Annotated in this window: 47 protein-coding genes, 1 tRNA gene and 3 pseudogenes (2 of these 51 only partly in view); 33 read left to right on the top strand and 18 right to left on the bottom strand. The window is 60.3% G+C overall.

The window, feature by feature from the left end; genetic code table 11:
• Together ACS4RR_RS06175 and ACS4RR_RS06170 are read right to left on the bottom strand one after the other, a co-directional pair.
• On the bottom strand, window positions 1-361 hold the 5' portion of the coding sequence (locus ACS4RR_RS06175) for an alpha/beta hydrolase (protein ID WP_456189831.1). Its footprint begins 236 nt before the window's first position; only the first 361 of its 597 coding nucleotides appear in the window; the start codon lies at window positions 359-361; the stop codon falls past the left edge of the window.
• Window positions 362-516: 155 nt separating this feature from the next.
• Window positions 517-969, bottom strand: a complete 453-nt coding sequence (locus ACS4RR_RS06170; RefSeq protein ID WP_456189830.1) for a DUF2383 domain-containing protein — start codon at window positions 967-969, stop codon at window positions 517-519.
• Window positions 970-1,125: 156 nt separating this feature from the next.
• Here ACS4RR_RS06170 and ACS4RR_RS06165 point away from each other — a divergent pair, with 156 nt between their 5' ends.
• On the top strand, window positions 1,126-1,251 hold the full coding sequence (locus ACS4RR_RS06165; protein WP_456189829.1) for a hypothetical protein: 126 nt from the start codon (window positions 1,126-1,128) through the stop codon (window positions 1,249-1,251).
• A 188-nt stretch (window positions 1,252-1,439) separates the two neighbouring features.
• Window positions 1,440-1,967 (top strand): nucleotidyltransferase domain-containing protein, encoded by a 528-nt coding sequence (locus ACS4RR_RS06160; protein ID WP_456189828.1) that lies wholly within the window; start codon window positions 1,440-1,442, stop codon window positions 1,965-1,967.
• A gap of 72 nt (window positions 1,968-2,039) precedes the next feature.
• Here the strand turns inward: ACS4RR_RS06160 and ACS4RR_RS06155 are convergent, their stop codons facing one another.
• Window positions 2,040-3,944 (bottom strand): AAA family ATPase, encoded by a 1,905-nt coding sequence (locus ACS4RR_RS06155; protein ID WP_456190130.1) that lies wholly within the window; start codon window positions 3,942-3,944, stop codon window positions 2,040-2,042.
• A 402-nt stretch (window positions 3,945-4,346) separates the two neighbouring features.
• Between ACS4RR_RS06155 and ACS4RR_RS06150 the strand changes: the two genes are divergently transcribed.
• From ACS4RR_RS06150 to ACS4RR_RS06140, 3 genes and pseudogenes are all read left to right on the top strand, one after another.
• Window positions 4,347-4,667: a helix-turn-helix domain-containing protein gene (locus ACS4RR_RS06150; RefSeq protein WP_456189827.1), complete on the top strand. Its 321-nt coding sequence runs from the start codon at window positions 4,347-4,349 to the stop codon at window positions 4,665-4,667.
• Window positions 4,668-4,964: 297 nt separating this feature from the next.
• Complete coding sequence (locus tag ACS4RR_RS06145) at window positions 4,965-5,288, top strand: helix-turn-helix domain-containing protein (RefSeq protein ID WP_456189826.1); 324 nt, start codon at window positions 4,965-4,967, stop codon at window positions 5,286-5,288.
• 383 nt (window positions 5,289-5,671) lie between these two features.
• Window positions 5,672-5,806, top strand: a pseudogene (locus tag ACS4RR_RS06140) (DUF2312 domain-containing protein); the annotation flags it as partial.
• Window positions 5,807-5,952: 146 nt separating this feature from the next.
• Here the strand turns inward: ACS4RR_RS06140 and ACS4RR_RS06135 are convergent.
• A complete protein-coding gene (locus ACS4RR_RS06135) occupies window positions 5,953-7,446 on the bottom strand; it encodes a hypothetical protein (protein WP_456189825.1) in 1,494 nt (497 codons plus the stop codon).
• Window positions 7,443-12,386, bottom strand: a pseudogene (locus tag ACS4RR_RS06130) (AAA domain-containing protein). The gene ACS4RR_RS06135 and the pseudogene ACS4RR_RS06130 overlap by 4 nt, the downstream one beginning before the upstream one ends.
• A gap of 298 nt (window positions 12,387-12,684) precedes the next feature.
• On the opposite strand from ACS4RR_RS06130, the pseudogene ACS4RR_RS06125 reads away from it, so the two are divergent.
• Window positions 12,685-12,768 (top strand): annotated as a pseudogene (locus ACS4RR_RS06125) (DUF2312 domain-containing protein); the annotation flags it as partial.
• Between the two features lie 160 nt (window positions 12,769-12,928).
• Here the strand turns inward: ACS4RR_RS06125 and ACS4RR_RS06120 are convergent.
• Together ACS4RR_RS06120 and ACS4RR_RS06115 are read right to left on the bottom strand one after the other, a co-directional pair.
• Window positions 12,929-14,773: a peptidoglycan L,D-endopeptidase MepK gene (locus ACS4RR_RS06120; protein WP_456189824.1), complete on the bottom strand. Its 1,845-nt coding sequence runs from the start codon at window positions 14,771-14,773 to the stop codon at window positions 12,929-12,931.
• 178 nt (window positions 14,774-14,951) lie between these two features.
• Window positions 14,952-16,496: a sigma-54-dependent transcriptional regulator gene (locus tag ACS4RR_RS06115; protein ID WP_456189823.1), complete on the bottom strand. Its 1,545-nt coding sequence runs from the start codon at window positions 16,494-16,496 to the stop codon at window positions 14,952-14,954.
• A gap of 311 nt (window positions 16,497-16,807) precedes the next feature.
• On the opposite strand from ACS4RR_RS06115, the gene ACS4RR_RS06110 reads away from it, so the two are divergent.
• The 12 genes from ACS4RR_RS06110 to ACS4RR_RS06055 all read left to right on the top strand — a co-directional run bounded on the left by ACS4RR_RS06110 (window position 16,808) and on the right by ACS4RR_RS06055 (window position 28,550).
• Window positions 16,808-18,661: a M3 family oligoendopeptidase gene (locus ACS4RR_RS06110; protein ID WP_456189822.1), complete on the top strand. Its 1,854-nt coding sequence runs from the start codon at window positions 16,808-16,810 to the stop codon at window positions 18,659-18,661.
• A gap of 179 nt (window positions 18,662-18,840) precedes the next feature.
• Window positions 18,841-19,947 (top strand): aminodeoxychorismate synthase component I, encoded by a 1,107-nt coding sequence (locus ACS4RR_RS06105; protein ID WP_456190129.1) that lies wholly within the window; start codon window positions 18,841-18,843, stop codon window positions 19,945-19,947.
• Entirely contained in the window at window positions 19,944-20,573 is a 630-nt protein-coding gene (locus tag ACS4RR_RS06100; RefSeq protein ID WP_260109415.1) for an aminotransferase class IV family protein, read from the top strand. Before ACS4RR_RS06105 ends, ACS4RR_RS06100 begins: the two co-directional genes overlap by 4 nt.
• A gap of 2 nt (window positions 20,574-20,575) precedes the next feature.
• Window positions 20,576-20,860, top strand: coding sequence for a YciI family protein (locus ACS4RR_RS06095; protein ID WP_260109416.1), 285 nt, complete (start codon window positions 20,576-20,578; stop codon window positions 20,858-20,860).
• Window positions 20,861-20,877: 17 nt separating this feature from the next.
• Complete coding sequence (locus tag ACS4RR_RS06090) at window positions 20,878-21,021, top strand: hypothetical protein (RefSeq protein ID WP_456189821.1); 144 nt, start codon at window positions 20,878-20,880, stop codon at window positions 21,019-21,021.
• Between the two features lie 84 nt (window positions 21,022-21,105).
• Window positions 21,106-22,557, top strand: a complete 1,452-nt coding sequence (locus ACS4RR_RS06085; protein WP_456189820.1) for a homospermidine synthase — start codon at window positions 21,106-21,108, stop codon at window positions 22,555-22,557.
• 171 nt (window positions 22,558-22,728) lie between these two features.
• Window positions 22,729-23,100, top strand: coding sequence for an outer membrane lipoprotein Omp10 (gene omp10 / locus ACS4RR_RS06080; protein WP_165418168.1), 372 nt, complete (start codon window positions 22,729-22,731; stop codon window positions 23,098-23,100).
• A 27-nt stretch (window positions 23,101-23,127) separates the two neighbouring features.
• The gene (locus tag ACS4RR_RS06075; RefSeq protein ID WP_456189819.1) at window positions 23,128-23,448 is read left to right on the top strand and encodes a hypothetical protein; all 321 of its coding nucleotides are present in this window, start codon (window positions 23,128-23,130) and stop codon (window positions 23,446-23,448) included.
• Between the two features lie 175 nt (window positions 23,449-23,623).
• A complete protein-coding gene (locus ACS4RR_RS06070) occupies window positions 23,624-25,606 on the top strand; it encodes a 5'-nucleotidase C-terminal domain-containing protein (RefSeq protein ID WP_456189818.1) in 1,983 nt (660 codons plus the stop codon).
• 124 nt (window positions 25,607-25,730) lie between these two features.
• Window positions 25,731-26,765: a ferrochelatase gene (gene hemH / locus ACS4RR_RS06065; protein WP_456189817.1), complete on the top strand. Its 1,035-nt coding sequence runs from the start codon at window positions 25,731-25,733 to the stop codon at window positions 26,763-26,765.
• 285 nt (window positions 26,766-27,050) lie between these two features.
• Window positions 27,051-28,091: an SPFH domain-containing protein gene (locus ACS4RR_RS06060; RefSeq protein WP_456189816.1), complete on the top strand. Its 1,041-nt coding sequence runs from the start codon at window positions 27,051-27,053 to the stop codon at window positions 28,089-28,091.
• Window positions 28,092-28,094: 3 nt separating this feature from the next.
• Window positions 28,095-28,550: an NfeD family protein gene (locus ACS4RR_RS06055; protein ID WP_017967853.1), complete on the top strand. Its 456-nt coding sequence runs from the start codon at window positions 28,095-28,097 to the stop codon at window positions 28,548-28,550.
• A gap of 14 nt (window positions 28,551-28,564) precedes the next feature.
• On the opposite strand, the gene ACS4RR_RS06050 is transcribed toward ACS4RR_RS06055, so the two are convergent.
• Window positions 28,565-29,560: a KpsF/GutQ family sugar-phosphate isomerase gene (locus tag ACS4RR_RS06050; protein WP_162116981.1), complete on the bottom strand. Its 996-nt coding sequence runs from the start codon at window positions 29,558-29,560 to the stop codon at window positions 28,565-28,567.
• 189 nt (window positions 29,561-29,749) lie between these two features.
• Between ACS4RR_RS06050 and ACS4RR_RS06045 the strand changes: the two genes are divergently transcribed.
• A complete protein-coding gene (locus ACS4RR_RS06045; RefSeq protein ID WP_456189815.1) occupies window positions 29,750-31,291 on the top strand; it encodes an outer membrane beta-barrel protein in 1,542 nt (513 codons plus the stop codon).
• A 215-nt stretch (window positions 31,292-31,506) separates the two neighbouring features.
• On the opposite strand, the gene galU is transcribed toward ACS4RR_RS06045, so the two are convergent.
• On the bottom strand, window positions 31,507-32,394 hold the full coding sequence (gene galU, locus ACS4RR_RS06040; protein ID WP_003542870.1) for a UTP--glucose-1-phosphate uridylyltransferase GalU: 888 nt from the start codon (window positions 32,392-32,394) through the stop codon (window positions 31,507-31,509).
• 204 nt (window positions 32,395-32,598) lie between these two features.
• Between galU and ACS4RR_RS06035 the strand changes: the two genes are divergently transcribed.
• The 3 genes from ACS4RR_RS06035 (at window position 32,599) to ACS4RR_RS06025 (ending at window position 35,926) form a co-directional block, all read left to right on the top strand.
• On the top strand, window positions 32,599-33,822 hold the full coding sequence (locus ACS4RR_RS06035) for a lytic murein transglycosylase (RefSeq protein ID WP_222384559.1): 1,224 nt from the start codon (window positions 32,599-32,601) through the stop codon (window positions 33,820-33,822).
• Window positions 33,823-33,996: 174 nt separating this feature from the next.
• On the top strand, window positions 33,997-35,235 hold the full coding sequence (locus ACS4RR_RS06030) for an SGNH/GDSL hydrolase family protein (protein WP_222384558.1): 1,239 nt from the start codon (window positions 33,997-33,999) through the stop codon (window positions 35,233-35,235).
• Between the two features lie 115 nt (window positions 35,236-35,350).
• The gene (locus ACS4RR_RS06025; RefSeq protein ID WP_456189814.1) at window positions 35,351-35,926 is read left to right on the top strand and encodes a GNAT family N-acetyltransferase; all 576 of its coding nucleotides are present in this window, start codon (window positions 35,351-35,353) and stop codon (window positions 35,924-35,926) included.
• A 93-nt stretch (window positions 35,927-36,019) separates the two neighbouring features.
• Here ACS4RR_RS06025 and ACS4RR_RS06020 read toward each other — a convergent pair whose 3' ends face one another.
• Together ACS4RR_RS06020 and gltB are read right to left on the bottom strand one after the other, a co-directional pair.
• On the bottom strand, window positions 36,020-37,474 hold the full coding sequence (locus tag ACS4RR_RS06020) for a glutamate synthase subunit beta (protein WP_170259814.1): 1,455 nt from the start codon (window positions 37,472-37,474) through the stop codon (window positions 36,020-36,022).
• Window positions 37,475-37,701: 227 nt separating this feature from the next.
• Window positions 37,702-42,426 carry a glutamate synthase large subunit gene (gene gltB / locus ACS4RR_RS06015; RefSeq protein ID WP_260109425.1) on the bottom strand — a complete coding sequence of 1,575 codons (4,725 nt, stop codon included), beginning with the start codon at window positions 42,424-42,426 and terminating at the stop codon, window positions 37,702-37,704.
• A 539-nt stretch (window positions 42,427-42,965) separates the two neighbouring features.
• Here gltB and ACS4RR_RS06010 point away from each other — a divergent pair.
• Window positions 42,966-44,018 (top strand): threonine aldolase family protein, encoded by a 1,053-nt coding sequence (locus tag ACS4RR_RS06010; RefSeq protein ID WP_222280394.1) that lies wholly within the window; start codon window positions 42,966-42,968, stop codon window positions 44,016-44,018.
• Window positions 44,019-44,072: 54 nt separating this feature from the next.
• Here the strand turns inward: ACS4RR_RS06010 and ACS4RR_RS06005 are convergent, their stop codons facing one another.
• Window positions 44,073-44,927 carry a LysR substrate-binding domain-containing protein gene (locus tag ACS4RR_RS06005; RefSeq protein ID WP_456189813.1) on the bottom strand — a complete coding sequence of 285 codons (855 nt, stop codon included), beginning with the start codon at window positions 44,925-44,927 and terminating at the stop codon, window positions 44,073-44,075.
• Window positions 44,928-44,972: 45 nt separating this feature from the next.
• On the opposite strand from ACS4RR_RS06005, the gene ACS4RR_RS06000 reads away from it, so the two are divergent.
• A complete protein-coding gene (locus ACS4RR_RS06000; RefSeq protein WP_032985735.1) occupies window positions 44,973-46,022 on the top strand; it encodes a bile acid:sodium symporter family protein in 1,050 nt (349 codons plus the stop codon).
• A 75-nt stretch (window positions 46,023-46,097) separates the two neighbouring features.
• On the opposite strand, the gene ACS4RR_RS05995 is transcribed toward ACS4RR_RS06000, so the two are convergent.
• The gene (locus ACS4RR_RS05995) at window positions 46,098-46,568 is read right to left on the bottom strand and encodes an Hsp20 family protein (RefSeq protein ID WP_017967865.1); all 471 of its coding nucleotides are present in this window, start codon (window positions 46,566-46,568) and stop codon (window positions 46,098-46,100) included.
• Between the two features lie 407 nt (window positions 46,569-46,975).
• Between ACS4RR_RS05995 and ACS4RR_RS05990 the strand changes: the two genes are divergently transcribed.
• On the top strand, window positions 46,976-47,950 hold the full coding sequence (locus tag ACS4RR_RS05990) for an alpha/beta fold hydrolase (RefSeq protein ID WP_170277097.1): 975 nt from the start codon (window positions 46,976-46,978) through the stop codon (window positions 47,948-47,950).
• A 48-nt stretch (window positions 47,951-47,998) separates the two neighbouring features.
• Here ACS4RR_RS05990 and hisN read toward each other — a convergent pair whose 3' ends face one another.
• Window positions 47,999-48,772: a histidinol-phosphatase gene (hisN, locus tag ACS4RR_RS05985; protein ID WP_003552738.1), complete on the bottom strand. Its 774-nt coding sequence runs from the start codon at window positions 48,770-48,772 to the stop codon at window positions 47,999-48,001.
• A gap of 272 nt (window positions 48,773-49,044) precedes the next feature.
• Window positions 49,045-49,926, bottom strand: a complete 882-nt coding sequence (locus ACS4RR_RS05980; RefSeq protein ID WP_260109426.1) for an N-formylglutamate amidohydrolase — start codon at window positions 49,924-49,926, stop codon at window positions 49,045-49,047.
• Between the two features lie 187 nt (window positions 49,927-50,113).
• Between ACS4RR_RS05980 and cpdR1 the strand changes: the two genes are divergently transcribed.
• The 8 genes from cpdR1 (at window position 50,114) to ACS4RR_RS05940 (ending at window position 56,359) form a co-directional block, all read left to right on the top strand.
• Complete coding sequence (gene cpdR1, locus ACS4RR_RS05975; RefSeq protein ID WP_003542883.1) at window positions 50,114-50,476, top strand: response regulator CpdR1; 363 nt, start codon at window positions 50,114-50,116, stop codon at window positions 50,474-50,476.
• Window positions 50,477-50,560: 84 nt separating this feature from the next.
• Window positions 50,561-50,635, top strand: a tRNA-Val gene (locus ACS4RR_RS05970).
• 924 nt (window positions 50,636-51,559) lie between these two features.
• A complete protein-coding gene (locus tag ACS4RR_RS05965; protein WP_456190128.1) occupies window positions 51,560-52,048 on the top strand; it encodes a hypothetical protein in 489 nt (162 codons plus the stop codon).
• 663 nt (window positions 52,049-52,711) lie between these two features.
• On the top strand, window positions 52,712-52,903 hold the full coding sequence (locus tag ACS4RR_RS05960; protein WP_170277093.1) for a hypothetical protein: 192 nt from the start codon (window positions 52,712-52,714) through the stop codon (window positions 52,901-52,903).
• 102 nt (window positions 52,904-53,005) lie between these two features.
• On the top strand, window positions 53,006-53,587 hold the full coding sequence (locus tag ACS4RR_RS05955; RefSeq protein WP_456189812.1) for a hypothetical protein: 582 nt from the start codon (window positions 53,006-53,008) through the stop codon (window positions 53,585-53,587).
• A gap of 39 nt (window positions 53,588-53,626) precedes the next feature.
• Window positions 53,627-53,824, top strand: a complete 198-nt coding sequence (locus tag ACS4RR_RS05950) for a hypothetical protein (RefSeq protein ID WP_003552742.1) — start codon at window positions 53,627-53,629, stop codon at window positions 53,822-53,824.
• A 556-nt stretch (window positions 53,825-54,380) separates the two neighbouring features.
• Window positions 54,381-55,421: a porin gene (locus ACS4RR_RS05945; RefSeq protein WP_260109429.1), complete on the top strand. Its 1,041-nt coding sequence runs from the start codon at window positions 54,381-54,383 to the stop codon at window positions 55,419-55,421.
• 425 nt (window positions 55,422-55,846) lie between these two features.
• Complete coding sequence (locus tag ACS4RR_RS05940; protein ID WP_170259822.1) at window positions 55,847-56,359, top strand: hypothetical protein; 513 nt, start codon at window positions 55,847-55,849, stop codon at window positions 56,357-56,359.
• A 6-nt stretch (window positions 56,360-56,365) separates the two neighbouring features.
• Here the strand turns inward: ACS4RR_RS05940 and ACS4RR_RS05935 are convergent, their stop codons facing one another.
• From ACS4RR_RS05935 to ACS4RR_RS05925, 3 genes are all read right to left on the bottom strand, one after another.
• On the bottom strand, window positions 56,366-57,091 hold the full coding sequence (locus tag ACS4RR_RS05935; RefSeq protein ID WP_170259823.1) for a hypothetical protein: 726 nt from the start codon (window positions 57,089-57,091) through the stop codon (window positions 56,366-56,368).
• A gap of 326 nt (window positions 57,092-57,417) precedes the next feature.
• Window positions 57,418-57,594: a hypothetical protein gene (locus ACS4RR_RS05930; protein WP_168724777.1), complete on the bottom strand. Its 177-nt coding sequence runs from the start codon at window positions 57,592-57,594 to the stop codon at window positions 57,418-57,420.
• 61 nt (window positions 57,595-57,655) lie between these two features.
• A protein-coding gene (locus ACS4RR_RS05925) for a hypothetical protein (RefSeq protein ID WP_162116967.1) crosses the window boundary here: on the bottom strand, window positions 57,656-57,671 show its end. Its footprint extends 230 nt past the window's final position; the window shows 16 of its 246 coding nt (coding positions 231-246); the start codon falls outside the window, past its right edge; its stop codon occupies window positions 57,656-57,658.

Genomic DNA, 57,671 nt, shown 5'->3' with positions numbered 1-57,671 from the left:
AGGAAACCACCGCACCGATCCTCCACCGTCCGGACGCAACCGCGTCCAGCGCGACGATTGCACCCTGCGAGAGGCCGACGAAAGCGATCCTGGCGTGGGCGTCGGCGAAACCTTCGGCGCCGACGACATCGTTCATCAGTCCGTCGAATGCTTCGCGTGCCGTTCGGATGCGGGTCGGATCGAGCGGATTTCCCTCCGCGATAAACCACTGATGGCCATAGCGATGTGGTAGGGGCGCATCAGGTGCTGCGAAGCGGGTGTTCGGCAGGCTCGAGCGCCAGGAGGCGGCGAGCGGCATGAGCTGCGCGCCTGATGCACCGATCCCGTGCAGGAAGATGACGAGCGATGACTTGCCTCGCATAAAGATCCTGTCGCTGAATGCACAAAGGGCGCTCTACCCCGTCATGGGGGAGCGCCCTCGTCACCCGAACGGCCGCGAGCTTGCGACGATCATGTCGCGGTCATCGGCCATAGATTTGGGTGGTAGGCCTTAAATGAGAATTGCGGACTGTCCTTTCAAGATAGTGAATCGGCCGTCGTGCTCATCCAGGCGCGATGGCGTTCCTCGTCCTGGTGCGCCTTCATAAAGAAAGCTTTCGATGCCGGGATCGCGTCTTCGTGGCGGGATGCCCGCTCGTAGGCCCTGACCGTATCGTCCTCGTTGGTCTTCATTGCTCTCAGAATGGCGGCGTCGCCCATGATGTCGGCCAAGGCGATCTTGCCGGTGGTGAGCATCTGCTTCATGTCACCTTCACTCGGCGCCTCGACGCCCAGTTCGCGCGCCATTTCATTCAATACCTGCAGGTGCTGCAGGTGATCTTCCCTGAAAGTCGCGATCTGCGCGCTGAACTCCTTGTTGTCGAGGCGCTCAATGCAGGATTCGTATGCCGCGATCGCATCATGCTCCAGGTAGATGAGGTCCGTCACAAGCTCCTCGATGCTGGATTCGTTACCGACCATGGTGACCATTAGGCTCTCCTTCCCGTTCAACCGGAGAACTGGGAATGGGTGTCCGAAAGCAATGTTCCAATTGGACACCGCGTTCGTCTTGTACCGTACCGAGCCGCAGCGTTGATCGACGCCAGACGCACTCTGACCGTGCAGGAGTGCTGAGTTTACATCGACATGATCGAAGCCGATTCGCTAGGTGACGGAGAGGAAGAGATTCCGCTCGATGATTTGGAACTCCGACTGGCCTATGGCGTCAACGACCGGGCGAGGCAGGTCGACGACGCGATCCCAGCGCCATGAGCTACATAAGGCATCGGCTTGTTCGGTGCAGGTAGGAAATTCTGCGGACCTATCTTCGACATTCCCGCTGCGACTCAAAGCACGGATTGCAGTGATCTCAATTTCAGTCCAATTATTGGTTCGATCAGTCCAATAAGAGGTTCGAAGTGTCGGCCGCCGATTTCCTTTTTTCCAAGCGACAGCAACGAATGCTCGCGGCACTGATTCTTCATCCGGAACGGCACTATGGAACCAACGAACTGCTCGCCATCGGAGGGCCGGGCGTGGGAGCCGGCCGCAACGCCATCAAGGCATTCGATCGCGCGGGCATCATCAAGAAATCCGCGCGCGGAAACCAGGTAGTCTACTCAATCGAGGTCGACCACCCGATCTATCCAGAGCTTCGATCAATCTGCCTAAAGACCTTCGGCATGAGCGATCTCGTGGCGAAGGAGTTGCAACCGTTCGCCGACCGGATCCAGATGGCGTTTCTGTTCGGCTCGATGGTCGATGGCAAGGAACGGCCGGACAGCGACGTCGATCTGATGATCGTCGGGACGCTCGACGTCTTCGCTCTGGGAGAACCCGTCGAGAGACTGCAGTCGAAGCTCGGACGACAGATCGATCTCAACCTTCATACGCCTGACGAGTGGCGGTCATTGGCAACCGACCGGGTGATCGGGAAGATCATGAACGGAAACCGCATCATGATAGCCCTACGCGGAAACGACGGCTGATCCTCGGCAAGGCGAGCGATCGCATTCCCAAGCTGAACATTCTCAGATCAGGTCTGAGAACATGCAGGCTAGCTAGCGTGCTAGCGCGATCCTCCGTTGACGCACGAGATCCGCCGCCATGGCCAGCAGTCTGTCACGGTCCCGCGTCAGGGATGACCTGCACTTGTCCCACTCTTCACGAAGGATTCGATCGATCTCGCGGGAGACGTCGGGCGATGGACGGAAGGATTCGGTAATTCTGTCCAGATCGGCGTACAGGCGCGGCACCGGCCCCATGCCATAGCTCGCCACCATTCGCATTGCGATCGAGGTGGCGAGATCGAGGTCCGAGCCACGGCTTCCAGCCCCTCCCGTCGACCGACCTCCCATGCCCACCTGTTCCGCAACCGTGCCAGCCAAGGCGATCCGGATCTGAGCTCGAAGGAAATCCTCGGTCTGTAGGAACGAATCCTTCATTTCGAAGTGCGCCTTCCCGCCGCTCTGCCTGGCTGGATCGTCCAATATCGTGTCGGTCACCGAGACGATGACGGACTCTACGAAGCCGGAATCCAGGGCAATCAACGCATGACCGCACTCGTGTAAGGCAACGCGCCGAAGAACGTCGGCGGGTAGTTTCAGACGTTGGGGCATGCTCCGCTCGACGTCCACGATCTCGACTGTGCGTCCTTCGGCTCGCGCGCGTCGTTTGGCGGCGCGGGCCAGCCATTCAAGATCGGCGGGACTGTATCGCTCAAGGAGATCGGTGAGTGGACGAACTTCTCGTAAACAGGGCCCCGCTAGATGGTACGAGAGGATTTCCGCACGTTCGTCGGGCGTGGGGATCTCCAGCCTGATGTGACGCTCGAACCGCCCGGATCGCAAAACCGCCCGGTCTATATCGTCGGGACGGTTCGTCGCGCCGAGTAGTATCACGCCAGGCCACTTCGACGCGCTCCCGGTCAGCTCAAGGAACAAGTTGACGACCTGCGTCTCATAGAAAGCGTGCTGACTTTGGTGTTGCCGATTGCCGATGCTATCGAGCTCGTCCAGGAACAGCACGGCCGGGGCGTTTGAACGTGCCTCTTCGAACGAGGCGCGCATGGCCTTCAGCATGTCGCCCAGATGTCCGCCGCCGGACGACTGCCAATGCCCAGGGGACGTTGCGACGAGTGCGACTTGGAGCTCGGCCGCAAGGGCTCCCGCCAGAAAGGACTTCCCTACTCCTGGTGGACCTGTCAAAAGCGCTGCCCTGTCGACCTCAGACCACTCCAGCGTTCCTTTTCTCCACGACGCGACGTCGGCCGCAAGTTCCGCCGCCCAAGTTTTCGCCTTTGCATAGCCCGGCAACTCACTGAGGCGCGGTTGCACTTCCGTAATTGAATCCTGCATGGCCGAGGATTGGAACGCATTGTCGTCGAGCACCTGTCGGCAGAGAAGTGCGTCAATCACATCCCAATCCTGGTGGACGAGTTTCTCTACCTCCCCGAGTTCGACCCTGGACCGACCAGCCAGCTTCCTGATCGCTATCACGTGCCGCGCTGAGGGCTTCTCGACGACAAACATGGCATCGGCGGCAAGTCGCATCGTCTTGGAGAGAGCCCGCGGACTATCCGCTACGACAATCGTCTGTGCGAAGCCTCTCAGCACGTCCATGTCGACCTTTTTCCTTGAACCGGTCTCCACCGTGACGACTTGATGGCGGGTCAATTCGGGGCGGAAAAACGCTTTGGCCTGCGCCGACAGAAGCAGTTGGCCGGCTCGTTCAAAACGCCCGATCCACTGCTTGTCAACAATTGCGATTAGGGTGCCCGCGATGTTTCCTCGAAACTGCGGCGTATTTCGAAACGCGCGCCGAAGTAGGAAATAGGCGAGTAGGACGCCGGGACGTTTTCGCACTTCCTTAAACGCGGCTGCAGTCATTCTGTGCTGCATGACCTCAGCCCCTCTTTTCGCCCAGTCGATACCAATGGTTCCGCGTGCGGACGAAGTGCTCGTCATCGCCACGGAAGTATCCGAACACCTCGCTCGTAACGATCACGTGCCCGTCTGGAAAAGACGGATGTCCCTCAACGATACCCTGGAGGCAAGGCACCTGCCGGGCCGAGTGACGCCAGTTGGCAAGAAAGGGCTCCGCCATAAGATCCGGCGGGCGGACGAGACCGGCTTCAAGATGCTTCAAGTCAGTGACAAGCCGGTGCAGTCGAGAGATCTGCTCACAAGTGTGGAACTCCATGATTCGCGTGCCTCCACCAAAATTTGGACGAAATGGGCCAAGGATTCGATACCCATTTTGGGAATCACATTCCCTTTATGTGACCTTTAGATCCAAAATGGGAACCGACGTCAACATTTGTTGACGTCGGATTTTGCTCGCCCACAGATCCGTGCTTATGAATCCTTATGCACCCTGTACCGCCGCCCCTTCTTCGGATTGCACGTGAGTTTCTTGGCCTCAGCCAGGACGACGTCGCGGGAGTTCTCGGCATATCTCGCAAGACGATTGCCAAGATGGAGCGCGACAAAGGTGTCGTCGTCCACTACGTCTCGACGGTGCAGAGGTTTTACGAGGATCAGGGCATTAAGTTCGTCGCGCCAAGTGGCGGCGAAGGTTGGGGTGTGTTCAATGCGAACACGAAGGATGATTTCAAAACCCTGAACAGACTCGGAAATATTGCGTCATCGGAGACGAACGATCGTTCCCCTTCCTCGAATGACTCATAGCCCTCGCAGGTGTAGCGCGCGACGGCCGAAAGCTCAGTTGGAACCTCTACCCTTCCTGCGTGCTGAAATATCGCGGGTTCTCTTGCGGGTAAGTCGCTCAAGGAGAGTGCTGTTAAACTTCGTTAAATTTTTCCTGGAAGGCAACGATGCTATTACCCGCGTGATCCGCAGCCTCCAGCACCAGGAGGACGACGGCACGAACTCGAACGTGATCAAGAGCTTCTTCAGCCGCGTCGAGGGGGCCTTCGTGGCTATTTCGAAGGTTTTGGAATCCGCTTCATCGCACCGAATGAGACGATGGACTGGGGCCTCGCGTTCAGACTCGAACTTGTACCGATGCCTGAAGAACCCGGTCTTCCAAATTCGATATATGACCCGCTGCCTGGCCGAGTGTTTAAAGCAGCGCGGGTTGCGGCGGGTCTGACGCAAGAGGAAATCGCAGCGCGCGCCGGCCTAGGCCACACGACGGTGCGCCGCCTCGAAAAAGGCGATGTCACGGCAAACCTGGAGAGGGCGTATACCCTTCAGAAAAAATTCGAAGACGAGGGCTTTCGGTTTGTAATCCCTGACGGATCTGAGGGCTGGCGCATCTTTGTTCGGCGTGTGAACGACAAAAGATAAGCACGCCCTCAGTTCTAGTTAGAGCAGACTTCGACTTTCGCTAGCGCACGGAAATTGGGCAGCAAAACGTCAGCCGGTTTCCCGATTGAAGTGGCGGCCAAATGCGGATGTCCCGAATCCTCGGCACGAAGAAAGGGGCAGGTGACACGGTTGCGATCGGAGTGTCAAAGCCCGTCCTACGGCCGGGTCCAACGCCCACTGCGTGGGCAAGAGGTCGGGCTACGCCCGGAGTTTTTTGATCTTTCGAATGAAAGCATGCCGGCCCTGCGCCAGCGAGAGGACACGCTTGTTCCGGCATGCATTCGAAAGAAGACAGGCGGGATCCGCCTAGTCGGCGGATACTTTGGCATCAAGAGGAACATACGAATCGCACGGGGGTATAAGGCTTCGATACCAAGATCCTGAAGAAGGTCGTGGCGCTGCGCAAGAAGGACGAGCAGGAGCGCATGGAAGAGGAAGCAATCCTCGACACCTACCTGCTTGCGCTCGGCATGATCGAATCGCCGCCGGAAGGCTGATCCGTCCACACCGCCCGATATCGACAAGCCGCCGGGCCGCTCCGGCGGCTTTCTTTTGCGTGGGATGCGCCGGGCTACTGCCAATAAGCGTGAACGCGCACGGTGCAGCGGCGAGCGTGCAGATTTTATATTTTAAAAACCAATACTTAGCTCTCTGTTGCCTCCTCCTCCTGGGGCGATAAAGGCGCGATGAGATTTCGTATCAACGTGTCTCCCAGCTTGAACGAGACGGCGTTGTCTTCCAGTAGCTTCCCTGCCCTGGCTAATACGCGCGGGTCGAAGCTTGCGAAGCCGAGTGGTACCGGGAGGCCCGATGGTGGGCCAATCGGCGCGTGGATGGTCGCGGCGACGAAGGCACCTGGGACCAGCAGCATCTCGAAGCCGCCAGGAAATACCTTGGCATCCGCTCCATGCTCTCGCGTGAACGCCTCTCGAACCCACCGCTCTGAACGGGTGGCGATTAACGCGATAGATTCGACATTTTGGCGAACAGCGAGGTCCTCATTCGTGCGGATCACTCTTTCGCGGAACTGTTCTACGGCTTCGGCCATGATAGAGGTGCTTCCCCAAAGCGGCACTTGGGGGATTACCCAGTAAACGGCCGCCGCGCCATGGCGCGTCTTGCGCAGGCCGTAGTTCGCGACCTCGAACAGACGGCGCGCATTTTCCATTGTGAAAAGACTGCCGATAATTGGGACAGTTCGGCGGTCGGCGCGAACATCGCCATGGCTTGTGAATGCGTGTCGGTAGAAACGCCCTACGCTCAATCCGTCACGGCGTGTCCATTCCTTGAAATATTCCGGCGCGAGTTGGACTAAGAGTTGATAGGCCTCGCCATCGTCCTCCCGCCTCGCGACAGACATTCGCTCAACCATCTCCGCGACTGCACGCCCCACAGCCTCCCGATCGGATAGCTCGTAGTCAGACTTCCACTCGGAGAGGTCGATGTCAGCCAAGGTCGGCTTCAACCCGGTAGAAACAAGTCGAACTCGCACTAACGTCGAGAAACGTTCCTCAGCGACCACGTTGTCGATCGAATAGAGCGCGCGTCGTACGGTCGAAGTCGGGTCAATTTTCTGCGCAAACTCGCGGTAGAAGCGACGAAATGACGACGGCACCCGCTCGGTCGCCGAACTCACTTGCATTGCGTCGGCTAGGGGCATTTCCGGAAGGCTACGCTCGAAGTAGCTCAGAAATTTCTTTTCCGCGGGAGCAAGCGAGATCATGTCGAAACCGACGCGTGCTGTCTTGCGCTCCACCTCATAGATAAGCGGCTCCTCGACTCCAGGGCGAAAGAGGGAAAGCCCGGTTGATGTCAGGCTGATACGACCGTCAACGCGCAGAACATAGTTGGCATCCTCGACTTCGTGCAGCACATACGCCATTTCGCGCCGGCTGTAGCCGAAGAAGGACTGAACGGCTTCCTCGGTGCAGCTTCCCATGGCACGTACGAAGCGAAGAAGAAATTCAGCAGTAACAGAAACCTTTCCGACATCGGCGACCTTATGCTCAACGATGAAACGCCGGCACGGAAGTGAAAGATCAAGTATGGCCAGCTGCAACGGGCCATCCTCTACCTCGTCGATAAGCCCCTCGCGGATGGGCGCCATCGTTAATTTATCGCGCGGCTTGTCCGTCATCGAACAGTCTCCAACGCGAGATCACTCCCAACGTCTAGCGGGTCCGCCTCGAGTCCATTCTTCATCAAGGCCGCGGCGTCGACCTCGCTCGCATGACCCGTCTCGATGTTGCGCGAAAATGCCTTCGCGATCCGGTCCATCGGGCCGCCCTCTTGCCATCTGGTCAGGCTACCAACGAGAACCAGCCGGTCCATCGCGCGACTAATTGCAACGTTGATGCGATTGGGCTTTGCGAGGAAACCCGGACGGATAGTTTTAGTAGCGTTCTGGATCGGTCCGTCCCAGTTGTTGCGGACGAGGGAAACGATAACGATTGGATTCTCCTTGCCTTGATAGCTGTCGATCGTGTCCACCTTGAGGGCCGCGCGCAGCGAAGGTGGGATCGGTGCCAGCGCAATCTTGCGCCGGACAAGGTCTCTCTGAGCGGAATATGCACAGATGATGCCGATGGCGTGTGCATGAGAGTTCTGCTCCTTGAGCCAGTCCAGGAATGGCTGGCATTCACCCTACCGCTTCAAGAGGGTCACGATCACATCGGCCTCGACGGTATTTGTCAGGCTTCTGCGGTGATTGGGTTCAGCCTGCCTAGCCCGTTCGCCGAAGGATGATGTATTGAGCCAAGTAACGGCCGCGCTCAGGTCCGGGGGAAGAGATTTGGCATCGATGATCGGCGTCCGCCGACCGTGCTCGAGTCGACCGTCATAGAATGACCTAGATACGATCTCTCCAATTGGGGGAAGCATGCGATACTGCCGACGAAGAGTTTGTCCCGCAGCGGCACCATAGGGCGTTTCGAAGACCCGCTCGAAATCACTTCGGGCGACTTCTGCCACGCCCACCCCTAAGCGCACGGCAACTTCGTCCACTACCGATTCCGGATGTTGTGGCTCAAGTTGCTTGTGATCGCCCACCAGAACGATCCACGCACCGGCCTGGATCGGTACAGCGAGTTCGCTGGCAGTGCATCGAGCTGCCTCATCGACAATAACCAAATCGAAGGGCGTCGAAGTCAAACCCAACGCCGACCGACCGAGACCAACGCATGTCCCCGCAACGATCTGACGCGTGCCGGCAAGGAAGGTCTCAAGGCTTCGTTGCTCAGTAGAGACGGTGCCCACGAAGTCGCGAGCGAGTGCGGCAACAGTCTGGAACCTGGCGACACGATCGGCGCTCGGGCGCACGTCCTGCGGCACCAATCTGAGGCAAGCGCCGACGATCGCTGTGACAATTTCCTCAGCAGAAGTTTCCGCAGTTAGAATGTCACCAATACCTAGTGGCACGATCTGCTGGTCGATCGTTTCGCGCAACGCGGTAATGCGCTGTGCTGAATTTTGCTCGTTCTGTAGGGCGGCGAGGCGAGCCGCGACCGGCCGCACCGCAAGTTCGACGTGTGTCAGTGCGTTGGTGAGCCCATCCGGTATGCCAAGACCCTGGGCTGCGACCGCGAGCCGTTCGCGCATTTCGGCGCGGAACCTGTCCTTTTGGAGTTGCTCAACGCGTTCGACATGAAAAGGCAGCAACCGGTCGGAAACGACGCCTTCGCTACCGACACGTAGGATGCTTGGCACTTCGCCGGCGCGTGAAAACAGCTTGAGTACGGCCTCAGCGGCATTATTGACAGCTTCGTGCGCTTGGCTCGCGAGAAGTACATTGCGGGCCAAACCTGAGGTAAGGGCCGCGTGGACCAGCGCGGCGATAAAGACAGTTTTGCCCGTTCCCGGCGGACCCTGCACGAGGGCCAACGGCCGTGTCGCGAGCACGGCGGACAACGCCTCCGCCTGCTGATCGTTCAGCTCATATTGCTCCTTTAACTTTTCGACAGACCCGCGATCGGGCAGCATCTGCGGACTCGATGCAGTGCGAGGATCGAGGATTCCGATTAGATTTCTCGTGCGTGACGTGCGGCCTACGATCCGCCTGACGGCCGCTTGGCGTCGATCAAGGCTGGTTTCCTCCATGCGGCTGCGGAAGCGGAGTTCGTCACCTTCATCGACCAATGGCGGACCATTCTTCTGGTCGGGCCGCATGCTCTCCAAATACAACGTATCCGGCTTGGAACGTTGCAGATCGAGTTGACCTACGGGCCGCCAATTTCCTTTACGGTCCTCACGCTCGACCATCACGCGGTCACGCCGATTATAGTCAAAGGAACCGCTCAGCAGGTCGAATTGGACCTTGTGGCGGTTGATACTTCTGTCGAAGACGCTTTGCTCTGTGACCTGGCCATAGGTCACCAGCTCCCGCTCCGCGTCAACCAGAATTTCCCAGAGCCTTGCCACATCGACCTGCCCAGTCGGCGGTGGCTCGGCGGCGATCGCTTCAATCAGATCGTCTTCGGGTGGCTCGCCGGGAACCGTGTCGCGTTCCTCTGCGAGTTGTTGGCTCGCCTCGGTAGTTTCGGCGTCGGTCGCCCTCGGCCGCATAGGGGCCAATGCCGCCACGACATCCTCTCGCTCGAGCAATCGTTCCAAATCGCTCAGCGTGGTAGTCGGGCCATCCTCAACAACGATGGACGCCTCGAACGCGCCGAATTCGAACCGCTGATTGAACCTGATCCTCGATTGTTCGAGCTGCCGCCGGTCAAGCCGAAATGGCTTCCCGTCCGCATCGATTTTGATCTCGAGTTCCTCACATGCGCCACGAATGACGAGGGCGCGCCCCCACTGCGCTCGCCGCAGAAAATAGCGGCCTTCATCCGGAAGCAGAGGCCCTGCCTCAACATATGGGCTCGCTAGCCGGATCACTTCGATATCTTGGTCGTCCGCCTCACCGACCGTCAGCGCGTCGATCAACGGAAGCAAGGTGGCATTCGGCGGCTCGTCAGTCCGCACCTTGGCAATCGCTTCGCGCACACGGGAGGAAATCCTTGAACCCCTCCCCACGAGCAGCTCTTCGGCAATAGCCGTAACGGCGAAGCAATCCCTCTCATAACGGCCGCCGCTCTCGGGCGCATAACGTGCTGTCACGGTGTCGCCGTCCTCAATAGTCGTAAAGTCGATCAAGTCAACTATTACGGGCTTGTTAGGGGCTGCCGGATCGACGAGAATGTTGGCCGGTTTGAGATCGCCATGCGCCAAGCGAACGGTGTGCAATTCCTCGACCCGTCGGGCAAGCGCCTCGATCAGCTCCAGACGTGCATCCTCACCGAATTCCTCCGATCGCTCCTCTAGCACATGTACAACATCGGGTAGATCGATCCATTCCTGGATCATGACGATTGCATCGCCGAGCCACATCGCGCCCAACACCTTCGCGCATCCTTCAGGTTCGGCCGCCGCGAGCTCGGCGAGCTGATCCAGGAAGTCAAGAATGCGCGGACCCTCCTTATTTTGATCTCCCCACGATGCGCGCTTCCAGACCTTGACCAGGAGTTCGCGACCGTCCTTGCTTGTACGCCATAATGCACGCATCTCATCATCGCGTAGGATATCGGCTGGAGGATATGCTTGGAAGAGCGCCATTTGGCTCTTGATGACGCCTCGATGCCGTTCGAGTCCCTCAACAACCTCCGCGGGACTTGGCCGCACGGCGACCGCCGCGTTAAAGGCGGTCAGTGCTTCGCCTGCATCCTTGAATCGCTGCTTCGGATCAAGCGCCAGCGCGCACTCCATCCAATGGTGCAGCTCGAGATAGTCGCAATTCTTGTCGGCCGAGCTGTCCCATTCGGGAAAGCCGCTCGAAGATCCTGGGCTGACGCCCAGAAGGATGCGGTGAACGACTGAGGCGACGAGGAATACGTCCCGTCTCTTTGGCGTTGTTTCAACATCGAACAGGTCCTCCGGCAGCTTGCCGGTCGACAAGAATTGAAACCGCGACTCTCCAAGTGAACGTACATTCGGATAACTTGCCGCCATAAGGTGAGAAATGCGCACCGTTGACGGTCGTTGCACCCACACGCTGTGCTGACCCAAGTCGAGATGCGCTGCCTCAGCAAGGTGAAGTGCGTCGAGGGCCGCAATTAACTGGCGGGCCAACTCAATACGATCAATGCGGCTGAGGTCTGCCAACTCGGTACCTGCGAAATCCATAAGGCGGTGAAGGCGACGCCTGCGGTCGTAAACTTCCCAATACCTCACGCCAAAGTTCGGATCGCGGGTCTTGCCGTCGATGATGACACCGTCGCACTGCTCGCAACGGTCTTGGAGATAGGCAATTACCTCCTGCTCGCGGCCGGCAATCTCGCTGCGTCCTTCTTCGGTTTGGAAGCGTGTTTCGGCCTTAGAAAAATCCCAGAGGCGCAGCACGCCGAGCGTGGGCGATTGCCGCTCGTCGCTAGCCTCAAACTCGGCGAAGATTCCCTGGGGATGCTCAAACACCGGCGCAGCCGACGTGGCATAGAAACCGCCGTAGGTGCGACGTCCGGGCACAAAAACGCCCTTGCTGACGTTGAAGAACTTCGAAAGCTGGTCCTTCCATTCGGCAGAGGTGAGCATACCTGCAGGTGGAGCCTTGCCGAAAATCTCTATCCGCTTAGGGATTGACTTGAGAACTGACGTAAATGCCGCAACGGGCATCACGGCATGGCGCTCAGTTTCCGAGATTCCGCTAAGGTCGACGACCTTCGTCAACACCACGAGCCCCTGCACCTTCGGAACGATAACATTCGAGCCTTTGGCGTAACGCTTCAGATGCGCTTCGAGCTGGATGAAGACGTTGCGTGCATTCAAAGAAATTTTTGCGACCGGAGACGGACCGTGGTCTCTCCCAGCGTTGAACCAATGCCCCTCGCGACTTTCGATCGGGCCGGACCAGTCTTTCAGATCGACGACAAGGATACGATCATCCGTCACAATAATGACATCTATTTCGCGGCTCGACCCAGGCGCAGTAGCGAGGTCTAGGTTCGTGTAGGCAAACCAATGAGGGGGAAGCGAGGCGAGAGTTTCAATTCCTTTGACCTCTCTCTCATGTATGCCGTTTCCGCAATTGATGATTTTCAAGCCGATCCCCCAGTCATTAAAGCGGCTGAGAGAGCTTAGCCTGAGTCGTTGGCTGACAACAACTAAAGGATACAATTCTGTTTGCTTGCAGCTGACAAACTAATTCATATGGTTGCATTTGGTCGCAACAGAGACGCTAATTTCAGTGGGATCGTTGATATGAGGCGCAAACCTGCCGCCCCAGGCGCGACGAATTGAGAGTCCACTTTGGAAAAACTGCAAACGCCGCTGCCCCGCGATGTCTCAAATTGCCGTAGAAAGTTATAGCCACTTTTCCTGGGAAGGATTTAGGCTTGTAGAGCAGGAGCGCATAGAAGAGGAAGCAATCCTCGACACCTACCTGCTCACGCTCGGCATGATCGAGTCGCCGCCGGAAGGCTGATCCTTCCGCATCGCCCGATATCGACAAGCCGCCGGGCCGCTCCGGCGGCTTTTCTTTTGCGCGCCATACGTAAGTCGGGACGGCCGTCTTGCCCGATCGAGCTAATAAGAAAAACCGCCGGATCGCTGCGGCGGTATTCGATATTCCGTAATCGGCAGGCTCAGTTCGTGTTGAACTTGCGCACTTCCATGAAGTTCACAGCCGTGCCGCTGAAGCGGGCCGGGTCGACCGAAGCGGTCTTGACGTTGAAGCCCTCGGCATAGACGGCAGTCGGCTGGGCGCGCATCGTCTGGCTGACGAACCGCGGCGCCTTGACCTGCCTGGAGGCCATTTCCAGGCGGGCATTGGTGAGCGCCCATTGCGAGATCATCTTTTCCGTCAGCTTCGGCTCGGTGCGCACCGTCGTGCGGCTGGCATCCGCTGCGGCGGCTTCCTTCTGCGTCGGGCGACCACCCTTGGCAGGAAGCCCCTGCGCCACGGCGCTTTCGGCGGCCGGTTCGTCGAAACTATCGCCAAAGCTTGCCGATTTGGTCATCGGTGCCAATGCCGCGAGTTCGAGCGGCGGCTTTGCGGCAGGCGCCTTTTGCGTCATCGCGGCGTTGATCGCCTGCTCAACCGTCTGCGGCGCAGCCTTCGACGCGATCTGGCTTTCCCCATCGTTCCGCTGCTGGTCGAGTGCGTCGGCCACGGCAGGAGACAGCGCGTCCTGATCGGCTTCGTCGGCTTCTGCCTCCGGATCGGCCTCGGCCGCAGCAAGAAGGTTCTCGGCAACGGCAGGGCGTTCGATCGGCGTCGGAACCGGCAGCCCATTTGCGCCCGTCAGCATGGGATCGGTCGACGCGACCTCGGCGTCACCAGGCGCACGGCGCTGGCCGAGAAGCGAGGGAACCGGAATGCTGTAGGCGCTGAGGTCGGCGAACTGCTGCGGCTGGGCCTGATCGACCGGAAGGGCGGCCGTAAGAGCCTGCTGTGCGGCATTACCCGAAGGCGGCGCTACGAGCGCGCTCGCGACTTCGCTGCCGGCGGGCTGGTTGCTGAACGCCGGGCGAACCTGCGGCACCGGCGCGTTCACATCGGCGACTTCGGTCTGCTGCGGCTCGACAGGAGCAGGCTCGGCCTTCGGCGGCGTCGCCTTGGCAACGGCAACAGGGGTGGAATCGTCGGTCTCGTCTTCCTGCTCGTCGGCCCCGCCGCCAAAGAGCGCGGCAAACAGCGTCTTGTGCTTCGGCGCCGATTCGGAAGCGCTGGCGATCTGGATCTGCGTGCCGCTGACGCGGCGCTTATAATCGGCCATCGCCTGCTGGTAGCCCGGCAACGGCTTGCCGTCGGCCGGAATATGGATGGTATTGCCGTTCGGGAAGAGCCGAACCAGCTCGTCGCGGCTCATGCGCGGCCAGGCGCGAACGCCGCCGACATCCATGTGCACGAAGGGCGAGCCCGACTTCGGATAGAAGCCGACGCCGCCGACCTGCATCTTCATGCCGATGCCGCGCAGCGTCGCCAGCTTGACGTCGGGAATGAAGAAGTCCATCGCCTTGCCGAGCATATGCTGGCTCTTTTCGGCGACGCCGGAATTGCGCGAGCGGCCACGCAGCATCTCGTTGGTTCCCGGCGAACGGAAACCGCAGACGACATTGATGTAGTCCCTCGAACCGCTCTGGCGATAAACTTCCCAGATCAGGTCGAACAGCCGCGGGTCCATTTTCGTCGGCTGGTTCTTGCGCCAGTCGCGCAGGAAGCGATTCAGCTGCTCCAGACCCTTCGGGTCGAACTTGCCATTGCGCTTGTAGGTGATGACGGCTTTTTCGCCGGTATGAATGAAATAGAGCTTGAGGCTGCGGGTGTCGCCCGCTGCCTGCGAAGGCGTACTAACGAATACCGGTGAGGAAACCGCGAGTGCAAGAAGGGCGGCCGCTACCGTCCTTATTGCCTTTCCGCAGATGTCGGCGCACAACAAGCGCCAGCTCAAGCGCGAAGGCTTGGAATTCCCATTCAGATTCGGCAACTCGATCCCCGTCAGACAGACAATGTCCCGTACTGCCTCAGATGACTGTCAAATGCGGTCACACGATGGCAAAAATGCCACACATGATCAACCTTTTCTTTACATAGTGAACGCGCCACTAACAAGTGGTTTATGACTAGTAACAAAACGTGGTTGCCTTAATCTTAACGAAAAGCGCTTAAGCCGCATCTTTCTGGGGATTGTCAGGGTCTATGCCGTAATCCTTGAGCTTGCGATAAAGTGTGGACCGACCGATACCAAGCTTGCGCGCGACTTGACTCATCTGTCCGCGATAGAATTTGAGCGCGAATCGGATGAGCTCCTCCTCGACATCGGCAAGCCTGCGCACGTCTCCGGCAGGATTGACGCTGGCAATCGCGTTTTCCGGGGCCTCGGACAGGCGGTGGTGCACCTGTCCCGACATCGACGCCCTGAAATCCTCGCCATAGCCATCATCGGGATCGAGGCCGGTATTGTCGGCAACGAGCGCCAGGTGATCCACCACATCGTATTCAGGAAGCTGGGCGGCGATCTGCGGGAAATCCGCCTCCGTCAGCTCCGGCCCTTCGGCCAGAACGACCGCACGGAAGATGGCGTTTTCAAGCTGGCGGATATTGCCCGGCCAGTCATAGGCGGTCAGCAACGCCAGCGCGCCGGCATTCACCGTCATGCGGCGACCACTCTTCTGCTCGCTGGAGAAGCGTTCGGCAAAGACGCGCACCAGATTGGGAATGTCTTCTTTGCGTTTGCGCAGCGCCGGAATGGTGATCGGGAAGACATTGAGGCGATAATAGAGATCCTCGCGGAAATGGCCGCTCTTGACCTCCTCGATCAGATCCTTGTTGGTCGCCGAAATCAGTCGGACATTGACCTTGTGTGCGGTGCGTGCACCGACGGTTTCGATCTCGCCCTGCTGCACGGCACGCAAGAGCTTCACTTGCACCTCGAGCGGCAGGTCGCCGATCTCGTCGAGGAAGATGGTGCCGCCATCGGCTTCCATGAATTTGCCGATGTGGCGCTCGGTCGCGCCGGTAAACGCGCCCTTCTCGTGACCGAAGAGAATGCTCTCGACCAGATTATGCGGGATCGCCCCGCAATTGACGGTGACGAAGGGCTTGTTCGAGCGGTCGCCGCCGGATTGGATGGCGCGCGCCACCAGCTCCTTGCCGACGCCGGATTCGCCTTCGAGCACGACGGGAATGTTGGACTGAGCCGCCCGCTGGGCGAGATCGATGACGCGGAGCATCGCCGGGCTTGCCGAGACGATATCGTCGAAACCAACCGAACCTGAGCGCGACCGCCGTCCGGCTCGCGCCTTGACTTCGCGCTGGTCGAGCTTCATCGCGTTCGAGATCGAAGTGGCGATGCGTTCGGGCGAGACCGGCTTGACGACGAAATCGAAGGCGCCGGCGCGCATTGCCTGCACCACCGTTTCAATGCCGCCCTGCCCCGTCTGCACAATCACCGGTATCTGCGTGCCGAATTCGTGAAGCGCATCGAGGAATTCGAGACCGGTCATCTCCGGCATCATCAAGTCGAGCACGATGACGTTGAAAAGGCCGCTGTCGCGTTTGACCATTTCCAAGCCGATGCGGCCGTTTTCCGCCTGGTGCACGACATGGCCGTGACGCTCGATTGCGTTCTTGAGCAGGCGGCGCTGCACGGGGTCGTCCTCGACCACGAGGATTTGCCCTGCTCCCTTGAGCTCATTGTAACCGGTCATTGTCGCCTCACTTCATGCGAAACCATAAAGCGCACTCTGACAGGAAGGCTTGAACATCCAGTTTTGAGAAACAATTGCATTTTAACGATTGGAACGGGTCATTTTCGTGCCGAAGCGACGCCTTTCATGCGCCGAAAAACCCTTGATGCGAGGCCTTCGCACGCTTACAGCGCCGCGCGTCTTTTCAGGCGCGCAACGGACGCTGTAACACTTTCAGTCCTCGCATCGTGCTTTCCGAAAATCGATTCCGATTTTCGGGCCGATGCGCTAGACAATCAGACCTGTTATGAAAGTGGAGAGGAATTGCGCTCATGAAAATCAAGCTCCCGCACGTCGGCCTTCTTTTATCTCCAGCAGTGCCAGCTGGGGCCGCCGACCCGGCGCTCGGCGATCTGCCGGTCTGGAAGCTGCAGGATCTTTATCCCTCCGCAACCTCCACCGCCTTTGTCGCCGACATGGAAAAAGCCGGCAAGGCCGCAATCGCCTTTGAAGAAAAGTGGAAGGGCAAACTCACGGAGGCGGCAGCGAAGACGGGCCCTGAGGGCATCGGCGCGGCGCTGAAGGAATATGAGGCGTTGGACGACATCGTCGGCCGCCTCGGCTCCTTTGCCGGCCTCACCTATTTCTCCGACACCACCAATCCGACAAACGGCAAGCTCTACGGCGACGTGCAGGCTAAGATCACCGAATTTTCCGGCCATCTCCTGTTCTTTGCGCTGGAACTGAATCGCATCGACGACACGGTGATCGACGCCTGCATGGTGAATGATCCCGCCGCCGGGCACTATCGCCCTTGGCTGCTCGACCTCAGGAAGGACAAACCCTACCAGCTCGATGACAGGCTGGAACAGCTCTTCCTCGAGAAGTCGATGACATCCGCCGCTGCCTTCAACCGCCTCTTCGACGAAACCATGGCGGAACTTCGCTACGACATCGATGGCGAGAAAGTGCCGCTCGAAGTGGCGCTGAACAGGCTGCAGGAAAAAGATCCTGAAGCGCGCCGCAAGGCAGCCATGGCGCTCGCCGAAACCTTCAAGGCAAATATCCGCACCTTCACGCTGATCACCAACACCCTTGCCAAGGACAAGGAGATCGCCGACCGTTGGCGCGGCTTCGAGGACATCGCCGACAGCCGCCACCTGGCAAACCGTGTCGAGCGCGAGGTCGTCGACGCGCTGGCCGCAGCCGTCCGCGAAGCCTATCCCCGCCTTTCGCATCGCTATTACAAGATGAAGGCGAAATGGCTCGGCATGGAGCAGATGAATTTCTGGGACCGCAACGCGCCGCTTCCGGAAACCTCCAGCGCCATCATCTCCTGGCCGGAGGCGAAGGATACGGTGCTGTCGGCCTATGGCAATTTTGCCCCGGAGATGGCGGATATCGCCAGGCGCTTCTTCGACGAACAGTGGATCGATGCTCCGGTTCGTCCCGGCAAGGCGCCGGGCGCCTTCGCCCATCCGACGGTTCCTTCGGCCCATCCCTATGTGCTCGTCAATTATATGGGCAAGCCGCGCGATGTGATGACGCTTGCCCATGAACTCGGCCACGGCGTGCATCAGGTTCTCGCCGGTGCGCAAGGGGCGCTGATGTGCCAGACGCCGCTGACGCTTGCCGAAACCGCTTCCGTCTTCGGCGAGATGCTGACCTTCCGCGCGCTGCTGCAAAAGACCACCGACACGCGCGAGCGCAAGGCGATGCTCGCCCAGAAGGTCGAGGACATGATCAACACGGTCGTGCGCCAGATCGCCTTTTACGAATTCGAGCGCAAGCTCCACACCGCCCGCAAATCAGGAGAACTGACGGCTGACGACATCGGCGAACTCTGGCTCTCCGTCCAGTCGGAAAGCCTCGGGCCGGCGATCAGCATTTCGGAAGGATACGAGACCTACTGGGCCTATATCCCCCATTTCATCCACTCGCCCTTCTATGTCTACGCCTATGCCTTCGGCGATTGCCTGGTGAATTCGCTCTATGCGGTCTACCAGAAAGCCGAGAAGGGCTTTCAGGAGAAGTATTTCGAGCTGCTGAGAGCGGGCGGCACCAAGCATCACTCTGAACTGCTGAAGCCTTTCGGCCTCGACGCCACCGATCCGTCGTTCTGGAGCCAGGGCCTGTCGATGATCGAAGGGCTGATCGACGAGTTGGAAGCGTTGGATAGGGGCTGAGAGCCTCTTCTCCAAAGGCGGAAGGGCCGCAACGGTTCTCTTCTCCCCTCGGGGGAGAAGCGGGAAAATGCTTCACGCTCCCAATCAGATTTTGAGCAATGAGGAACAGAACAAACCGAAAGCGTGGCGTGGCTGAGCAACCCTACATCCTCTTCCGCGACGACACGACCGGACAGGTGATGCTTTTCGCCGAGCCGGCAGAGATCATCGTTGCCAGGACGCGCGCCGAGTTCTTTGCAGGCCTTGCCCGGATGGAGCAGGTCAAGGCCGCAGGCAAATGGCTTGCCGGCTACATGGCCTATGAGGCCGGATACCTCTTCGAGGAAAAACTTGCTCCCTTCGCCGGGGAACATCGCGACACGCCGCTCATCTGTTTCGGCGTCTTCGACGCTCCGCAGGCCGATTCGCATTCGCTTGCCCAGGCAAAACAGCGCCTCGAAAACGAGGAATTCCTCACCGCTCCGAAAGCCGCCTGGGATTTCCCATTATATAAGGAGCGCTTCGACCGCCTCCACCAGCACCTGCGGCTCGGCGACGCCTATCAGGCGAACCTCACCATGCCGATCGAGGCCCGCTGGAACGGCGATCCCCGTGCCGCCTTCTGGTCGCTGATCGAACGCCAGCCGGTCAAATACGGCGCGCTGGTCGATCTTGGCGGCCCGGTCATCCTGTCGCGGTCGCCCGAACTTTTCTTCCGCACCGACGAAGAGGGCTGGATCGAGACCCATCCGATGAAGGGCACGGCAAAACGCGGCAGGACTGCCGCCGAGGATGCCGAGATCATCGAGGCGATGCGCAGCGATATCAAGACGCAGGCGGAAAACCGCATGATCGTCGATCTCCTGCGCAACGATATCTCCCGCATCACCGAGGTCGGCACGCTCGACGTCCCGAAGCTCTTCGACATCGAGACCTATCCGACCGTCCACCAGATGGTGAGCCATGTCCAGGCGAGGCTCCGCCCCGATATATCGGTCCGCGACATCTTCTCCGCGCTCTTCCCCTGCGGTTCGATCACCGGCGCGCCGAAGATACGGGCAATGGAAATCCTCCATGCGCTCGAGGATGTCCCGCGCGACGCCTATTGCGGCGCGATCGGCATGATCTCGCCGACCGGCGCCATGCGTTTTTCCGTCGCCATCCGCACGATTACTCTTTTTGAGGGCGGCAGGGCCGTCTTCAACGTCGGCGGCGGCATCGTCTTTGATTCCACGGCCGAGGCCGAATATGAGGAATGCCTGCTCAAGGCCCGCTTCGCCGTCGGCGACCAATGGATTGCGCCATGATCGATTTTTCGCTGATCGAGACGCTGCGCTGGCAGCCCGGCGAGGGCTTCATCCGGCTGCGGCTGCATCTCGCCCGGCTTTCCCGCTCCGCCCGTCGCCTTGGCTTCCCGCAACCGATCGCGGCGGCGGCCAAGCTCGACGAAGCCGTTGCAGGCGCTGCCGGTCCGCTGCGCATCCGCCTCACCCTCGATGCGCAAGGCCGTATAGAGGTGACGAGCGCCGCTTTCGTGCCCCTGACACCCGACACTACCTGGACTGTCCGTCTCGCCGAAACCCGTCTGAATTCCGCCGACAAGCTGCTGCGCGTCAAAACCACGCGCCGTGCCGCCTACGAGGCCGCACGGGCCGAATACAGGCCTGATCAGGCCGATGAAGTCATCCTTTTGAACGAACGCGATGAAGTCTGCGAGGGCACCATCACCTCGATCTTTCTGGACGATGGAACCGGCATTCTGCGCACCCCGCCGATCTCCTGCGGCCTGCTCGCCGGCGTGCTGCGCACCGAGCTCATCTGCCGGCGCCAAGCCCGTGTCGGCCGCATCACGCTTGCCGATCTCGATGCCGGCACGTTTTATATCGGCAACTCGCTGCGCGGCCTGATCCGCGCAAACCTCATCAGGAACTGACGATGTTCATCCTCTCCCTCACCTATGTGAAACCCAACGACGAAGCCGACAGGCACATGGAGCCGCACATGGCATGGGTGAAGGAGGGTTATGCCAAGGGCTGGTTTCTGGCGTCCGGCCGCAAGGTGCCGCGCACCGGCGGCGTCATCTTCGCGATCGGCGATCGCACCGCGATTGAGGCCTATGTCGCCGCCGATCCCTTCACCCTCAATGGCGTTGCTGAATACAAAATCACCGAGCTTGCCGTCACGACGGCGGTCGAAGGACTGGAAATCCTGAAGGGCTGATTTTAGAGGAGCCGATCATGGATGATCTCGCAGCCCATCTGAAAGAACTCAGATCCACGCGGGCTGCCGGTCCCCAGGACAGCTTCACCGGCCTCTATTGCCGCTCGATATCTGGCCTTTCCCCGTCAACGCTCTTTATTGTGACGCCGTTTTATGATTAGAGCCGGTCACCTCGCACTTTCTGCGGCAATTTCAAATTAATTCTTCGGGCTGAACGCCTTCGTCGCCTTCCACAGGAGAAAAGAATGACGGAACAAAACTATCCGGTATATGCCGAAATTACCGGTCCGATCGTGATGATCGGCTTTGGCTCCATCGGTCGCGGCACCCTGCCCCTGATCGAGCGCCATTTCAAATTCGACAAGAGCCGGATGGTCGTCATCGATCCGCGGGATGAGCCCTCCGACATGGAGATCCTGAAGAGGCACGGCGTTCGCCACATCCAGGAATATGTCACCAAGGACAACTACAAGGAACTGCTGAAGCCGCTGCTGACGCAAGGCGAAGGCCAGGGCTTCTGCGTCAACCTCTCGGTCGACACCTCCTCGCTCGACATCATCAAGCTCTGCCGCAAACTCGACGTTCCCTATATCGATACCGTCGTCGAACCCTGGCTCGGCTTCTATTTCGACAAGAGCATGAGCAATGCCGACCGCACCAACTACGCGCTACGCGAAACCATGCGCAAGGAAAAGGCGAAGAACCCTGGCGGCGCTACCGCCGTCTCCACCTGCGGCGCCAATCCGGGCATGGTCTCCTGGTTGGTCAAGCAGGCGCTCGTCAACCTCGCCAACGATACCGGCTTCAAATTCGACGAACCGGACCAGCACGATCGCGAAGGCTGGGCAAAGCTCATGAAGAAGCTCGGCGTCAAGGGCGTCCACATCGCCGAACGCGACACCCAGCGCACCAAGCATCCGAAGCCGCTCAACGTCTTCTGGAACACCTGGTCCGTCGAAGGTTTCATCTCCGAAGGCTTGCAGCCGGCCGAACTCGGCTGGGGCACGCATGAACAATGGATGCCGAAGAACGCCAAGAAGCACAAGAAGGGCAACAAGGCGGCGATCTACCTGGAACAGCCGGGCGCCAACACCCGCGTGCGCACCTGGTGCCCGACGCCCGGCCCGCAATACGGCTTCCTCGTCACCCACAACGAGTCGATCTCGATCGCCGATTTCTTCACCGTGCGCGACAAGGACGGCGAAGTGACCTTCCGCCCGACCTGCCACTATGCCTACCATCCGGCCAACGACGCCGTGCTCTCGCTGCATGAAATGTTCGGCAATGGCGGCACCTCGCAGCCGGTCCATCACGTTCTCGACGAGGACGAGCTGGAGGACGGCATCGACGAACTCGGCGTCCTGCTCTACGGCCACGAGAAGAATGCCTATTGGTATGGCTCGCGCCTGTCGCTGGAAGAAACCCGCCGTATCGCGCCCTATCAGAACGCCACCGGCCTGCAGGTCACATCAGCCGTCCTCGCCGGCATGGTCTGGGCGCTGGAAAACCCGAATGCCGGCATCGTCGAAGCCGATGAGATCGATTACAAGCGCTGCCTCGAAGTGCAGATGCCCTATCTCGGCCCGGTCGAGGGCCACTACACCGACTGGACCCCGCTCGACGGCCGTCCGGGCCTCTTCCCCGAGGATATCGACACCAAGGATCCGTGGCAGTTCAGGAACGTTCTGGTTCGCTGAGGACGCCTGCACGGCTTTGACAATGCCCGCCGCAAGGCGGGCATTTTTGTAACGCCGGCTGTCTAAATGCCGCACGCCGCCCCACCAAGGCTTGCCTTCATGCCGGGCGCGCGCCATGTTTTGCCCGAACTTGGCGGCTGTCCGCCGCGCCGATTCGCCGGGAGAAGCCTTATGAAAATCAGAACTGGTCTCGTTCTTGTCGGTGCAGCGGCCGCTCTGGCCGCCTGCGTTTCATCAGAGCCGCGACAACTGGCCGCGGTCGCGCCGCCCGTTACAAATTCAGTTGAAGGCGCGTGGGCAGACGCCAACGGCTTAACGTCTACTTTCACAAGCGGACAGTTTGTAACCCGCACGAATGATGGAACAAATACTCAGATGGCGTCGGGAACATATACAACGACCCCAGATGGAATTATTCAGATCAACCTTTACTCGAATATCAAAAGAACAAGTTCCCTTGTTAATTGCGCTTTGATCGGATCAACCCAGCTGAATTGTACGACAGCAACGGGTTCACAGTTCACGCTCTCCCGCCGCGGCTGAAAGATGAGGCGATAGGCTAAGCACAGCATGCGGGCCATCGCCTCATACCTCGTCCTGCTGCTCGCCATGCCGCTTGCCGCACTTGCGGTCGTTTCGCCGGCCAACGAATATCGTGCCCAGGACATCGCCGCTCCCGATAGCGACGGGCCGCTGCAGGTGCTGATGTCAACTGTGCCGGCAGTCCTGATCTATGGTGCAGGCGCGCTCCTTGCCTATCGGGCCGGCCGGCGCTTTCATCGCCTCGTTTCCCTTCTCTGCTTGATCATCGTCCTCGCCGCGGTCCCGAATATCACAGAGGCCGCGCACGAACTCTACCGAAACGCTGCCGACGGCGAATGCCGGGGATAGGCAGTCCGGCTTTTTTACCCTGCCCCCTTGGAAAGCGTCCCGCCTGGCCCAGCTTTCTCTTGCGGTCGTGCATCGTCTGATGGAACATCCGCAGGTCGGGAAACCGCCCCGGCGCACGATGAAAGGGATCGGCGAGGGATCAGGGGGATCTTTCGCCTCAATCAGGAGAACAGCGATGACGAAGTCTTTCAGCTTCGGACTTTTGACCGCGTCCATGCTGGCGCTGAGCACGGGCGCCGCCTTTGCGGATTACCAACTCAATATTCTTCATATCAACGATTTCCACTCGCGCATCGAATCGATCAACAAGTTCGACTCCACCTGCTCGGCCGAAGAGGAAGGCAAGAAGGAATGCTTCGGGGGTGCTGCCCGCCTGAAGACCGCGATCGATCAGCGCCGCCAGGCGCTATCCGGCAAGAACGTCCTCCTCTTGAATGCCGGCGACAATTTCCAGGGCTCGCTCTTCTACACGACCTACAAGGGAGCAGCCGAAGCCGCGTTCCTGAACCTGATGAAGTTCGACGCCATGACCGTCGGCAATCATGAGTTCGACGACAGCGAGGACGGGCTTGCGACCTTCCTCGACAAGGTGCAGTTCCCTGTCGTGACGGCGAATGTCAAGGCGACAGCCGCCTCCAAGCTCGGCGACCGCATCAAGCCCTCGCTGGTGCTCGATGTCGCCGGCCAGAAGATCGGTATCGTCGGCGCCGTCACCAATGACACACCAGAGCTTTCCTCCCCCGGCCCGAACGTCACGATCGCCGATGACGTCCAGAGCATTACCGCGGCCGTTCAGGATCTGAAGGGCCAGGGCGTCAACAAGATCATCGCGCTGACCCATGTCGGTTACCCCCGCGATCTCGCCCTGATCGCCAAGATCCCGGATGTCGATGTCGTCGTCGGCGGCCATTCCCATAGCCTGCTCTCCAACACTGACCCCAAGGCCGAAGGCCCCTATCCGACCATGGTCGACAATCCCGGCGGCTATAAAGTGCCGGTCGTCCAGGCTGCCTCCTACAGCAAGTATCTCGGCGATCTCGTCGTCAATTTCGACGATAGTGGCGTCGTCAAAGATGCCAAGGGCGATCCGATCCTGATCGATTCCACCTTTACGCCCGATCCTGCCCTCATTGCCCGCATTGCCGAATTGGCAAAACCGATCGAGGAACTGCGCAAGAAGGTGATCGGCTCCTCCGAAAGCCCGATCGAAGGCGACCGCAAGGTCTGCCGCGTCAAGGAATGCTCGATGGGCAATCTGGTGGCCGACGCCATGCTCGATCGCACCAGGAACCAGGGCGTCGCCATCGCCGTCCAGAACGGCGGCGGCCTGCGTGCTTCGATCGACGGCGGCGAGGTCACCCAGGGCGAGGTCATCACCGTCCTGCCTTTCCAGAACACGCTCGCTACGTTTGAGACGACTGGCGCAGATGTCGTCAAAGCGCTCGAAAATGGTGTCAGCCAGATCGACCAGGGCGCCGGGCGCTTCCCGCAGGTCGCCGGCCTGAAGTTCTCCTTCGACCAGTCGAAGCCTGTCGGCAGCCGCGTCGGCGATGTCCAAGTGAAGGAAGGTGACAGCTTCGTTCCGATCGATCCCGCCAAGACCTACAAAGTCGTCACCAACAACTTCATGCGATCAGGCGGCGATGGCTATTCGATCTTTAAGGAAGGCAAGAACGCCTATGATTACGGTCCGGACCTTGCCGACGTGACCGCCGAATATGTCGCTGCGCATTCGCCCTACAAGCCATACACGGATGGCCGCGTCACGGAACTCGCGCAGGCAGTGCCCGCTCCCTCCGCTTCCGAGCCGGCGCCTGCCGCACCGGTTGCTCCGGCCCCCTCTGCCGAACCCAGCCCCGTGCCCGCTGCTCCTGCTCCATCCACCGAGCCGGCTCCTGCACCCGCTACACCGGCACCTGCTGCCCCGGCACCAGCAACACCGGCGCCCGCTACTGAACCAGCGCCGGCACCGGCAGCCTCCGCACCTGCCGCAACGACGCCGTCCACCCACGTCATCGCCGCGGGCGACACCTTCTGGGATCTCGCCGTGACCTTCTATGGCGACGGCACGATGTGGCGGAAGCTTTCAGATGCCAATGGCAAGCCGAATCCGCGTCACCTGACGGTCGGCAAGGAGATCGAGGTCCCCGCCAAGTAAGACGATTTGTCCCGATGCCACTGGCCGGTCCGGGGTTTCCCGGGCCGGTTTTTCTTTCTATAGGGTGAACCACGATCTCGAGGCTGCGTATGAGCCGACGGGACCAAAGAGTGTTGGGGCCAGAATGACAGCAGATATTTCACTCCGCCCGGCGGACCATCCGGCCGTCAAGTCAGGCAACGTCGGTGTCCTGCTAGTCAATCTCGGCACGCCCGACGGCACCGACTATACCTCGATGCGCCGCTATCTCAGGGAATTCCTGACCGATCGCCGCGTCATCGAATGGTCGCCTTGGAAGTGGTATCCGATCCTGTTCGGCATCGTGCTCAACACCCGACCGCAGAAGGTCGGCAAGGCCTATCAGCTGATCTGGAACAAGGAGAGGAACGAAAGTTATCTGCGCACCTATACCCGCAACCAGTCGCAGTTGATGGCCGAGCGCTTGAAGGATCTTGATAACGTCAAGGTCGACTGGGCGATGCGTTATGGCACGCCGTCGATCGCCTCGCGTATCGACGCGCTGAAAGAAGAGGGCTGCGACCGAATCGTGCTCTTCCCGCTCTATCCGCAATATGCGGCGGCGACGACCGCCACCGTCAACGACAAGGCCTTCCAGAAGCTGCTCTCGCTGCGCTGGCAGCCGGCGCTGCGCACCGTTCCCGCCTATCATGACGACGAGACCTATATTGAGGCGCTCGCTGCGTCCGTCGAAAGGCATCTTTCGACCCTCGACTGGAAGCCCGAGATGCTGCTTGCCTCCTTCCACGGCATACCGATGTCCTATTTCAAGCAGGGCGATCCCTATTACTGTCAATGCCAGAAGACCGGCCGGCTGCTGCGCGAGCGGCTCGGGTTGAACGCGGAAAACTTCATGGTCACCTTCCAGTCTCGCTTCGGGCCGGAGGAATGGCTGCAGCCCTACACCGACAAGACCGTGGAAAAGCTCGCCAGGGACGGCGTCAAGGGCATCGCCGTCATCAATCCCGGCTTCGTCTCCGACTGTCTGGAAACGCTGGAGGAGATTGCCGAACAGGCCGCCCACTCCTTCCACGAGAATGGCGGCGAGAAGTTCGCGCATATTCCCTGCCTCAACGACGGCGAGGACGGAATGAACGTGCTGGAAAAGGTCGTCCGCCGCGAATTGCAGGGCTGGGTCTGAGGGCCTCCCTCAGAAAGCGGCATCCGACGAGGAGCTAAAGCATGTCGCGCAAAAGTGTGAGGCGGTTTTGCGATAACGACATGCGTATAAACAAAGACTTAAAGCGCGGGAGCGAATCTGAAAGATCGCGACGCGCTTTAGCGACAGCCCAATGACTTAGACGAAACGGAACCTCCTTTTCGCTTGGAGGTCAGCCGGTTGTGCCATCATTTCTTCTTCGCAAAGAACGTGCTAACTCACCACATGAGTTGGGCAGGCGCGCATGCGCCGATAGGAGGAATTTTCATGCTGTTCGGCGGCTTCGACATCGTCGTGATCGTGCTGGTCATCTTCGTCATCCTGGTGCTCTTTACCGGGATCAAGACCGTGCCGCAGGGCTACCGCTATACGATCGAGCGCTTCGGGCGTTATACCCGCACGCTGGAGCCAGGCCTCAACCTCATCACCCCCTTCATCGAGCGCGTCGGCGCCAAATTGAACGTGATGGAGCAGGTGCTGAACGTGCCGACCCAGGAGGTGATCACCAAGGACAACGCCTCGGTTTCGGCCGATGCCGTCTCCTTCTATCAGGTGCTGAACGCCGCCCAAGCTGCCTATCAGGTCTCCAACCTCGAAAACGCCATCCTCAATCTGACCATGACCAACATCCGCTCGGTCATGGGTTCGATGGATCTCGACGAACTGCTCTCCAACCGCGATGCGATCAACGACCGGCTGCTGCGCGTCGTCGACGAGGCCGTGCATCCCTGGGGCATCAAGGTCACCCGCGTCGAGATCAAAGACATCCAACCCCCGCGCGACCTCGTCGATGCGATGGCCCGCCAGATGAAGGCCGAGCGCGAGAAGCGCGCCCAGGTGCTGGAGGCCGAAGGCTCGCGCAATGCGCAGATCCTCAGGGCCGAAGGCGCCAAGCAATCCGCCATCCTGCAGGCCGAAGGCCAGCGCGAAGCCGCCTTCCGCAACGCTGAAGCCCGCGAACGTCTGGCCGAGGCCGAAGCCAAGGCGACGAAGATGGTCTCCGAGGCGATCGCCGCCGGCGACATTCAGGCGATCAATTATTTCGTCGCCCAGAAATATACCGAGGCGCTCACCTCGATCGGTTCGGCGCCCAATTCCAAGATCGTGATGATGCCGATGGAAGCCTCTTCCATCCTGAGCTCGCTCGGTGGCATCGGCGCCATTGCCCGCGAAGTCTTCGGCGATGCCGGCAACAGCCCGTCAACGCCGCTGCCGGTACCGCCGCGTCCGCGTCCCGCACCGGCGCGCTCGACGCCGCCGATCAATCCGTCGACCCCCAATCCTTTCAACCCCGAGCAGGAGCGATAAGCCATGCTGGCGAAGATCGTCGCCGAACTCGGTCCGTGGAGCTGGTGGGTCGCAGGCCTCGTGCTGCTCGCCGCGGAATTGATCGTTCCCGGCTTCTTCCTGGTCTGGATCGGACTTGCTGCCTTGATCGTCGGTGCACTGTCGCTGCTCTTCTGGGACAGCGCCTTCTGGGTCTGGGAGTTGCAGGCGATCCTTTTTGCGCTTCTCGCCGTTGCCACGACCTTCGCCGGCCGCCGGCTGACGCTGCGCAATGCGACGACCGACGAGCCCTTCCTCAATCAGCGCGGTGCGAGCCTCGTCGGCCGCACGGCGACGCTGCACGAACCGATCCGCGAAGGCCGCGGCCGCATTCGTCTCGACGATACGCTATGGCAGGTGATGGGACCCGACTTGCCCGCCGGAACGCAAGTGAAGGTGGTTTCGAGCAACGGCCGCGACCTGACGGTCGAGCCCGTCTGATCAAACGAGCCTGATCAGGCGACGCCGATCCGCAGCAGGTCGTGGAAATGCACCAGCCCGACCGGCCGGCAGTCGTCGTCGATGACGATCAGCGCGCCGATGTGATGCTGGTTAAGCAGCGCCAGGGCTGTGGTCGCCAGCACCGTCTGCTTCACCGTCTTCGGCGTCTTCGTCATGATGTCATCGACGGCAAGCTCTGAAAGATTGCGTGTCAGATTGCGCGCCATGTCGCCTTCGGTGACGATGCCGCAGAGCCGCCCATCCTCGTCCAGCACGCCGACGCAGCCGAAATGTTTGCGCGACAGCACCGTGATCGCCTCCGGCATCGGTGTGCCCTTGGCAACGAGCGGCAGCCGCTCGCCGGTATGCATGATGTCGGCGACATGCATCAGGCTCGCGCCCAGCTTGCCGCCGGGATGGAAGACGTGGAAATCCGTGGCGGTAAAGCCGCGCGCCTCCAGGAGCGCCACCGCCAACGCGTCGCCGATGGCAAGCTGCATCAGCGTCGAGGTGGTCGGCGCCAGCCCATTGGGGCAGGCCTCCTGCTCGTTCGGCATCAGAAGGACGATATCGGCGGCGGCCGCGAGCGAGGACCCTTCGCTGCAGGTGATCGCGATAAGCGGAATGGAGAAGCGCCGCGTGAAGGAAATGATGCTCTTGAGTTCGGCGCTCTCACCACCCTTGGAAATCGCCAGCACGACGTCGTCGCGCGCGATCATGCCGAGATCCCCGTGATTGGCCTCCGCCGCATGCACGAAAAAGGCAGGCGTTCCGGTCGAAGCGAATGTCGCCGCGAGCTTGGCGCCGATATGCCCGCTCTTGCCGACGCCGGTGACGATCACCCGTCCGGAGATGTCGCCGATGACTTCGACGGCCCGTGTGAAAGGACCGGCCAATCCCTTGTCAAAGGCCTGTTCGAGCGCTTCAAGACCGCGTCTTTCGGACTCTATCGTGCGTTTTGCCGATTCGAGCACGCTGTTTTCAACGAGGTTTATCGCTCTACTGTTCATGAAGTTGCGTTAGACCTTTTCACTTTCCAAGTCCACCCCGCACTCTTTCCGACCCGCCCTTTCCGACCCGCACTCTTTCCGACCCGCACTCTTTCCGAACTGTGAACAGTACCCGCCGACAGCAACGAATGATTAACCACGAGGCTTTACCTTTGGGTAAGAACCGAAAGCATGTCAGGCGCGAATTGCATGGCCCAGCCAAACCAGACGAGCAGTGTGACGCCGCTCCGCGCCATGAGCCGTGCCGTCTCTTTTGTTGCGTTCGGCTGCTTGCTTCTCAGTCAGACGGCAGCCTTCGCGCAATCCGCCTCGGCGCAACCGGCAAGCAGCCGCTCCGCCGCCTCCCAGGACAATCGCACCACGTACAGCGCCGCATCCGTCGCCGGTTTCGATGACGCGACCGACGATACCGCCGCTCCCGCGGCAAACGGCACGACCGCAAACGCGGACGATACCCAGCAGCGGCCCGCCATACCCGATGCACAAGCGGGCGACGACATTACCGGTTCCATCCTCGACGAGGACATACGCCGGCTGAACACCCGTGAAGCGCCGCTCGACGAGACACTGCCACGCCGCAGGGCTGCCGAAAGCGCCTCGAAAGAGGAAACGCCGGGAATCCCGATCGGCACGTTCGTGCTCCGCCCGAGCGTCACCCAGAGCATCAACACTGAAACCACCAAGGACGGCAATACCACGCAACGGCGCGCCTTTCTTGAAACGGACGCAGCAGCGACCCTGACCTCGGACTGGGGCCGGCATCAGTTGACCGTGACCTCGGAAGGCGCCTGGCAGAAGAATGTCAGCGGCGAGGGTGAGGAACAGCCCTCCTTCAAGATCAACAGCGATCTCAGGCTCGATCTTCCCGACGACACCACGGCGCACCTCATCGCCGGCTATAATTTCTACCGCGAGGACACCGATGATCCCGACGCGATCACCAACGCCGCGCAGCAGTCGGACGTCCAGGAATTTTCGGCCGGCGCCTCCGTCCAGCGCGATTTCGGGATCCTGCGCGGCACGACTGCACTTGCGCTGACACGCTCGATCTATTCGGACGCTAAACTTTCGAACGGCACGACCGTCTCCCTCAGCGACCGCAATCAGACGACGGGCACGTTGCGTGGCCGTGTCGGCTACGAACTGTCACCCGCGCTCATCCCCTTCATCGAGGCCAACATCGGCCGCACGGTCTATGACGAAACGCAAGATTCCGCCGGCTACGAGCGTTCCGGCCATAGCTATGGCGCCAAGGCAGGCGTCGAGGTCGATCTCGGTGAAAAGCTGAAAGGTGAAGTCGGCGTCGGCTACGAGATGGCGGATTTCGAAGACAGCCGCCTGTCCTCGATCGATACCGCCACGCTCGATGCGAGCCTGCTCTGGTCGCCGATCCGCGGCACCGATGTCGATCTCGATCTGCAGACCAGCATCCAGCCATCGACCACGGCAGGCGAAAGCGGCTACGTCTCGCACGCGCTGACGACGACGGTCACTCACCAGCTGCGCGACAATCTGGTCGGGACCATGATCGGCGGGGTGATATGGCGCGATTATCCCACCGACAGCACCATCAACGACGAGCTCGTCTATACCGCAGCAACCGGCCTGACCTGGAACATCAACCGCTATCTCGATCTGACCAGCACGCTCGGCTACGAGCTGACGACGCGCAAGGAAGGCACCGATTCGCAGCAATGGCGCGCCGGCGTCGGTCTCAAGCTGAAACGCTAGAGCATGTCGCGCAAAAGTGTGCCGCGATTTTGCGACAACGACATGCGTAAAAACAAGGACCTAAAGTGCAAGGAGCGAATCTGAAAGATCGCGACGCGCTTTAGAACAACTCCAGCAAAAGTGCGGGAGCGGCTTGCATCGGGAAAATGGGAGCGCCGCGCGTCCGATAGGAAGCGCGGCGCTCTATCACTTTGAATCTGCGCTGAGCAGCAACCTTACTTCAGGCCGGCCAGCAGTTCCCTGAAGCCGCCTTCGACGGAGGGGCGGATATCGGCGCGTTCGAGAGCGAAGGCGACGTTTGCCAGGATGAAGCCGTCCTTGGCGCCGCAGTCATAGGTCGCGCCGCGGAAGTGGTAGCCGGCGAAATCCTGTTCCTTCAGCAGCTTCAGCATGCCGTCGGTGAGCTGGATCTCGTTGCCGGCGCCGCGCTCCTGGGTTTCGAGGATCTTGAAGATCTCCGGCTGCAGGATATAGCGGCCGTTGATGAAGAAGTTGGAAGGCGCTGTGCCCTTGGCGGGCTTTTCCACCATGCCGGTGATGCGGAAGCCGTCGCCGATCGCCTCGCCGACGCCGACGATGCCGTATTTATGCGCCTGGTCCGGCGCGCATTCCTCGACGGCGATGATATTGCCGCCGCTCTGGGCATAGAGGTCGATCATGCCCTTCATGCAGCCCTTGTCGCCCTTCATGATCATATCGGGCAGCAGCAGTGCGAAGGGCTCGTCGCCGACGATCTCGCGGGCGCACCACACGGCGTGGCCGAGGCCAAGAGGCTCTTGCTGGCGAGTGAAGCTCACCGTCCCGGCCTTCGGCAATTGCTGGGCGAGAAGGGTAATTTCCGCCTTCTTGGCGCGCTCGCGCAGCGTCTGTTCCAGCTCGAAATGAATGTCGAAATAATCTTCGATGACGTGCTTGTTGCGTCCGGTGACGAAGACCAGATGTTCGATCCCGGCCTCGATCGCCTCATCGACGACATATTGAATGATTGGCTTGTCGACGACGGTCAACATTTCCTTCGGAACAGCCTTTGTCGCCGGAAGGAATCGCGTTCCCAACCCGGCAACCGGAAATACTGCTTTACGAACTTTGTTGTGTTGAGCCACACCCGGCCTCCTGCTTCGATCATATCGCTTTGGAAATGGAGTTTTTTAGCTTTAACTAGTATAGAATTGCTACTGTTTTGCAAATGGTGACCGCAGCGGGTCGCCATGGTAAAGAATTTGTTGACTCCGTTCCTGTAGTCTCGGGTCTGGGCGGACATGATGCCCCGCTGCACCGGAAACTGAAGATGACGGATACGACTGTCGATGACCCAGAATCACAAAAACTCCCTTCGTGGTCTTGCTCTCGCCCTCGTTGTCGCCGCCCAGGTGGCACTGGTCCCCGACAACGCGAAAGCTGATTCCCGCTTCCAGAAATGGATCGCGGATTTTTACCAGACTGCCGCTCAGAGTGGCATCAGTAAGGCAACCTATCAAAAGGCCTTTTCCGGGGTGAGCGAGCCCGATCCGACCGTGCTCGAAAAGGCGGCCTACCAGCCGGAATTCACCTCGAAGATCTGGGACTATATCGATTCCCGCGTCAATCCCTATACGGTCAAGATCGGCCGCGAGATGGCCGTCAAGCACGCAAGAACGCTCGCTGCGATCGAGCAGCGGTTCGGCGTCGACAAGACCATATTGCTGGCCATCTGGTCGATGGAATCGAATTACGGCGCGGTCCTCGACAAGGACGACCGGCTGCATTACGTGCCGCGCGCCCTGGCAACACTTGCCTATGCCGATCCGAGCCGGGCCAAATTCGCCAAGAAGCAGCTGGTCGCCGCGCTGAAGATCCTGCAGAACGGCGATGTGCCGGCACGCGAGATGACCGGCTCCTGGGCCGGCGCCATGGGCCACACCCAGTTCATTCCGACAAGCTACCTGCTTTATGCCGTCGATGCCGACGGCAACGGCCATCGCGACATCTGGAACTCGATCCCCGACGCGCTGGCGACCTCGGCCAACCTCCTGATGAAAAACGGCTGGGACGCAGGCAAGACCTGGGGCTACGAGGTCGTCGTTCCCGCCGCAGTCGCCCAGCAGGCCGGCAAGACCCATACGCTGGCCCAATGGGCAGCACTCGGCCTGACCCGCCCGAACGGCAAGGCCTTCCGCGAGAGCGCCACCAAGGCCGTGCTGAAGATGCCGGCCGGGCCCAGTGGCCCGGGCTTCCTGATGACCGCCAACTTCCTCACCATCAAAAACTACAATGCCTCGGACAGCTACGCGCTTGCCGTCGGTCTGCTGGCCGACCAGATCGCCGGCTACGGCGGCATGCAGCAGCGCTGGCCGCGGCCGGACGGTGCCCTCGATATCACCGAGAAATTTGAGCTGCAGACCCGCCTGAAGACACTCGGCTACTACAATGGCGAGGTCGACGGCAATTTCGGCTCGGGTTCGAAGGCGGCGATATCAGCCGTGCAGTCGCGCATCGGCATGCAGCCGGACGGCGAGCCCTCCTTGCCGCTTCTGAACGCATTGCGCCGCTAGATCGGGATGATCCCGGCCGAATTGGCCGGAAATCTCAATCCGCATTTGAATCAAGGAAATAGGGCATGATACCGCCCGAAAACCCCACACACTTTTCGGCATGATGCTCTACAACAGGCAGAACCGTGACCTAGATAAGAGCGGGGGTGGACGCTGGCCTACCCAGCGTGCAAGATGCCGGCAGATGCGGAACTGCCCATGACTGAGAAAACTGATCGGACCCGTAAAATCCGTTGGCTCGTGCTCGCCTTGACGGCGGCTTCGCTATGCCTTGGCGCCCTTGCGCCGGTGCATGTCGCCGAAGCCCAGGAGCAGCGCTATCAACGCCGATCGATCCTCGATTTCTTTCTCGGCCGGCGCTATCTCGATGACGGGCCGCAAGCCCCTGACGTCCAGCAGCCGAGACGCCAGCAGCGCAAACGCCCGCCGGCGCCGAAGGCCATCATCAGTACCCGCACCGCGCCGCCGGTCCGCGCTCCCATACAGGAGGAGCCGGCGGTGCAAAAGCTCGGCGACGCCCGGACGATCCTGATCGTCGGCGATTTCCTGGCCAGCGGCCTCGGCGACGGCCTCACCGCCGCCTTCGAGACCTCACCGGGTGTGGTCGTCGAAGCCCGCGGCAACGTCTCCTCGGGTCTTGTCCGCGACGATTATTACGACTGGCCGGAACAGCTGCCGAAGATGATCGACGAGCTGAAGCCGGCAATGGTCGTCGTCATGATCGGCGCCAACGACCGCCAGCAGATGGTGACCGACACCGCCAAGGAAAAATTCCGTACCGACGGCTGGTTCAGTGAATACCGCCGTCGTGTCCTTTCCTTCGGCAAGGAAGTCACCGGCCGCAAGATCCCGCTGCTCTGGGTCGGCCTTCCCGCCTTCGAATCCGATTCGATGACGGCCGATGCCGTCCAGATGAATCAGCTTTACCGCAACCAGGTCGAAAGCATCGGCGGCGAATTCGTCGATATCTGGGATGGTTTCGTCGATGAAAACGGCAATTTCATCGTCACCGGTTCGGATGTGAACGGTCAGCAGGTGCGCCTGCGCACCTCCGATGGCATCAACCTGACCCAGGCCGGCCGGCGCAAACTTGCCTTCTATGTGGAAAAACCGGCGCGGCGTCTTCTCGGTACGCAGGCAAGCCCCGACCTGGTCCGGCTCGACTCCAGCAATCTGCCCGGTCTCGGCCTTCCAGCCAATCCGGTCGAACATACCGTGCCGATCAGTCTCTCCGATCCCAATCTCGACGGCGGCGCCGAGCTTCTCGGCGCCAGGCCGCCGCCGCCGACTTTGACGCGATCGCCGCGCGATCTCCTGGTCGAGCAGGGCGAAATGACGCCAGCACCTCCCGGCCGCGTCGACGATTACCGCCTGCCTGTGGCAAAAGCGCCGGCCGAAGTCTCGGTCAAGTGAATAGCGCCGTCTGAGGTCCAAACGTGCTCGCAGCGGGACTTTGCGGGCGGCATCCTTGCAAAGAACGTCTGCGTAAGACATTTTATGCCTCGATCGTCTCAGGACATCCACTTTCGTGACGTCGCCGAAATTCAATCAAGCATTGGCAGGCATTGGGTTGATGGGCTCTTTCGTGATCAGACGCGCGTGCCAATCGGATGCGGGAGCCTTGTTCAAATTCGCCGCAAGGCTATTCCGTGCAACCTACAGCAGCAACACGGCAGCCGCCGATCTTGACGCCTATATCTATAAGAATTTCAACAGGGAACGTCAGGAAGCGGAGATTGTCGATCTCTCAGCCGCTGTTTTCCTGGCGACGACCGATGATCTCATCATCGGATTTGCACAAGTCGTTGTGGGGTCAACCGAAAGTCGCTCGGCTCTTCTCAACCGGATTTACATAGATGCCGAATGGAGAGGAAGCGGATTGGCGAACGATCTTCTCGATACGGTTGTGAGTGAGTCGGCACAACGCGGCGTTACGCGACTTGAACTAACCGTTTTCGAGCGAAACGCGCGAGCAATAGCGTTCTATAAGCGGGCCGGATTTGCGGCAACCGGGAGCACCACGTTTGCGGTCGGCGACGACTTGCAGACCGACGTCGTGATGGAAATGGACTTGGAGGCGCGGTTTAAGCGCAGACCAACCTAGCCCATTTCGCATGTTCTGGCTTTCGCGCCAAAATCAAAAAACTCCGCCGGAAAGGCGGAGTTCGTGTCTTCGGGAAGTGTGCGCAGCCGATGGTCAGTTGGGCAGCACGGTCGAGCCCATCAATTCCTCGTCGATGGCGCGCGCTGCCTGGCGGCCTTCACGGATCGCCCAAACCACCAGCGATTGGCCGCGGCGCACGTCGCCCGCCGTCCAGAACTTGTCGACCGAAGTCTTGTAGTCGCGGTCGTTGGCGACGACGTTGGTCGAGCCGCGCTTGTCGGTGTTGAGCGTCAGCTTGCCGTCGAGCTCCTTCAGCACGCTTGTTGTGAACGGGCCGCGGAAACCGATGGCGATGAAGGCGAGATCGGCGCGGATGACGAATTCCGTGCCTGGAACCGGCCGCCGGCGCTCATCGACCTCGCAGCATTTGACACCGGTCAGCACTCCGTCTTCGCCGACGAATTCAAGAGTGGCCACCTGGAATTCACGCACCGCACCCTCGGCCTGCGAGGAGGAGGTGCGCATCTTCGTCGCCCAGAAAGGCCAGACGGCAAGCTTGTCTTCTTTCTCCGGCGGCTGCGGCCGGATGTCGAGCTGGGTAACCTTGACGGCTCCCTGGCGGAAGGCCGTGCCGACGCAGTCCGAAGCCGTATCGCCGCCGCCGACAACGACGATATGTTTGGCGCCGGCAAGGATCGGGTCCGACGGCCAGCCGACGCTGTCGATGTTCTCGCGCCCGACGCGGCGGTTCTGCTGCACGAGATAGGGCATCGCATCATGCACGCCCGCAAGGTCGGTGCCTGGGATACCCGCCTCGCGCGGCGTCTCGGAGCCGCCGCAGTAGAGGACGGCGTCGTGATCGGCGAGCAACTGCTCGACCTTGACGTCGACGCCGACATTGACGCCGCAATGGAAGGTGACACCCTCGCCCTTCATCTGCTCGACGCGGCGGTCGATGAAGTTCTTCTCCATCTTGAAATCCGGAATACCGTAACGCAGCAGTCCGCCCGGCTTCGTCTCGCGCTCGTAGAGATGCACCTCGTGGCCGGCGCGGCCGAGCTGCTGGGCGGCCGCCATACCCGCCGGGCCGGAGCCGATCACGACGACCTTCTTGCCGGTATGGACCGTGGCCGGCTGAGGCCGGATGAAGCCGAGCTCATAGGCCTTGTCGGCGATCGCCTGTTCGACCGTCTTGATGGCGACCGGCGCATCCTCGAGGTTCAACGTGCAGGCTTCCTCGCAGGGCGCCGGGCAGACGCGACCGGTGAACTCTGGAAAGTTGTTGGTCGAATGCAGGTTCTGGATCGCCGCTTCCCAGTTGTTGTTGTAGACGAGGTCGTTCCAATCGGGAATCTGGTTGTGAACAGGGCAGCCGGTCGGGCCGTGGCAATAGGGGATGCCACAGTCCATGCAGCGCGCGGCCTGTTTCTGCACTTCCGGGTCCGACATCGGGATCGTGAACTCGCGGAAATGACGGATACGATCCGACGCGGGCTGGTACTTCGCCACCTGCCGGTCGATTTCCAGAAACCCTGTTACCTTACCCATGTTTTCGTCCCTTACCCTCATGACTGCCTCACCGCAGCCAATCTGTCTATCGTCAGTCCCGGTACCCGGGGCAAGTTGCTTGTCTTGACCGTCATTGGATCATATCCCCTGCAAGACATCCGTGCGATCTGAACAGCCTTCGTCGTCGGCGTGATCGTCACGGGTCATTGAGATATTGTCGTCATCCGTCACCTGCAGTCAGCAGGTGACGGATGTCCCGGTGCCATTCATTCCGCGGCGATGCCCATCCGGCTGCGCTCCATTTCCTCGAGCGCACGACGATATTCGACCGGCATGACCTTGCGGAACTTCGGACGGTAGTCGGCCCAGTTGTCGAGTATCTCAGTGGCGCGGGCCGAGCCGGTATAGTGCAGATGGTTGGAGATCAGCTGGTAGAGGCGCTCCTCGTCATGGCGCGTCATGTCGCCAGAGACGTCGACGCGTCCCTTGTGCATGAGGTCGCCGCCGTGGTGGTGCAGCTTCTCCAGCATGTCGTCCTCCTCGGGCACCGGCTCGAGCTCGACCATCGCCATGTTGCAGCGGCTGGCGAAATCGCCGGCTTCATCGAGCACGTAGGCAACACCGCCGGACATGCCGGCTGCGAAGTTACGGCCCGTGGCGCCGAGCACGACGACGACGCCACCGGTCATGTATTCGCAGCCATGGTCGCCGACACCTTCGACGATGGCGATCGCGCCTGAATTGCGCACGGCGAAACGTTCGCCCGCCACGCCGCGGAAATAGCATTCGCCCTCAGTCGCACCATAGAGCACGGTGTTGCCGACGATGATCGAGTCCTCGGCCACGATCCTCGAATTCTCCGGCGGCCGGATGATGATCTTGCCGCCCGAAAGGCCCTTGCCGACATAGTCGTTGCCGTCGCCGATCAGGTTGAAAGTGACGCCGCGCGCCAGGAAGGCGCCGAAGCTCTGCCCCGCCGTGCCGCGAAGCGTCACGTTGATCGTGTCTTCCTTCAGACCGCGATGGCGATAACGCTTGGCGACCTCGCCGGAAAGCATCGCGCCCACCGACCGGTCGACGTTCTTGATGCCGACTTCGAAGGCGACGGGCGTCTTGGCCGTCAGTGCCGGCTGCGCCTGCTCGATCAGCACGCGGTCGAGAATATCGTCGATCGGGTGCTTCTGCCGGCTCGTCCAGAAGGTCTCTTCCTTGGGAGCGTCGACCTTGTGGAAGATACGGCTGAAATCGAGGCCCTTCGCCTTCCAGTGGTTCAGCATCTCGTCCTTCTCCAGAAGCTCCGAGGCGCCGATGATCTCGTCGAGCCGGGTGAAGCCCAGCGAGGCGAGGATTTCACGCACTTCGTTGGCGACGAAGAAGAAATAGTTGATGACGTGCTCCGGCGCGCCCTTGAAGCGCTTGCGCAGCACCGGATCCTGGGTCGCCACACCCACCGGACAGGTGTTGAGATGGCACTTGCGCATCATGATGCAGCCGGCGGCAATCAGCGGCGCGGTGGCAAAGCCGAATTCGTCGGCTCCGAGCAGCGCGCCGATAATGACGTCGCGGCCGGTCTTCAGCCCACCGTCCACCTGCAGGGCGACACGCGAGCGCAGCCCGTTCAGCACCAGCGTCTGCTGGGTCTCGGCAAGGCCGATTTCCCAGGGGCTGCCGGCATGTTTCAGCGACGTCAGCGGCGACGCACCCGTGCCGCCGTCGAAGCCGGCGACCGTAATATGGTCGGCGCGTGCCTTGGCGACACCGGCGGCAACCGTGCCGACGCCGACTTCCGAGACGAGCTTGACCGAAACATCGGCGGTCGAGTTGACGTTCTTCAGATCGTAGATCAGCTGCGCCAGATCTTCGATCGAATAGATGTCGTGGTGCGGCGGCGGCGAGATCAGGCCGACACCCGGTGTCGAGTGGCGGGTCTTGGCAACAGTCGCATCGACCTTGTGACCGGGCAGCTGGCCGCCTTCGCCGGGCTTGGCGCCCTGCGCCACCTTGATCTGCAGCATGTCGGCATTGACGAGATATTCGGTGGTGACGCCGAAGCGGCCGGAGGCGATCTGCTTGATCGCCGAACGTTCCGGGTTCATCGAACCATCGGCCAGCGGCATGTAGCGGTCGGATTCCTCACCACCTTCGCCGGTGTTCGACTTGCCGCCGATCCGGTTCATGGCGATCGCCAGCGTCGTATGCGCCTCTCTGGAGATCGAGCCGAAGGACATTGCGCCCGTCGAGAACCGCTTGACGATATCGGCCGCCGGTTCGACCTCGTCGACCGATACCGGCTTGCGGCCGAGCGCTTCGGCGCTCTTGATCTTGAACAGCCCGCGGATCGTGTTCATCCGCAGCGCCGAGTTGTTCACCATCTCCGCGAATTCCTGGTAACGGTCCTCGGCATTGCCGCGCACGGCATGCTGAAGGGCCGCGACCGCATCCGGCGTCCAGGCATGGCTTTCGCCGCGCATGCGGTAGGCATATTCGCCGCCGATGTCGAGCGTCGTGGCAAGAAGCGGATCGGTGCCGAAGGCCGCGTTATGGCGGGCGACGGTTTCTGAGGCGATCGCCTCGAGGCCGACGCCTTCGATCATCGTCGCGGTTCCGAAGAAATACTTGTCGATCAGTTCCGACTGCAGGCCGATCGCATCGAAGATCTGCGCGCCGCAATAGGACTGGTAGGTCGAGATGCCCATCTTCGACATGACCTTGAGGATGCCTTTGCCGACTGCCTTGATGTAGCGGTAGACGACTTCGGAAGCATCCACTTCCTTCGGGAATTCGTCTTTGGCATGCATGTCGAGCAACGTGTCGAAGGCAAGATAAGGGTTGATCGCCTCGGCGCCGTAGCCGGCGAGCAGGCAGAAATGGTGGACCTCGCGCGGCTCTCCGGTCTCGACGACGAGACCGACCGAGGTGCGCAGCCCCTTGCGGATCAGATGGTGATGCACGGCAGCGGTGGCGAGCAACGCGGGAATCGCGATCCGGTCCGGCCCGATCTGGCGGTCGGAGAGCACGATGATGTTGTAGCCGCCCTTGACGGCCGCCTCTGCGCGCTCGCAGAGCCGGTCGAGCATCTCGGGCATGCCTTCGGCACCACGCTCGATGTCATAGGTGAAATCGAGCGTCTTGGTGTCGAAACGATCTTCCGTGTGGCCGATCGAGCGGATCTTTTCGAGATCGCCATTGGTCAGGATCGGCTGACGAACCTCGAGCCGCTTGGCGTTCGCCGCCCCCTCGTGGTCGAGAATGTTCGGCCGCGGGCCGATGAAGGAAACCAGGCTCATAACCAGTTCCTCGCGGATCGGGTCGATCGGCGGGTTGGTCACCTGCGCGAAGTTCTGCTTGAAATAGGTGTAGAGCAACTTCGGCTTTTCCGACATCGCCGAGATCGGCGTATCCGTGCCCATCGAGCCGATCGCCTCCTGGCCCGTCGTCGCCATCGGCGACATCAGGATGCGTGTATCCTCGAGCGTATAGCCGAAGGCCTGCTGGCGGTCGAGCAGCGACACGTCGCGGCGCAGCGCCCGCGGCTCCACCGGCTTCAGGTCTTCGAGGATCAGCTGGGTGCGGTTGAGCCAGCTGCGATAGGGATGCGCCGTCGCCAGCTGCGACTTCACCTCATCGTCGGAGATGATGCGGCCTTCTTCCATATCGATCAGCAGCATCTTGCCCGGCTGCAGGCGCCACTTCTGGATGATCTTCTCCTCCGGAACCGGCAGCACGCCGGCTTCGGACGCCATGATGACGCGGTCGTCATCGGTGACCAGGTAGCGCGCCGGCCGCAGGCCGTTGCGGTCGAGCGTCGCGCCGATCTGCTTGCCGTCGGTGAAGGCGACGGCAGCCGGCCCGTCCCAGGGCTCCATCAGCGCCGCATGATATTCGTAGAACGCCTTGCGTTCGGCCGTCATCGACTGGTTGCCGGCCCAGGCTTCCGGGATCAGCATCATCACGGCATGCGCCAGCGAATAACCGCCGCGCACTAGGAATTCGAGCGCATTGTCGAAGCAGGCCGTGTCCGACTGCCCCTCGTAAGAGATCGGCCAGAGCTTGGAAATGTCCTCGCCGAACAGCGGCGAGGAGACCGACGCCTGGCGCGCCGCCATCCAGTTGACGTTGCCGCGCAGCGTGTTGATCTCGCCGTTATGGGCGACCATACGGTAGGGATGCGCGAGCTTCCACGACGGGAAGGTGTTGGTCGAGAAGCGTTGATGCACCAGGGCGACCGCGCTTTCGAAGCGCGGATCCGACAGGTCCTTGTAGTAGACGCCGACCTGATAGGCCAGGAACATGCCCTTGTAGACCACAGTCGCCGACGACAGCGATACCGGATAGAAATTGCTCTCCTCGCCGTCGAACTCGTCATAGATGCGGTTGGAGATCACCTTGCGCAGCGTGAACAGCCGGCGCTCGAACTCGTCGTTGTTTTCGGCGTCCTCGCCGGCGCCGATGAAGACCTGCACATGATGCGGCTCGGTTGCGGCAATGGCCGGCGCCTTGGAGAGCGAGGAATTGTCGACCGGCACGTCACGGAAGCCGATGAAGACCTGACCTTCCTCGGTGATGACGTCCTTGATCACCTTCTTGAAATGCTCGATCTGCTTTTCATCGCGCGGCATGAAGATATGGCCGACACCATATTCGCCGACCGGCGGCAGGGTGATGCCCTGCTCGGCCATCTCCTCGCGGAAGAAACGGTCGGGGATCTGCACCAGGATGCCGGCGCCGTCACCCATCAGCGGATCGGCGCCGACGGCGCCGCGATGCGTCAGGTTCTCGAGGATGAAAAGGCCATCCTTGACGATCTGGTGCGACTTCTCACCCTTCATATGGGCGACGAAGCCGACGCCGCAGGCATCATGTTCGTTGCGCGGATCGTAGAGGCCCTGCTTCTTCGGCAGGCCGGAGGCGGATTTGGACATATTGGCCGTCGCGCGCAGCTCAGCAGCAGCAAACCGGTCAACTTCCATGGATGGCGTCTTCGTCATCATCTTTCCTCCTGTCGAAGCCCGCGCGGTCGCGGGCGGCTTTTCGTCCCGCGCCGCAACCCGAAGATAGGTTCGGCGCATGACAGCGCTGTTGCATTGTGAAGATCGGCCGCAGACATCTGCTTTAAAGGAAAGCAAACCGTCGCGTTCCGCGCCTGCCATTCGCCTCCGCGCGCCACCCCTTAAGGCTTGACGCTCGGAAGAACTATAGCGTGAAAGCCGGTCTGTTCCAGGGCTTTCGGCGCCTCTTCGGTCATAAAGGCCAGAATAGGACAGCAACACTGTCCTAATTCATCAGTTCTATGCCAGAAAGCATTCGGCTCTGCAAGAGCGCTCCGTCAAAAAACGTCAATTTGCGACGGAAGATTGCCTATGTAGCGGCGATGACGAAAGAAAATTACGTTGTAACGTATTATTTTGTTTATTGATTGCGTAGTTCAATTTCCGTGATGTGTCGCCGGCGACAACCTTGATCCTGCGAAGCTTTGGCGTAATGTCCGCTGCGGACTTGCCAACCCCTTCCTTTCCAACGGTTTCCCCACATGTTCTTTGCTTCCGATAACTGGGCCGGCGCCCACAAATCCATTGCCGAACGTCTGCTGACGGAATCGACCGGCTTTGCCGCCGCCTATGGCGCCGGCGATCTCGACAGAAAGGTCGAAGCTCGTTTTTCCGAGATCTTCGAGCGTGAGGTTTCGATCTTCTTCGTCGCCACCGGCACAGCCGCCAACTCGCTGTCGCTCGCAAGCGTCCAGCGCCCCGGCGGCATCACCTTCTGCCATTCGGAAGCCCATGTGATCGAGGATGAATGCGGTGCGCCGGAATTTTTCTCCGGCGCCGCCCGTCTCGTTGCCGTTGACGGCGAAGCCGGCAAGATCGATCCGGCGAAGCTTTCTGAAAAGATCGCAACCTTTCCCGAGGACGCCGTCCATCACGGCCGCGCCAGCGCCGTGACCATCACCCAGGCGACCGAGATCGGCACCGTCTATTCCTTGCCGGAGATCGGCGAGATCGCCGCCATCGCCAGAAAGCGCAGCCTGCCGCTCCACATGGATGGTGCCCGCTTTGCCAACGCCCTGGTCGCACTTGGCGCCACCCCGGCCGAGATGACCTGGAAGCGCGGCGTCGACATGCTCTCCTTCGGCGGCACCAAGAACGGCTGCTGGTGCGCCGAGGCGATCGTCTTCTTCAATCCGGATCAGGCGCGGGAAATGCCCTTCATCCGCAAGCGCGCCGCCCAGCTCTTCTCCAAGTCGCGTTTCATCGCCGCCCAGTTCGACGCCTATTTCGAAAACGGCCTCTGGCTCGATCTTGCCCGTCATTCGAACGGCATGGCCGACCGGCTGCGCGCCGGCATCGGCACGAGCAATTCCGCCCGCCTCGCCTGGCCGACCGCATCCAACGAAGTCTTTGCCGTCGTCAGCAAAAGTGCCGTAAAAACCGCGGAGGAAAAGGGCGCGAAATTTTACGAATGGCCGGTCCCGGCGGCAACGCCCGAACTCGTTTCCGAAAGCGAAACCCTGATCCGCCTCGTCACCAGCTTCGCGACGACCGAAGCGGATGTCGATGGTTTCCTGAAATGCCTGGCCGCTTGATCGCCGGCGCGAAAGGCTTGCCGGCCCGGCGGGCCTTTCGCTGCCGGCAAGGACTCACGCCGACCTCAGCCCCCTCACCTTCTGCAGAATATCCTCCGACAGGGCCGAGACCAGCGCCTGGTTCGCGCCCTTGCGCGGAACCAGCACGAATTCCACATCCTCCAGCACCGGAAGTCTTCCCGCAGTGATTTCCTTCAGCCCTGAGGGCGCCATGCTGCGCGGCTGCACCAGCACCCCCATCCCGGCCCGGGCCGCTGCCGTCAGCCCGCTCAAGCTGCCGCAGGTACAGACGATCCTCCACGGCACCCCGTTTCGACCGAGCGCTTCGAGCGCGATCACTCGCGTGACGCTCGGCGGCGGAAAGGCGATCAGTGGCAGAGGGCCGGAGGCGAGCACACGCTCTGGATCACGCGCCAGCCAGACGAGCGGCTCGCGATAGACGAGCTTTCCGCGCGCATCGCCGAGCCGGCGCTTGGCGAGCACCAGATCGATCTCGCCATTGTCCTGCATCTCGTAGAGAACGCCGGAAAGCGCCACAGTCAGCTCAAGGTCGACGGAGGGGTGCGAACGAACGAAATCCTCGAGCACCGCCGGCAACTGACTGGTGACGAAATCTTCCGACACGCCGAGCCGCAGGCTGCCGCGCAGGCTGTTGTTCTTAAACAGCGACTGTATCCGCCCCTCGATCGAAAGCATGGCGCGCGCATGCAACAGCAGCGCCTCGCCATCGCCGGTCAGCATCACCTTATGCGTGTCGCGCGCCAGCAGCTTGCGCCCGAGTGCCGTCTCCAGCCGCTGGATGTGCTGGCTGACGGTCGACTGACCGAGGCCGAGCCTCTCTGCCGCGAGCGTGAAACTGCCCATCTGTTCGACAGCAACGAAACTGCGCAATTGCGAAAGGTCTAGCATGATCCAGTTTCTCGATAACTGTTATTCCTTGCATCCTGGATCATAATGGACGACAGAACAATGATTGTTTTATCACGCCGCGAGATCGCCATGCGCCGCTTTCTGCCCGATACATTCACCATCCTGCTTGTCTGCACCGTCATCCTCGCCTCGCTGCTGCCGGCGCGCGGCACATTCGCGCATTATTTCGGTATCGCCACCGACCTTGCCATCGCGCTGCTGTTTTTCCTGCACGGCGCCCGCCTGTCGCGCGACGTCGTCATATCAGGCCTGCTGCACTGGCGCCTGCATCTCGTCATTCTGCTGACGACCTTCGGCATCTTCCCGCTGCTTGGCATGGCGCTCGGACTGATCCCCGACACGATCCTGCCGCAGCCGCTTTATCTCGGCATCCTCTTCCTCTGCGTGCTGCCCTCGACGGTGCAGTCGTCGATCGCCTTCACCTCGATGGCGGGCGGCAACGTGTCGGCCGCCATCTGCTCGGCCTCGGCATCCAACATCTTCGGCATGTTCCTGACACCGCTGCTCGTCGGCCTGTTGTTTTCCGTCGGCGGCCACGGCGGCTTCTCCTTCGACGCATTAGAGCAGATCCTGCTGCAGTTGCTCGCCCCGTTCATCGTCGGCCAGATTCTGCAGCCCTGGATCGGCGACTGGATCCGCGCCAAGAAGAAGATCCTGATGCCTGTCGACCGCGGCTCGATCCTGATGGTCGTCTATCTCGCCTTCAGCACGGCTGTGGTCGAAGGTCTGTGGCACACCTTCTCGATCGCCGATATCGCCGTCGTCATCGTCGCCGACATGGTTCTGCTGGCAATTGTCCTGGTACTGACGATGTTCGGCAGCCGTTGGCTGGGCTTCAACAAGGCCGACGAGATCACCATCACCTTCTGCGGCTCGAAGAAGAGCCTTGCAAGCGGCGTGCCGATGGCGAACGTCATCTTCGCAGGCCAGTCGATCGGCGCGATCGTGCTTCCGCTGATGCTGTTCCACCAGATCCAGTTGATGGTCTGCGCCGTCATCGCCCAGAAATACGCCGCCGCCGCGGCCCGCCGCGCAACGGACGAGGAAATCGACGAAGCCGCCAGCCCGGCATGAAGCATGTCGCGCCAAGCGGCAATAAAAAACGGCGCCCCGATGGAGCGCCGTCCGTTTCATCCTACAAGGATCTGATTAGCCGTTGATGATCTGCGCTTCGATGGCCTTCGGAGCCTCGACCGGTTCTGCAGCAATCGTAATCTTGCGGGGCTTCATGGCCTCGGGAATATTGCGCAGAAGGTCGATGTGCAGCAGGCCGTTCTTCAGCGAAGCAGCGGTCACCTCGACATGGTCGGCAAGCTGGAAGCGGCGCTCGAAGGCACGCTTGGCAATACCGCGGTAGAGGAATTCGCCGCTTTCGGCAGGTTCCTCGTGCTTTTCACCCTTCACGGACAGGACATGGGCATGGGCTTCGATCGAAAGTTCGGTCTCGTCGAAACCGGCAACGGCCATGGTGATGCGATAGGTGTTTTCACCGGTGCGCTCGATATTATAGGGCGGATAGGTCTGCGCCTGCTCCGGCTGGGCAAGACTGTCGAGCATGGTGAAGAGCCGGTCGAAACCGACGGTCGAACGATAAAGGGGAGAGAAGTCTACGTGACGCATGATGTCCTCCTGTGGAAGCGACGTGTTGCGATGAAATGCCCCTGAAACCCCATCTTTGGCGGCCTCGGGGCGGTTGCGCAGGCCCTTTCCGGCACCCGCAGAAAGGAGATGGTGATGGGATTTGACGAGTTCAAGACCTTTCCGGAATCGCCTTGATCGGCCCGTGAACCCCGCATGAACGACCGGTTCGGAGCGCGTTCAGGCGCATTCGCCTAGAAATTTCGGCGTCGGGTGAATCTGGTCCCGATGGCTGAAGTGCATCGTCCCTTCTTCTTCAGTCTCAACTTCGGCCGGCCGCGAGCACCCTCATGCTCCTGCCGGCCCTTTTCCCCCACCGCTTTCCAAGCCGGGTGCCATGCGCTATCCCTGAAGGTGGAAGCAGTCAGCAGTGGCGCATTGGCAAAGTCATGGATCAGGTTCTCTATTCGACGCCCGACAATCCCGCTCCGGAAAACCGCACGGAGGGGTTCTTCGAAACCCATGACGGCCACCAACTGCGTTACGCCGTCTTCCGCTCTAGCGGACAGGTTGCCAAGGGCACCGTCGTCATCCTGCACGGCCGAAACGAATATATCGAGAAATATTTTGAGACGATCCGCGACCTGACGGCTAGGGGCCTCTGGGTCGCGACCTTCGACATGCGCGGCCAGGGCGGCTCGCAGCGGCTCCTCAAACGCCGCAACCACGGCCACATCCGCCGCTTCGTCGATTACGAGCGCGATCTCGACACCTTCCTCGAAAAGGTGGTGCTGCCGGATACCCGCCTGCCCTTCTACTTGCTCGCGCATTCCACAGGCGGCCTGATCGCGCTCTCGGCCGCCCCCTATCTCACCACTCGTATCGATCGCATGGTGCTGTCGGCGCCCTTCATCGGCCTTACCGGCCAGGCGGCTTCGCCCCGCGTCATTCGCACCCTTGCCGGCACGCTGAACGCCGTCGGCCTCGGCTTCCTGCCGCTGACCTCGAAACTGAAGGAGCCGGATTTCCGCGACAATCCGCTGACCTCGGACGAGCACCGCTTCGAGCGCAATGTGGCGATGATGAAGGCCCATCCGGAGCTGACACTGGGGCCACCGACAGCCCGCTGGCTGACCGAGGCCTTTCGCACGATGGACCGGGTCACCTCGCCCTACCATCTCTTCTCGATCACCATCCCGACCATCGTCATCGCCCCAACGCGTGACGGTGTCGTGCCCTATACGGCGCAGGAGCGCCTTTCGCGTTATTTCCGCGCCGGCCAGCTGGTGCCGATCAACGGCGCCCGGCACGAGATATTCCAGGAACGGGATATCTATCGCGCCGCCGCCCTTGCGGCCTTCCACGCCTTCATTCCCGGCAGCGATGCCGAAGAAAACCAGGACATTGCTGCCCTCGGTACGTGAGCCGGATCGGCTTTGCCGACCGGGGGATCAGCGCTGCTGACTGGGGGATCAGCGCTGCAGGATGGCGACCGCCGCTTCGTAGACCGCCTGGCTGCCGGCGGCGATGATCGAGCCGCCGTTTTCCGGCCGTCCACCGTCCCAGGTGGTGATGATGCCGCCCGCCCCCTCGATGACGGGAATGATGCCGCCGACATCATAAGGCTTCAGGCTGTTTTCGACAACGAGATCAATATGGCCGGCGGCGAGCAGCGCATAGGCATAGCAGTCGCAGCCGTAGCGGAAGAGCCGTACCTGGCTCTCAATCTCGCGGTATTTCTCCATCTCCTCGCCGGCAAAGAGATGCGGCGAGGTGGTGAACAGGATGGCGTTCGACAGCGCGTCGCACTGGCGCGTCGCCAGCCGCCGTTCGCCCTCCGGCCCGGTATAGATCGAGCCGTTCTGGTCGGCGAAATAACGCTCGCCGGTAAAGGGCTGCTCAATCATGCCCATGATCGCCCTGCCATCCTTCTGCAGGCCGATCAGCGTTCCCCACACCGGCACACCGGATATAAAGGCGCGCGTGCCGTCGATCGGATCGATCACCCAGACATATTCACGGTCGAGCCCGACATCGCCATGTTCCTCGCCGAGAATGCCGTGGCCGGGGAAATTCTCCTCGATCAGCGCCCGGATGGCGAGTTCGGCCGCCCGGTCGCCCTCCGTTACCGGATCGAAACCGGAGGAAAGCTTGTTCGTGACATCGAGGCCGGAGCGGAAGCGCGGCAGCGTCTCGGCCCGGGCGGCTTCCGCCAGGCGGTTGAAGAACGAACGGTCAGGAAACATGATGGATCCGTTTGGCTGGCGGGAATGGCGCTTTTCATAGCGAAAAGCAACGGGAATGCAATCGCATCAGGCAATTTGGGTTTAACTGCCCAAAGATGTCGCAGCGCAATAAATTGCTTGACATTTGTGCAATGCAATAGTAGCGTCTTCATACAGTCTTCTGACTGTAAATACCCTCCTTGGGTGTTTCCTCCCTAGACTTAGCCGCGCTCACAAGCGCGGTTTTTTTTGGCCGGGACGAAGGCCAGATATCAGCGAAATCGAAAATGGATTCATTCGGCGGCCAGCGCCCGATCGCCGGCGAATTTCTCGACGTAGTCCGCCATCTGCTCCATGAAGTCCGTGACGGCATTGGCCACCGCGGCGAAATCCTCGTGCTTCTCCAGCGTCAGCTCGTCGACATAGATCGCCCGATTCACCTCAATCTGCAGCGCGTGCAGGCCGCGCGAAGGCCTGCCGTAATGTTCGGTGATGAAGCCGCCGGCATAAGGCTTGTTGCGGATAGCCGCAAAACCCATTTCCTCGAGGATGGCGATGGCCGCGCGCGAAAGCTCGGCCGAAGCGCTGGTGCCGTAGCGATCACCAATGATGAAATCAGGTCGCGAAGTGCTGCCGGCGACCCGCACATTGCCGGGCATCGAATGGCAGTCGATCAGCACGCCGAAGCCGAACTGCACATGCGTTCGCGCAATCAACCGGCGCAGCGCCGCATGATAGGGCTTGTAGACGGCTTCGACGCGGTCGAGCCCCTCCTGCACCGGCAGGCGCCGCGCATAGATCTCCATGTTCTCGGCGACGATGCGCGGAATGGTGCCGAGCCCGCCGGCGACCCTGAGCGAATTGACGTTGGCATAGGGCGGCAGCAGCCCGTCGAACATCCGCGGATCGAGCTCGTAGGGCTCGCGATTGACGTCGAGATAGGCGCGCGGGAAGTTGGCCGCCAGGAGTGGCGCGCCGAGTGCGACGGCCGAGCCGAAGAGCTCGTCGACATAGTGATCCTCGGAACGGCGGATGGCGATTCCCTCCAGCCTGGACTGGGCAATAAATTCCGGTGGATAAATACGGCCGCTATGGGGGGAGTTGTAGACGAAGGGAATGGTCTGCGACACGGGCTCATGGACCTCAAAAAGCTCGTATTCGCGTATTTCCGGCACTTTCGGCCCTCTTTACCATGTCATGAACTGACTGCTTTGCCCATGTTGCCAGTTGCCCGGCCGCAAGTCCATACTATGTAGAAGGGATGGCGGTCAGGCACAGGCAATTCACCGGTTGTTTACCGGGTAAAGACTAGTGTAAACGGCTGGTAGCCCACCAAAAACTTATGGATCGCGGTCTGGATTGATGACTCAGAAGATACTTCTCGCCGAAGACGATAACGACATGCGCCGCTTCCTGGTGAAAGCGCTCGAAAAGGCCGGCTACAAGGTCCTTTCCTACGACAATGGCGCCAGCGCCTATGACCGGCTGCGCGAGGAGCCGTTTTCCCTGCTGCTGACCGATATCGTCATGCCCGAGATGGATGGCATCGAGCTGGCGCGCCGCGCCACCGAACTCGACCCCGACCTGAAGGTAATGTTCATCACCGGTTTTGCCGCCGTGGCGCTGAACCCTGATTCGAAGGCGCCGAAGGATGCCAAGGTCCTTTCCAAGCCTTTCCACCTGCGCGACCTCGTCGATGAGGTCAACAAAATGCTTGCCGCATAAGGCGTGACGAGCAGCGCGTCACAAAACTGAAAAAAGCCTATTGACGGCTCCGAAGGTTTTGTGATCTATGCGCCGCCATCGGATGGGCGTGTAGCTCAGCGGGAGAGCACTACGTTGACATCGTAGGGGTCACAGGTTCAATCCCTGTCACGCCCACCATCCGATCTCCTGCCCCGCAGGGGGATTAGAAAAGTAGCTGATTGCTGTTTTTCCGTTCTTCATAGCCTCGCCCAATTAACGCCCACGAAACCGCGGCTTTGCAGCGGATAGGTGCTCAGGATGGTGATGCCCATAGACGCTGCGGATGATCTTCTAGGAGGCTCCGGAGAAGCCGGTAACTTCCCAGATCGGAACCCTGCCCTCTATCATCCACGTGATGCAAGTATGCTTGAGGATTGCCTCATACCTGGTGTCCGAATAGAGGCTGATCAGGATAAGTCTGGCGACGTGGCAGGAGGGGCGAAAGAGCCTGCCCCAATCGCCGATTTTCGCGTTTCGATATCGAAGGTTCGTTGCCGTGATGCCGAGCACGCCGGTAAACAAACCGGGGCCCTCCGAGCGTGTAAGCCAACGCTCACGCGCCGCTGATTTTTGCGGAAGAAAGACTGGTACCGATAACCAGCTTCTTTTCCTTGAGAGCGAAACTGAGGGCGGCACCAAGTGTTTCCAGCTCCCGCCCCGCCGTTCCTGTCTTGACGACTCGTCTATCGATCTTCCCGGCAAGCCGCACCGCGAGCCGGCGGCCAGGAACGCCGCGGACGTGCCATTCCCTGATCCCGAACCAATGCGGAAGCCGGCTGATCCGGTATACGACGAGGCGCTGCTTAAGTAGATAGAGACCATCGCCACACGATACGGCTTGGGCCTGGCAAGAAACAACTCAGGCTGAAAGCCTACCTCCCCTGCCCCCTTTGCGCAGCAAAAAACGCTCCAACTATCGCAACGAAGGCCAGAGCATGAGTGACACGATTACGGATTTCAACCGTTCGCTCAAAGCGACGGCTGGGGCGCGCTTCAAAGCGGCAAAGCGCCTCGAGCATATATCGATAAGCGCATGACCGCGCTCACGTCGTTCTCTTCCGCATACCTGATATTGCTGTCTGTCGGACCATCGCTCATGGGAGCCTCGGCGGCTTCGCAGCCGATCACAAACCTGTTTTCGACGGCTCTGTCGGTGCTACTCTTGGCGTCATCGGTGCTATCTTACGCAAGCGGTCACGCGGTTCACTGGAGATTCAGGAGATCCGCCGCGAACTTCGTTTTGCCGGTGACAATGTTACACAGGAGTTATTTTCAACTCTTTCACATCGCTACGACGCGGTGCTGCAGAAGTATTCCATCAATCACGACGACGTCGATTTTTACCGCTATCAGCTCCAATACCCAAAAGAGTACATAATGAATCGCTTCGACCGATTTGAAAAATCGGCAAAAGTGTTCATGGCCTATAGCTATCCGGCGATGATTTTGCTGCTGCTTACAGGCGCCGTTTTCCTTTTCACATTATTCTTGATCGTTTGGGGTGGCGACGCCGGTCGTTTCCTGGAATGGGCAGCCTTGCGCTTTTCCTAGGTCAGCGCAGATCTTCCGAACCACCCGCAAAAGGCAGTCGCGACTATCGCGCCCCCCGCCCCCTTTGCGCCAGCAGATGCCGCCGGAACTATCCGGCGGGAACGGGCGAAGCTTGCCTCGTTGCCGTCGTCGATGGGGATCTATTGACTATCAACAGCCTTCACCCAGAGAATCACTTCCGACAAATCTTGTGATGGACTTTTGCCGAAACGCGCCGTCGCGATTCTAAGTCGCGCCCACTAAACGCGGCCGCCGACAAGTGCAAACTGTGGATTATATGGAAAGCAGCAGGTCAACGGCCGGTTTTCGCAAGTCTTTTCATGGCCTTAGTGTTTCAGGGAGAAGGCCATGTTTTTAAACAGCTTTTAATTGTGGATGGGGAAAAACCCATTTGGTGCAGATGCTTATCGCATGCACCCGTTCCACAGGAGTTAATTTTCAACCCCTTGACGGAATCAGCGGTTTCAAACTTTACTTTCGTCACTGATCGCCAATCGGGCGAGCAGGGCGCGAAAAAGGCCGGGGGTGCAACCCCGGCCTCGTGTCGAATAAACCGAATGCCTCGATCGGCAAAGCGGCTCACCCCTTAACAATCCCAAGGATACTTGGGGAGGATGACCTGTCAAGCTGATCGAGGTTTCTTAACCAGTAGGAAACCCGAAAATGAAGCATACACACCACAGTCTCACCCTCGACGACGCCGTACAGGTATGGCTGCACAGCTGGAACGGCGAGTATCAGCATGAGATCGCCTTCCGCTTCGGCGTCAATCAGGGACGCGTCAACGAAGTGCTGAAGGGTAAGCGCCATCCTGGTAGCGAGCGGATCGCTCGGGAAAAGCGCGATCTTCACTAGGCCGGGTGATTTACCAAATCCCCTTGCTTAAACACCGCCCCGCCGAAACAAAAAAGTCTCGGCGGGATCGGCCCATGACCCTGTCGAGAAAGAGCCGTCACAGTGCTGTTGAAAATTCTCAGCTCACCGTTTGCACAGACAGCGATAATAACAATCGTGACCATTGTGTTGACGCAGTTCGCGCTGGCGAAAGGACGTTTGAGGTGGGCTAACAGGCATCAACATTCGTTCCTGCTTCCGAATGCAGGTCCGAATGGGACGCAGCTTTTGATTAATACACTGGAGATCTGGGTGATCAACACCGGCCGCGCCGCAGTCGAGGAGATCGAAATTGTATTCAATTGGGAGCCGCAGCATTTTGAAATTTGGAACCCGCGTGAATATTCGGAGGCTCATCTTCCCAATGGAAGGTTTTCGCTGAACGTGCCGACGCTTGCGGGCAAGGAGTTTTTCTCCGTGGCCCTTTTGTCAACTGGGCCCTTGCCAGAGATAATCAATGTTCGAAGCAAGAACAGTATCGCCAAACCATTTATGATGCTGCCGACGCGGCAGTTTCCCATGTGGTTCAATGTGATCGGTCTAGCGCTGCTGATCCTTGGCATGGCGACTGTAATCTACGGTCTGTTGGCCCTGGTGTCTTTGTTGGGGGCAGGGAGCCCGCTTCCACCGCCGCCGAAACCCTGAAAAGGAAGAACATTTCGGTCTTCTGTCATCTGGAAAGGCATGACGCAACGGACGCGGACACGTAAAGCAATATCCATAATCCTCGGCCTCACCCTGGTTGGGGCTGGCTTCTTCGGTTTCGGTTATATGCTGTTTCATGTCGTCGAACCCATTAGCATCAAGCTTTGGCTGATACCGATCACCATTTTCGCGGCCGGGGCAGCAATCCTCTGGGACGATTTCAAAAATCCCGAGTGAGACGATTGCTCTCCCCGTTCGACGCCTGAGCGGCCGCCGGCAAGCTGGTGAAAAAGGCGAATAGAGCAATTCCAGCAAAAGTGCGTGCCAGATCTTCTTCGCTTCTCGCCGAGGCGACATTCGTCGATCACGGCCAGTGAGAACCCGTGGCACGAAATCCACATGTCCTGGCAAACCATGGCGGTTGTCGGCTCTTTGCCGATTCGTGCAATTGCAGTGACGGCGCGTTCGCACATGAGGACATGCTCACGCGATCATCAATTGTATACCGCCACCGAAGTTCAGCCCCTCGTTGCTCACGCATCCTGAGGCGCGGTTTTGTGACGGATAGATGACGAGTTTATGACAAAATGCGTGTGATTTCAGCAACATAGCTGTGCCAGCCTGCTGTCACGATCGACAATGTCGTTGCAGTGCAACATCCCCTATGTAACTTCCGCGGCGAGGCAGGCACCGAGCCAAAAAGGTGCCGCTTCGGTCACACGGGGTGAAGACATGTAGGGACTGCCGATGGCAACGGTCTTCATCCTTCTGCATCTGAACTGGAGGTTATTCCATGAACATCAAGAGCCTTCTTCTCGGCTCCGCTGCTGCGCTTGCAGCAGTATCCGGCGCTCAGGCTGCTGACGCTATCGTTGCTGCCGAGCCGGAACCGGTTGAATATGTTCGCGTCTGCGACGCTTACGGCACCGGCTACTTCTATATCCCGGGCACCGAAACCTGCCTCAAGATCAACGGTTACATCCGTTTCCAGGTTGACGTTGCTCCGCACGCCAGCTCGATCGGCGCTGCCGGCGGTGGTTCTGTCCCCAACGACTCGGACTGGGATGCCCGCACGCGTGGCCAGGTCCAGTTCACGGCCAAGAGCGACACCGAATATGGTCCGCTGACCGGCGTTATCGTCATGCAGTTCAATGCTGACAACGCTACGGCCCAGAAGGCCCAGCTGGACTCCGCATACCTCGACATCGCCGGTTTCCGCGCCGGTCTGTTCTACAGCTGGTGGGACGATGGCCTCTCCGGCGAAACGGACGATATCGGTTCGCCGGTAACGCTGCATAACTCGATCCGTTATCAGTACGAAACCAGCGACTTCTATGCTGGCATCAGCGTCGACGAACTGGAAGACAGCCCGTTCTATCATGGCGAAACCGCTAACAACTTCGGCGTTGCAGTTGGTCTCGGCGGCAAGGCTGGTGCCTTCAGCTACCAGATCACTGCCGGTTACGACACCGACAACGAAGAAGGTGCCGTCCGCGCAATGGGTACGGTTGCTGTTGGTCCGGGCACGCTCGGCCTCGCAGTTGTCTACGCGACCAACCCGAACGCCTACTACAACAAGGCTGAATGGGCGGTCGCTGCTGAATACGCCATCAAGGCGACTGACAAGCTGAAGATTACCCCTGGTGTTCAGTACTACGGCGACTACGGCGTCACTGCCGGCGAGTTCAACGACGGCGATGCCTGGAAGGCCGGCGTGACGATCGACTACCAGATCGTCGAGAACCTCTCCACGAAGATTTCGATTCAGTACCTCGATCCGGAAGATGCTGACGACGTCACCTCGGGCTTCTTCCGCCTGCAGCGCGCGTTCTGATAAAGGGCTGCCGGCTGGAATAGGATGATTTTAGGCCGGGTCGGCCTAAAATCTGAATCCTGTTCTAATTATCCGGCAGCTACAAATTCCTGATCTGACTGACCTCCGATCGGGAACGAATGGGCCTGGACTTCCCTGCCTGGGCCCATTCCCCTTGACCAGAAGTGCGTCCACGACGGCACGCTCGATCAGTTCCTTGCCACTGTCGTGTCACATCGGTTCGTTGCCGATGTCCTGCAGCCTATGCCATTGCCGGATCTTGCAACCGGCAAGCTCAACCAACTTTTCACTCATCTGCCGCCGATCGCCGAGCCAGCCTGGTGGCCGGTGAAATTTTTGTGCTTCAGGAATAGCGGAGCCAAATTCGGACACAGAACCATGCCATGGCGGACCGAGGGTGAGGTTGTGATTCGCCTCGCCACGACATGGGGTTTGAGATCGAAATGAAGTTATCCGTGCTTGCCGCTGCCGCAATTTTTTCCATTGCCCTCGCCTTGCCGGCCTCTGCCGCGCCGGCCGCACCTGCCGAGACCTTTCCCGGTGCTCCCGGCGTCATTACGCTTTCCGGCAAATGCGCCAAGCTGGTCGTCGCCAAATTCGACGCCACCAAGGGCTGCAAGAACGAGCTTGCCAGCGTCACGCTGGCCAATGGCTTGGTGACCTTCATCTTCACTTCAGACGGCAAGGCGCTCGGCTTCCAGGGCGACGGCAGCGGCATCAAGCCCGCCTCCAACGGCAATGCCCGCCTGCCGCTCAGCCTCGTCACCACCGGTGTCGGCAACAAGATGACCGGAGAGGTCAAGGTCGCCGGCTTCTGCACCTTCGGCAATCCCTATGCCGGCCAGCCGATCGCGATCGAATGCACCGCCGAAAGCAAGGATTCTTCCTTCACTGGCAGCTTCCGCACCGGCGGCAAGCTGGTGAAGAAGGGTAAGTAGCCGCTCTCAGGCGCACCAGGCGCTGCCGACAGCCCCTGGCTTGCGTGCCAGTCCCTCATTGATCAGCTGCGCGCCGAAAGAGCGCCCGTCGCGCGAGACGACGCGCGGCGCGCCAGAGGGCTCGCTCTTGCCCGCGGCATTCATGGTGAAGGGCCCGGCGTTCAGAAGCGCCAGCAGCCGCGACTTGGCGGCGAAGGCCACCCGGCGCTCGCCGTCACAGCGCGCCTGATCGACTACGGGGCTTGCCATGTCGGCAATCACGATCTTCTCGCCCTTGTACCAGAAGACACCACCGTCGCCGACGCAATTGATATGCGCGCCCTGCCCGCAATAGCCGAAGGCGACCGCCCCGGTTTCCGAAACGGCAGGCAAGGCCGGGGACGGCACTGTCTTTATCGGTTGGATCATCGGCGTCGGGATCGCGGCTGGCGGCAGCGGCTGCGACTGAGGCACCGACGCTGCGGTTTTGGGCATGGGGGCGGCAAGCGCCACCTGCTTCGGCGGCACGTCCTTCCTGACGACGGGCCTCGGCTCCGCCGTTTCCGGCGTGATCGACGGCGATTGCCTTGCAAGCATCGGCTGGATGCTCTTCCAATGGTCGTGGGCGACGATGCCGCCGAACGCGGCAATGCCGATCACCGCCCAGGGCAGCAATCCGCCACCGCTGCTGCGCGCTTTGCTCTTTCCTCTGGCTGGCGCCTTGCGGCGGCCGCGTGTCGCTGTCTTGGCCATCTGTCCGATTCCCGTGAGGCCGGGATTATCGCTGCCCAATCCTTTCCGAAAGGTTGGCGCGGCGACAGGATGATGCATGGTTGGCCGATCTTCCCCTCCAATAACATGGAAGCGCCGAGGTGCATCGGTGGGGCCGGTGCGCCTGCTTAAACCCATGAGGGGAAAAGCTGGACAAATTCCACGCCCAGATTTTGGCCAGCGAAAAATTCCTCTGGGGAAAATCCATGGAACGTCTTCGGCGAGCTGATCGGCTTCGAGCGTGAGGCACGCGACTGCCCGGCATCATGCCGGGCGCTAACGTCGCTAACGCCAGCGTGACTGGTTGGTTATTCGGAGCGTGCGGCCGAAGGATCGTTTTTCCCAACCGATGCCGTGCCGGCAATGCACGAGAACGGCTTCTGGCGTTTGCCGATATTGACGCGCTCGTCCGCCGCCTCGCGGACAGCCTGCCATTCATTTTCGTGCCGGATGAAGATCTCGCGGGGCACAAAGTTGATCGTCATATGTTTCTCATCCTGTTTTAAATCTAGCGTCAGCGCGCCAAAGAGGCATCCGGAATAGCCGTTATTTCTTGGTCTCT

It is taken from the genome of Rhizobium zaerense (assembly GCF_051810725.1).
In the GTDB taxonomy this organism is placed as follows: domain Bacteria; phylum Pseudomonadota; class Alphaproteobacteria; order Rhizobiales; family Rhizobiaceae; genus Rhizobium; species Rhizobium leguminosarum_I.
The sequence above is the reverse complement of the archived record's forward strand: the minus strand, read 5'-3'. Positions and strand labels throughout refer to the sequence as shown.

Bases quoted from the DNA above. Each gene is read 5' to 3' on its own strand.
- ACS4RR_RS06170 (WP_456189830.1), bottom strand. From the start codon at position 969: ATGGTCACCATGGTCGGTAACGAATCCAGCATCGAGGAGCTTGTGACG.
- ACS4RR_RS06165 (WP_456189829.1), top strand. From the start codon at position 1,126: ATGATCGAAGCCGATTCGCTAGGTGACGGAGAGGAAGAGATTCCGCTC.
- ACS4RR_RS06160 (WP_456189828.1), top strand. From the start codon at position 1,440: ATGCTCGCGGCACTGATTCTTCATCCGGAACGGCACTATGGAACCAAC.
- ACS4RR_RS06155 (WP_456190130.1), bottom strand. From the start codon at position 3,944: ATGACGAGCACTTCGTCCGCACGCGGAACCATTGGTATCGACTGGGCG.
- ACS4RR_RS06150 (WP_456189827.1), top strand. From the start codon at position 4,347: ATGCACCCTGTACCGCCGCCCCTTCTTCGGATTGCACGTGAGTTTCTT.
- ACS4RR_RS06145 (WP_456189826.1), top strand. From the start codon at position 4,965: ATGGACTGGGGCCTCGCGTTCAGACTCGAACTTGTACCGATGCCTGAA.
- ACS4RR_RS06135 (WP_456189825.1), bottom strand. From the start codon at position 7,446: ATGACGGACAAGCCGCGCGATAAATTAACGATGGCGCCCATCCGCGAG.
- ACS4RR_RS06115 (WP_456189823.1), bottom strand. From the start codon at position 16,496: ATGACCGGTTACAATGAGCTCAAGGGAGCAGGGCAAATCCTCGTGGTC.
- ACS4RR_RS06110 (WP_456189822.1), top strand. From the start codon at position 16,808: ATGAAAATCAAGCTCCCGCACGTCGGCCTTCTTTTATCTCCAGCAGTG.
- ACS4RR_RS06105 (WP_456190129.1), top strand. From the start codon at position 18,841: ATGCTTTTCGCCGAGCCGGCAGAGATCATCGTTGCCAGGACGCGCGCC.
- ACS4RR_RS06100 (WP_260109415.1), top strand. From the start codon at position 19,944: ATGATCGATTTTTCGCTGATCGAGACGCTGCGCTGGCAGCCCGGCGAG.
- ACS4RR_RS06095 (WP_260109416.1), top strand. From the start codon at position 20,576: ATGTTCATCCTCTCCCTCACCTATGTGAAACCCAACGACGAAGCCGAC.
- ACS4RR_RS06090 (WP_456189821.1), top strand. From the start codon at position 20,878: ATGGATGATCTCGCAGCCCATCTGAAAGAACTCAGATCCACGCGGGCT.
- ACS4RR_RS06085 (WP_456189820.1), top strand. From the start codon at position 21,106: ATGACGGAACAAAACTATCCGGTATATGCCGAAATTACCGGTCCGATC.
- omp10 (WP_165418168.1), top strand. From the start codon at position 22,729: ATGAAAATCAGAACTGGTCTCGTTCTTGTCGGTGCAGCGGCCGCTCTG.
- ACS4RR_RS06075 (WP_456189819.1), top strand. From the start codon at position 23,128: ATGCGGGCCATCGCCTCATACCTCGTCCTGCTGCTCGCCATGCCGCTT.
- ACS4RR_RS06070 (WP_456189818.1), top strand. From the start codon at position 23,624: ATGACGAAGTCTTTCAGCTTCGGACTTTTGACCGCGTCCATGCTGGCG.
- hemH (WP_456189817.1), top strand. From the start codon at position 25,731: ATGACAGCAGATATTTCACTCCGCCCGGCGGACCATCCGGCCGTCAAG.
- ACS4RR_RS06060 (WP_456189816.1), top strand. From the start codon at position 27,051: ATGCTGTTCGGCGGCTTCGACATCGTCGTGATCGTGCTGGTCATCTTC.
- ACS4RR_RS06055 (WP_017967853.1), top strand. From the start codon at position 28,095: ATGCTGGCGAAGATCGTCGCCGAACTCGGTCCGTGGAGCTGGTGGGTC.
- ACS4RR_RS06050 (WP_162116981.1), bottom strand. From the start codon at position 29,560: ATGAACAGTAGAGCGATAAACCTCGTTGAAAACAGCGTGCTCGAATCG.
- ACS4RR_RS06045 (WP_456189815.1), top strand. From the start codon at position 29,750: ATGGCCCAGCCAAACCAGACGAGCAGTGTGACGCCGCTCCGCGCCATG.
- ACS4RR_RS06035 (WP_222384559.1), top strand. From the start codon at position 32,599: ATGACCCAGAATCACAAAAACTCCCTTCGTGGTCTTGCTCTCGCCCTC.
- ACS4RR_RS06030 (WP_222384558.1), top strand. From the start codon at position 33,997: ATGCCGGCAGATGCGGAACTGCCCATGACTGAGAAAACTGATCGGACC.
- ACS4RR_RS06020 (WP_170259814.1), bottom strand. From the start codon at position 37,474: ATGGGTAAGGTAACAGGGTTTCTGGAAATCGACCGGCAGGTGGCGAAG.
- gltB (WP_260109425.1), bottom strand. From the start codon at position 42,426: ATGATGACGAAGACGCCATCCATGGAAGTTGACCGGTTTGCTGCTGCT.
- ACS4RR_RS06010 (WP_222280394.1), top strand. From the start codon at position 42,966: ATGTTCTTTGCTTCCGATAACTGGGCCGGCGCCCACAAATCCATTGCC.
- ACS4RR_RS06005 (WP_456189813.1), bottom strand. From the start codon at position 44,927: ATGCTAGACCTTTCGCAATTGCGCAGTTTCGTTGCTGTCGAACAGATG.
- ACS4RR_RS06000 (WP_032985735.1), top strand. From the start codon at position 44,973: ATGGACGACAGAACAATGATTGTTTTATCACGCCGCGAGATCGCCATG.
- ACS4RR_RS05995 (WP_017967865.1), bottom strand. From the start codon at position 46,568: ATGCGTCACGTAGACTTCTCTCCCCTTTATCGTTCGACCGTCGGTTTC.
- ACS4RR_RS05990 (WP_170277097.1), top strand. From the start codon at position 46,976: ATGGATCAGGTTCTCTATTCGACGCCCGACAATCCCGCTCCGGAAAAC.
- hisN (WP_003552738.1), bottom strand. From the start codon at position 48,772: ATGTTTCCTGACCGTTCGTTCTTCAACCGCCTGGCGGAAGCCGCCCGG.
- cpdR1 (WP_003542883.1), top strand. From the start codon at position 50,114: ATGACTCAGAAGATACTTCTCGCCGAAGACGATAACGACATGCGCCGC.
- ACS4RR_RS05960 (WP_170277093.1), top strand. From the start codon at position 52,712: ATGAAGCATACACACCACAGTCTCACCCTCGACGACGCCGTACAGGTA.
- ACS4RR_RS05950 (WP_003552742.1), top strand. From the start codon at position 53,627: ATGACGCAACGGACGCGGACACGTAAAGCAATATCCATAATCCTCGGC.
- ACS4RR_RS05945 (WP_260109429.1), top strand. From the start codon at position 54,381: ATGAACATCAAGAGCCTTCTTCTCGGCTCCGCTGCTGCGCTTGCAGCA.
- ACS4RR_RS05940 (WP_170259822.1), top strand. From the start codon at position 55,847: ATGGGGTTTGAGATCGAAATGAAGTTATCCGTGCTTGCCGCTGCCGCA.
- ACS4RR_RS05935 (WP_170259823.1), bottom strand. From the start codon at position 57,091: ATGGCCAAGACAGCGACACGCGGCCGCCGCAAGGCGCCAGCCAGAGGA.
- ACS4RR_RS05930 (WP_168724777.1), bottom strand. From the start codon at position 57,594: ATGACGATCAACTTTGTGCCCCGCGAGATCTTCATCCGGCACGAAAAT.